This is a genomic window from Aeromonas sp. Y289-2 (genome assembly GCF_027705925.1).
Classification (GTDB): Bacteria; Pseudomonadota; Gammaproteobacteria; order Enterobacterales; family Aeromonadaceae; genus Aeromonas; species Aeromonas veronii.
Map to the genome: position 1 here is coordinate 57672 of NZ_JAPDCH010000008.1, position 57169 is coordinate 114840.

The 57169-nt window shown below is 59.1% G+C and carries 57 protein-coding genes and 1 other RNA gene (2 of these 58 only partly in view); 25 read left to right on the plus strand and 33 right to left on the minus strand.

The window, feature by feature from the left end; all coding sequences use genetic code 11:
- From aceF to ampD, 4 genes are all read right to left on the minus strand, one after another.
- Positions 1 to 665, minus strand: partial view of a pyruvate dehydrogenase complex dihydrolipoyllysine-residue acetyltransferase gene (gene aceF, locus OKC43_RS13190; RefSeq protein WP_236271774.1) — the 5' portion only. 1225 nt of this gene lie to the left of the window's left edge; the window shows 665 of its 1890 coding nt (coding positions 1-665); its start codon is at positions 663 to 665; its stop codon lies off the left edge, out of view.
- Between the two features lie 119 nt (positions 666 to 784).
- Entirely contained in the window at positions 785 to 3445 is a 2661-nt protein-coding gene (gene aceE / locus OKC43_RS13195) for a pyruvate dehydrogenase (acetyl-transferring), homodimeric type (RefSeq protein ID WP_005355086.1), read from the minus strand.
- A gap of 79 nt (positions 3446 to 3524) precedes the next feature.
- Positions 3525 to 4289: a pyruvate dehydrogenase complex transcriptional repressor PdhR gene (gene pdhR / locus OKC43_RS13200; RefSeq protein ID WP_005336127.1), complete on the minus strand. Its 765-nt coding sequence runs from the start codon at positions 4287 to 4289 to the stop codon at positions 3525 to 3527.
- A 278-nt stretch (positions 4290 to 4567) separates the two neighbouring features.
- Positions 4568 to 5143 (minus strand): 1,6-anhydro-N-acetylmuramyl-L-alanine amidase AmpD, encoded by a 576-nt coding sequence (gene ampD / locus OKC43_RS13205; protein ID WP_236271773.1) that lies wholly within the window; start codon positions 5141 to 5143, stop codon positions 4568 to 4570.
- 130 nt (positions 5144 to 5273) lie between these two features.
- Between ampD and OKC43_RS13210 the strand changes: the two genes are divergently transcribed.
- From OKC43_RS13210 to yacG, 9 genes are all read left to right on the plus strand, one after another.
- The gene (locus tag OKC43_RS13210; RefSeq protein ID WP_040068932.1) at positions 5274 to 5744 is read left to right on the plus strand and encodes a retropepsin-like aspartic protease family protein; all 471 of its coding nucleotides are present in this window, start codon (positions 5274 to 5276) and stop codon (positions 5742 to 5744) included.
- A gap of 3 nt (positions 5745 to 5747) precedes the next feature.
- Entirely contained in the window at positions 5748 to 6611 is an 864-nt protein-coding gene (nadC, locus tag OKC43_RS13215) for a carboxylating nicotinate-nucleotide diphosphorylase (RefSeq protein WP_236271772.1), read from the plus strand.
- Positions 6612 to 6926: 315 nt separating this feature from the next.
- On the plus strand, positions 6927 to 7373 hold the full coding sequence (locus OKC43_RS13220) for a pilin (protein ID WP_236271771.1): 447 nt from the start codon (positions 6927 to 6929) through the stop codon (positions 7371 to 7373).
- A gap of 9 nt (positions 7374 to 7382) precedes the next feature.
- Complete coding sequence (tapB, locus tag OKC43_RS13225; protein ID WP_005336134.1) at positions 7383 to 9089, plus strand: PilB family type IVa pilus assembly ATPase TapB; 1707 nt, start codon at positions 7383 to 7385, stop codon at positions 9087 to 9089.
- 239 nt (positions 9090 to 9328) lie between these two features.
- Positions 9329 to 10570 carry a type II secretion system F family protein gene (locus OKC43_RS13230; RefSeq protein WP_005336136.1) on the plus strand — a complete coding sequence of 414 codons (1242 nt, stop codon included), beginning with the start codon at positions 9329 to 9331 and terminating at the stop codon, positions 10568 to 10570.
- A gap of 61 nt (positions 10571 to 10631) precedes the next feature.
- The gene (locus tag OKC43_RS13235; RefSeq protein WP_236271770.1) at positions 10632 to 11504 is read left to right on the plus strand and encodes a prepilin peptidase; all 873 of its coding nucleotides are present in this window, start codon (positions 10632 to 10634) and stop codon (positions 11502 to 11504) included.
- 13 nt (positions 11505 to 11517) lie between these two features.
- Entirely contained in the window at positions 11518 to 12132 is a 615-nt protein-coding gene (gene coaE / locus OKC43_RS13240; RefSeq protein WP_236271769.1) for a dephospho-CoA kinase, read from the plus strand.
- A gap of 37 nt (positions 12133 to 12169) precedes the next feature.
- Positions 12170 to 12892: a cell division protein ZapD gene (gene zapD / locus OKC43_RS13245; protein ID WP_005336141.1), complete on the plus strand. Its 723-nt coding sequence runs from the start codon at positions 12170 to 12172 to the stop codon at positions 12890 to 12892.
- 9 nt (positions 12893 to 12901) lie between these two features.
- Positions 12902 to 13096: a DNA gyrase inhibitor YacG gene (yacG, locus tag OKC43_RS13250; RefSeq protein ID WP_005336142.1), complete on the plus strand. Its 195-nt coding sequence runs from the start codon at positions 12902 to 12904 to the stop codon at positions 13094 to 13096.
- A 77-nt stretch (positions 13097 to 13173) separates the two neighbouring features.
- Here yacG and mutT read toward each other — a convergent pair whose 3' ends face one another.
- From mutT to rsmI, 20 genes are all read right to left on the minus strand, one after another.
- Entirely contained in the window at positions 13174 to 13578 is a 405-nt protein-coding gene (gene mutT, locus OKC43_RS13255; protein ID WP_019444787.1) for an 8-oxo-dGTP diphosphatase MutT, read from the minus strand.
- 74 nt (positions 13579 to 13652) lie between these two features.
- Entirely contained in the window at positions 13653 to 16373 is a 2721-nt protein-coding gene (secA, locus tag OKC43_RS13260) for a preprotein translocase subunit SecA (RefSeq protein WP_005336144.1), read from the minus strand.
- A gap of 59 nt (positions 16374 to 16432) precedes the next feature.
- Entirely contained in the window at positions 16433 to 17338 is a 906-nt protein-coding gene (locus tag OKC43_RS13265) for a M23 family metallopeptidase (protein ID WP_005355107.1), read from the minus strand.
- A 140-nt stretch (positions 17339 to 17478) separates the two neighbouring features.
- Entirely contained in the window at positions 17479 to 18402 is a 924-nt protein-coding gene (gene lpxC / locus OKC43_RS13270) for a UDP-3-O-acyl-N-acetylglucosamine deacetylase (RefSeq protein WP_005336146.1), read from the minus strand.
- Between the two features lie 99 nt (positions 18403 to 18501).
- Positions 18502 to 19653: a cell division protein FtsZ gene (ftsZ, locus tag OKC43_RS13275; RefSeq protein WP_005336147.1), complete on the minus strand. Its 1152-nt coding sequence runs from the start codon at positions 19651 to 19653 to the stop codon at positions 18502 to 18504.
- Positions 19654 to 19692: 39 nt separating this feature from the next.
- On the minus strand, positions 19693 to 20952 hold the full coding sequence (gene ftsA / locus OKC43_RS13280) for a cell division protein FtsA (RefSeq protein WP_005336148.1): 1260 nt from the start codon (positions 20950 to 20952) through the stop codon (positions 19693 to 19695).
- Entirely contained in the window at positions 20933 to 21685 is a 753-nt protein-coding gene (locus OKC43_RS13285; protein WP_005336149.1) for a cell division protein FtsQ/DivIB, read from the minus strand. Before OKC43_RS13285 ends, ftsA begins: the two co-directional genes overlap by 20 nt.
- 97 nt (positions 21686 to 21782) lie before the next feature.
- Positions 21783 to 23237 (minus strand): UDP-N-acetylmuramate--L-alanine ligase, encoded by a 1455-nt coding sequence (murC, locus tag OKC43_RS13290; RefSeq protein WP_139463616.1) that lies wholly within the window; start codon positions 23235 to 23237, stop codon positions 21783 to 21785.
- 111 nt (positions 23238 to 23348) lie between these two features.
- On the minus strand, positions 23349 to 24431 hold the full coding sequence (murG, locus tag OKC43_RS13295) for an undecaprenyldiphospho-muramoylpentapeptide beta-N-acetylglucosaminyltransferase (protein ID WP_236271767.1): 1083 nt from the start codon (positions 24429 to 24431) through the stop codon (positions 23349 to 23351).
- The gene (gene ftsW, locus OKC43_RS13300) at positions 24431 to 25612 is read right to left on the minus strand and encodes a cell division protein FtsW (RefSeq protein WP_005336154.1); all 1182 of its coding nucleotides are present in this window, start codon (positions 25610 to 25612) and stop codon (positions 24431 to 24433) included. Before ftsW ends, murG begins: the two co-directional genes overlap by 1 nt.
- The gene (gene murD / locus OKC43_RS13305; protein ID WP_236271766.1) at positions 25609 to 26892 is read right to left on the minus strand and encodes a UDP-N-acetylmuramoyl-L-alanine--D-glutamate ligase; all 1284 of its coding nucleotides are present in this window, start codon (positions 26890 to 26892) and stop codon (positions 25609 to 25611) included. Before murD ends, ftsW begins: the two co-directional genes overlap by 4 nt.
- Before the next feature lie 4 nt (positions 26893 to 26896).
- On the minus strand, positions 26897 to 27979 hold the full coding sequence (gene mraY / locus OKC43_RS13310; protein WP_005356635.1) for a phospho-N-acetylmuramoyl-pentapeptide-transferase: 1083 nt from the start codon (positions 27977 to 27979) through the stop codon (positions 26897 to 26899).
- The gene (locus OKC43_RS13315; protein WP_236271765.1) at positions 27973 to 29328 is read right to left on the minus strand and encodes a UDP-N-acetylmuramoyl-tripeptide--D-alanyl-D-alanine ligase; all 1356 of its coding nucleotides are present in this window, start codon (positions 29326 to 29328) and stop codon (positions 27973 to 27975) included. The genes mraY and OKC43_RS13315 overlap by 7 nt, the downstream gene beginning before the upstream one ends.
- Positions 29325 to 30857, minus strand: coding sequence for a UDP-N-acetylmuramoyl-L-alanyl-D-glutamate--2,6-diaminopimelate ligase (gene murE / locus OKC43_RS13320; RefSeq protein ID WP_236271764.1), 1533 nt, complete (start codon positions 30855 to 30857; stop codon positions 29325 to 29327). Before murE ends, OKC43_RS13315 begins: the two co-directional genes overlap by 4 nt.
- On the minus strand, positions 30790 to 32544 hold the full coding sequence (locus OKC43_RS13325; RefSeq protein ID WP_019444792.1) for a peptidoglycan glycosyltransferase FtsI: 1755 nt from the start codon (positions 32542 to 32544) through the stop codon (positions 30790 to 30792). The genes murE and OKC43_RS13325 overlap by 68 nt, the downstream gene beginning before the upstream one ends.
- Positions 32541 to 32855, minus strand: a complete 315-nt coding sequence (gene ftsL / locus OKC43_RS13330) for a cell division protein FtsL (protein ID WP_005336166.1) — start codon at positions 32853 to 32855, stop codon at positions 32541 to 32543. Before ftsL ends, OKC43_RS13325 begins: the two co-directional genes overlap by 4 nt.
- Before the next feature lie 3 nt (positions 32856 to 32858).
- Positions 32859 to 33797, minus strand: coding sequence for a 16S rRNA (cytosine(1402)-N(4))-methyltransferase RsmH (gene rsmH / locus OKC43_RS13335; protein WP_236271763.1), 939 nt, complete (start codon positions 33795 to 33797; stop codon positions 32859 to 32861).
- Positions 33798 to 34256, minus strand: coding sequence for a division/cell wall cluster transcriptional repressor MraZ (mraZ, locus tag OKC43_RS13340; protein WP_013723406.1), 459 nt, complete (start codon positions 34254 to 34256; stop codon positions 33798 to 33800). It lies immediately after the preceding gene.
- Between the two features lie 442 nt (positions 34257 to 34698).
- Positions 34699 to 35085: RNase P RNA component class A (rnpB, locus tag OKC43_RS13345), an RNA gene on the minus strand.
- Between the two features lie 157 nt (positions 35086 to 35242).
- Positions 35243 to 36076 (minus strand): 16S rRNA (cytidine(1402)-2'-O)-methyltransferase, encoded by an 834-nt coding sequence (gene rsmI, locus OKC43_RS13350; RefSeq protein ID WP_005336254.1) that lies wholly within the window; start codon positions 36074 to 36076, stop codon positions 35243 to 35245.
- Positions 36077 to 36275: 199 nt separating this feature from the next.
- On the opposite strand from rsmI, the gene OKC43_RS13355 reads away from it, so the two are divergent.
- Genes OKC43_RS13355 through dolP form a run of 4 tightly spaced genes read left to right on the plus strand, consistent with a single transcriptional unit; the run spans position 36276 to position 39559 of the window.
- A complete protein-coding gene (locus OKC43_RS13355) occupies positions 36276 to 38063 on the plus strand; it encodes a penicillin-binding protein activator (protein WP_234915303.1) in 1788 nt (595 codons plus the stop codon).
- Positions 38005 to 38376, plus strand: a complete 372-nt coding sequence (locus OKC43_RS13360) for a YraN family protein (RefSeq protein WP_005355127.1) — start codon at positions 38005 to 38007, stop codon at positions 38374 to 38376. The genes OKC43_RS13355 and OKC43_RS13360 overlap by 59 nt, the downstream gene beginning before the upstream one ends.
- A gap of 9 nt (positions 38377 to 38385) precedes the next feature.
- Positions 38386 to 38976: a D-sedoheptulose-7-phosphate isomerase gene (locus OKC43_RS13365; protein ID WP_005336275.1), complete on the plus strand. Its 591-nt coding sequence runs from the start codon at positions 38386 to 38388 to the stop codon at positions 38974 to 38976.
- A 4-nt stretch (positions 38977 to 38980) separates the two neighbouring features.
- Complete coding sequence (gene dolP, locus OKC43_RS13370; RefSeq protein ID WP_005336277.1) at positions 38981 to 39559, plus strand: division/outer membrane stress-associated lipid-binding lipoprotein; 579 nt, start codon at positions 38981 to 38983, stop codon at positions 39557 to 39559.
- Between the two features lie 42 nt (positions 39560 to 39601).
- Here dolP and OKC43_RS13375 read toward each other — a convergent pair whose 3' ends face one another.
- The 9 genes from OKC43_RS13375 to zapE all read right to left on the minus strand — a co-directional run bounded on the left by OKC43_RS13375 (position 39602) and on the right by zapE (position 47100).
- On the minus strand, positions 39602 to 40027 hold the full coding sequence (locus OKC43_RS13375; RefSeq protein ID WP_005336278.1) for a ClpXP protease specificity-enhancing factor: 426 nt from the start codon (positions 40025 to 40027) through the stop codon (positions 39602 to 39604).
- Positions 40024 to 40653: a stringent starvation protein SspA gene (gene sspA, locus OKC43_RS13380; protein ID WP_005336279.1), complete on the minus strand. Its 630-nt coding sequence runs from the start codon at positions 40651 to 40653 to the stop codon at positions 40024 to 40026. Before sspA ends, OKC43_RS13375 begins: the two co-directional genes overlap by 4 nt.
- Before the next feature lie 87 nt (positions 40654 to 40740).
- Positions 40741 to 41475, minus strand: a complete 735-nt coding sequence (locus OKC43_RS13385) for a cytochrome c1 (RefSeq protein ID WP_236271762.1) — start codon at positions 41473 to 41475, stop codon at positions 40741 to 40743.
- Complete coding sequence (locus OKC43_RS13390; RefSeq protein ID WP_005336282.1) at positions 41472 to 42689, minus strand: cytochrome b; 1218 nt, start codon at positions 42687 to 42689, stop codon at positions 41472 to 41474. Before OKC43_RS13390 ends, OKC43_RS13385 begins: the two co-directional genes overlap by 4 nt.
- Positions 42690 to 42691: 2 nt before the next feature.
- On the minus strand, positions 42692 to 43282 hold the full coding sequence (petA, locus tag OKC43_RS13395; RefSeq protein ID WP_005336284.1) for a ubiquinol-cytochrome c reductase iron-sulfur subunit: 591 nt from the start codon (positions 43280 to 43282) through the stop codon (positions 42692 to 42694).
- A 278-nt stretch (positions 43283 to 43560) separates the two neighbouring features.
- A protein-coding gene (locus OKC43_RS13400) for an IS3 family transposase (RefSeq protein ID WP_236271761.1) occupies positions 43561 to 44780 on the minus strand; the annotation gives its coding sequence in 2 pieces (ribosomal slippage) (positions 43561 to 44432 and positions 44432 to 44780; 1221 coding nt in all).
- A 122-nt stretch (positions 44781 to 44902) separates the two neighbouring features.
- Positions 44903 to 45295 (minus strand): 30S ribosomal protein S9, encoded by a 393-nt coding sequence (gene rpsI / locus OKC43_RS13405; RefSeq protein WP_005336286.1) that lies wholly within the window; start codon positions 45293 to 45295, stop codon positions 44903 to 44905.
- A 15-nt stretch (positions 45296 to 45310) separates the two neighbouring features.
- Complete coding sequence (gene rplM / locus OKC43_RS13410) at positions 45311 to 45739, minus strand: 50S ribosomal protein L13 (RefSeq protein ID WP_005336289.1); 429 nt, start codon at positions 45737 to 45739, stop codon at positions 45311 to 45313.
- A 266-nt stretch (positions 45740 to 46005) separates the two neighbouring features.
- Complete coding sequence (gene zapE / locus OKC43_RS13415) at positions 46006 to 47100, minus strand: cell division protein ZapE (protein ID WP_236271760.1); 1095 nt, start codon at positions 47098 to 47100, stop codon at positions 46006 to 46008.
- A 140-nt stretch (positions 47101 to 47240) separates the two neighbouring features.
- Between zapE and OKC43_RS13420 the strand changes: the two genes are divergently transcribed.
- From OKC43_RS13420 to OKC43_RS13475, 12 genes are all read left to right on the plus strand, one after another.
- Positions 47241 to 47621: a YhcB family protein gene (locus tag OKC43_RS13420; protein WP_005356646.1), complete on the plus strand. Its 381-nt coding sequence runs from the start codon at positions 47241 to 47243 to the stop codon at positions 47619 to 47621.
- A gap of 81 nt (positions 47622 to 47702) precedes the next feature.
- Positions 47703 to 49064: a Do family serine endopeptidase gene (locus OKC43_RS13425; protein ID WP_005336295.1), complete on the plus strand. Its 1362-nt coding sequence runs from the start codon at positions 47703 to 47705 to the stop codon at positions 49062 to 49064.
- Between the two features lie 109 nt (positions 49065 to 49173).
- Positions 49174 to 50298, plus strand: a complete 1125-nt coding sequence (degS, locus tag OKC43_RS13430; protein WP_005336297.1) for an outer membrane-stress sensor serine endopeptidase DegS — start codon at positions 49174 to 49176, stop codon at positions 50296 to 50298.
- Between the two features lie 314 nt (positions 50299 to 50612).
- Positions 50613 to 50972: a transcriptional regulator gene (locus OKC43_RS13435; protein WP_005355140.1), complete on the plus strand. Its 360-nt coding sequence runs from the start codon at positions 50613 to 50615 to the stop codon at positions 50970 to 50972.
- Positions 50973 to 50989: 17 nt separating this feature from the next.
- On the plus strand, positions 50990 to 51355 hold the full coding sequence (locus OKC43_RS13440; protein ID WP_005355141.1) for an SFCGS family glycine-rich protein: 366 nt from the start codon (positions 50990 to 50992) through the stop codon (positions 51353 to 51355).
- The gene (locus tag OKC43_RS13445; protein WP_064335274.1) at positions 51355 to 51651 is read left to right on the plus strand and encodes a DUF4312 family protein; all 297 of its coding nucleotides are present in this window, start codon (positions 51355 to 51357) and stop codon (positions 51649 to 51651) included. The genes OKC43_RS13440 and OKC43_RS13445 overlap by 1 nt, the downstream gene beginning before the upstream one ends.
- A 39-nt stretch (positions 51652 to 51690) precedes the next feature.
- Complete coding sequence (locus OKC43_RS13450; protein WP_236271759.1) at positions 51691 to 52467, plus strand: DUF4311 domain-containing protein; 777 nt, start codon at positions 51691 to 51693, stop codon at positions 52465 to 52467.
- Between the two features lie 11 nt (positions 52468 to 52478).
- The gene (locus tag OKC43_RS13455; RefSeq protein ID WP_005355144.1) at positions 52479 to 53129 is read left to right on the plus strand and encodes a DUF4310 family protein; all 651 of its coding nucleotides are present in this window, start codon (positions 52479 to 52481) and stop codon (positions 53127 to 53129) included.
- Positions 53130 to 53171: 42 nt separating this feature from the next.
- On the plus strand, positions 53172 to 54311 hold the full coding sequence (locus OKC43_RS13460) for an amidohydrolase/deacetylase family metallohydrolase (RefSeq protein ID WP_236271758.1): 1140 nt from the start codon (positions 53172 to 53174) through the stop codon (positions 54309 to 54311).
- Positions 54295 to 55410 (plus strand): DgaE family pyridoxal phosphate-dependent ammonia lyase, encoded by a 1116-nt coding sequence (locus tag OKC43_RS13465; RefSeq protein WP_236271757.1) that lies wholly within the window; start codon positions 54295 to 54297, stop codon positions 55408 to 55410. Before OKC43_RS13460 ends, OKC43_RS13465 begins: the two co-directional genes overlap by 17 nt.
- Positions 55410 to 56150 (plus strand): 2-dehydro-3-deoxy-phosphogluconate aldolase, encoded by a 741-nt coding sequence (gene dagF, locus OKC43_RS13470; protein ID WP_236271756.1) that lies wholly within the window; start codon positions 55410 to 55412, stop codon positions 56148 to 56150. Before OKC43_RS13465 ends, dagF begins: the two co-directional genes overlap by 1 nt.
- A gap of 106 nt (positions 56151 to 56256) precedes the next feature.
- On the plus strand, positions 56257 to 57169 hold the start of the coding sequence (locus tag OKC43_RS13475) for a BglG family transcription antiterminator (protein WP_236271755.1). It continues 992 nt past the right edge of the window; 913 of the gene's 1905 nt are visible here — the first part of the coding sequence; its start codon is at positions 56257 to 56259; its stop codon lies off the right edge, out of view.

Below are 57169 nucleotides of genomic sequence, written 5' to 3' on the forward strand. Positions count from 1 at the left end.
ATGATCTCGGTGACTTCCACTTCGTCGCCACCGATATCCGGTACGTTGACCTCTTTGGCCGCAGCGGCAACCGGGGCAGCAGCCACCGGCGCGGCAGCTTGGGCCGGAGCAGCAACGGCAGCAGGCGCAGCGCCAGCCACTTCAAATACCATCACCAGAGAGCCGGTAGAGACCTTGGCACCAGCGGCAACCTTGATCTCGACTACGCGGCCTGCGAACGGTGCCGGTACTTCCATGGAGGCCTTGTCACCTTCCACGGCGATGATGGATTGGTCGGCTTCAACCATGTCGCCCACGGCAACCATGATTTCAGTCACGTCCACTTCGTCGTCACCGATGTCCGGCACGTGCACATCTTTGCGCACGGCAGCGGCAGGTGCGGCGGCCGGAGCAGCAGCAACCGGTGCAGCCACTTCAGCAGGGGCGGCAGCGCCTTCGGCTTCGAAGATCATGATCTGGGAACCGGTGGCAACCTTGTCGCCCACCTTGATCAGGATCTCTTTGACGATACCGGCGGACGGGGCCGGAACTTCCATGGAGGCCTTGTCGCCTTCTACCGCGATGATGGACTGGTCCAGCTCGACCTTGTCACCCACGGCCACCATGATCTCGGTGACTTCAACTTCATCGGCGCCGATATCCGGCACCATAATCTGTTTGGACATTGTGCTTTATCCTCTTGCGTCGATCCGCGTGGCTGGCTGATGCCGCCACGCACATCTCGCGTTAACCGTTTTAAATCCTGGCAGGGTCACGCCGCATGACGGCGCGACCCTTGATCCACTTACGCGTACAGCGGGTTGACCTTGTCGGCATCGATGCCGTACTTGGCGATGGCGTCGGCCACAACCTGCTTGTCTACCTCGCCGCGCTTGGCCAGTTCGGTCAGGGCAGCAACCACCACGTAGAACTCGTTCACTTCGAAGTGACGACGCAGGTTGGCACGGCTGTCGGAACGGCCGTAACCGTCGGTACCCAGCACGCGGTAATTCTCGGTCGGAACAAAGGCGCGAACCTGATCGGCGAAGGACTTCATATAGTCGGTCGCAGCGATGGTGGCTTCAGAACCCAGTACCTGAGCGATGTACGGTACGCGAGCTTCGGCAGTCGGGTGCAGCATGTTCCAGCGATCCGCGTCCTGACCGTCACGAGCCAGCTCGTTGAAGGAGGTGACGCTGAATACATCGGAACCGATGCCATACTCGCTGGCCAGGATCTGGGCAGCCTTGCGCACGTGACCCAGGATGGAGCCACAACCCAGCAGCTGAACTTTCGCCTTGGCACCGGCGACGGATTCCAGCTTGTAGATACCCTTGCGGATGCCTTCCTCGGCGCCTTCCGGCATGGCCGGCATGGCGTAGTTCTCGTTCAGGGTGGTGATGTAGTAGAACACGTTCTCCGGGTTCTCACCGTACATGCGGCGCAGGCCGTCCTGTACGATCACCGCCACTTCATAGGCGTAGGACGGGTCGTAGGAGATGCAGTTCGGGATGGTGTTCGCCAGGATGTGGCTGTGACCATCTTCGTGCTGCAAACCTTCGCCGTTCAGGGTAGTACGACCGGAGGTCGCACCCAGCAGGAAGCCACGGGCTTGCTGGTCACCGGCTGCCCACGCCATGTCGCCGATCCGCTGGAAGCCGAACATGGAGTAATAGATGTAGAACGGGATCATCGGGCAGTCGTTGGTGCTGTAAGAGGTCGCAGCAGCCAGCCAGGAGGACATGGCGCCCAGCTCGTTGATACCGTCTTGCAGAACCTGACCCTGCTTGTCTTCCTTGTAGTAGGAGACGATGTCGCGGTCTTGCGGGGTGTACTGCTGACCGTGCGGGCTGTAGATACCGATCTGGCGGAACAGACCTTCCATACCGAAGGTACGGGCTTCGTCAGCGAGGATCGGAACGATGCGCTTGCCGATGGACTTGTCTTTCAGCATCACGTTCAGGGAACGCACGAACGCCATGGTGGTGGAGATTTCGCGCGCCTGCTCACCCAGCAGCGGGCCGAAGGCATCCAGTGCCGGGATTTCCAGCTTGGTGGTGCTTTCGCGCAGACGGGTCGGCACATAGCCTTTCAGGGCGGTGCGACGGTCGTGCAGGTATTTGTGCTCGGCAGAACCGGCTTCGATCTTCAGGTAAGGCAGATCGGCCAGCTGCTCGTCAGCCACCGGCAGGTTGAAGCGGTCACGCAGGTGACGCACGGAGTCCAGCTCCATCTTCTTGACCTGGTGAGCGATGTTCTTGCCTTCAGCCGCTTCACCCATGCCGTAACCCTTGATGGTCTTGGCCAGAATAACGGTCGGCTTGCCCTTGGTCTGGGTCGCCTTGTTGAACGCGGCGAACAGTTTGCGAGGATCGTGACCACCGCGGTTCAGAGCGAAGATCTCCTCGTCGGTCATGTCTTTGACCAGCGCGGCAGTTTCCGGATAACGGTTGAAGAAGTGCTCGCGGATGTAGCCACCGTCGCGGGACTTCATGGTCTGGTAGTCACCGTCCACGGTCTCGTTCATCAGCTGGATCAGCTTGCCGGAAGTGTCTTTCTTCAGCAGCTCATCCCACTTGCGACCCCAGATCACCTTGGTGACATCCCAACCGGCGCCAGCGAACAGGCCTTCCAGCTCGTTGATGACCTTGCCGTTACCGACAACCGGACCATCCAGACGCTGCAGGTTGCAGTTGACCACGAACACCAGGTTGTCGAGCTTTTCACGCACAGCAACGGTCAGGGCGCCCTTGGCTTCCGGCTCGTCCATCTCGCCGTCACCCAGGAAGGCGTAAACGGTCTGCTCGGAGCAATCCTTGATGCCACGGTCGGTCAGGTACTTCAGGAAGCGAGCCTGATAGATGGCGGCGATGGGGCCCAGACCCATGGATACGGTCGGGAACTGCCAGAAGTCCGGCATCAGTTTCGGGTGCGGATAGGAAGGGATACCCTTGCCGTCCACTTCCTGACGGAAGTTGTCCAGCTGCTCTTCGGTCAGACGACCTTCAGCAAAGGCACGAGCATAGATGCCCGGGGAGATGTGACCCTGGAAGTAAACCAGATCGCCACCATCCTTCTCGTTGCGAGCACGGAAGAAGTGGTTGAAGCAGACATCATAGATGGTCGCAGAAGAAGCGAAGGAAGACATGTGACCACCCAGGTCCAGGTCTTTCTTGGACGCGCGCAGCACGATCATCATGGCGTTCCAGCGGATGATGGCGCGAATGCGGCGTTCCATCTCCAGGTCACCCGGGTAGTCCGGCTCGTCGCTGGACGGGATGGTGTTGATGTAATCGCGATTTGCCTTGGCAGCCACGTCCACACCGCTTACGCGGGCTTTCTCGGCCAACTGTTCAAGGATGAACTGAGCGCGTTGCGGACCCTCTTCACGCAGCAGGGATTCCAGAGAGGCAAGCCACTCCAGCGTTTCTATCGGGTCCACATCGTTCTTCAGGATATCAGACATGGCTGGTTCCTATGTTGTTGTGATTGCACGGCATTGCACGGCGAAGGGCGCAAGCATTCGACAATAAAGCCTTGTGGGATTAGTTTTCCTGCTGACGGATCCGACGCATGGATCGCTGGATCCGGCTGTCTTCCCTCTGCATATCCAACAAGGTGTCCTCGATAAAGGCCAGATGCTCATGACAAGCTGTTCTGGCCCGCTCCGGAGCCCCCGAAAGAATAGCCTCGATCAGATTCGCGCGATGGCGACGTATCTTGGCTACCACTCCCGGGCGGCGATTCAAAATCTCGTTATTCTGCAGAATGTTCTGTTCGAGCATCGGGCTCATGGCCCGCAGCAGGTGCAGCAGCACCACGTTGTGGGACGCCTCGGCCACCGCCAGATAGAACTGGGTCACGGCTGCCGATTCGGCCACCAGCGAGCCCAGCTGGCCCGCCTCTTCGATGGTGGTTTGCACCTGACGAATACGCTCGAAATCAGACCCGGTTCCCCTCAAGGCCGCATAGTAGGCACAGATGCCTTCCAGCGCGTGGCGAAACTCCAGCAGATCATACTGGGCTTCCGGGTGGGTACTGAGCAGTTCGAACAGAGGATCGGCGATCCCCTTGCTCAGGGCATTCTGCACATAAGTGCCGCCGCCCTGACGGCGATAAAGCAATCCGCGCGCTTCCAGTCGCTGGATGGCTTCGCGCAAGGAGGGGCGCGATACCTGAAACTGGATGGCGAGTTCCCGCTCGGGAGGCAATTTCTGCCCCGGTTGCAGGCTGCCTTCCAGAATCATCTGTTCCAGCTCGGCGACAATGGAGTCGGCCAACTTGGGTTGCGTAATCTTGCGATAGGGCATGAGGCTACTTTGTTAAATTGGTATTACCAATTTTATGGATGGGGCGAAAATTAGCAGAGGCCTTTTGAAAAGTCCACTCAAAAGATGATCTGAGTCAAGAATCAGCCCCACCACTTAAGAGGTAAAGCAGGGGAAACATGATTTAGCTCATAGAAAATGGTCTGACCAATATTCTTGACCTCGCTCACAAATAACATTTGCGCAACCAGAGACAAAAATGGCCTGCCAGATAGGCAAGCCATTGATTTTAAAATCCAAACTAAATTTGAATATTTACTTTAGCTGTTTAGTAACTGACGGTAGTAATCCCACTGGAAACTGGCTCCGGGATCCGTCTTGCGCCCTGGTGCGATATCGCAATGACCGACAATTTTTTCGTGGGTGATGGCCGGATAGCGCTCCGAGATAGCTCGAGTGAGCCCTGCCAATGCCCGGTATTGAGCCTCGGTGTAGGGGATTTCGTCAGTCCCTTCCAGCTCGATGCCGATGGAGAAGTCATTGCATGCCTCCCTCCCCTGCCAGCTCGAGACACCAGCGTGCCAGGCGCGCGCGCCGAACGGCACATACTGCACCAACTCGCCATCACGGCGGATCAGACAGTGGGCCGAGACCCTCAGCTGATGGATACCGGCAAAATAGGGGTGAGCCTCAGGGTCGAGTCGCCCCATAAAGAGATCGTCAATAAAGGGGCCGCCGAACTCCCCTGGCGGCAGGCTGATGCCATGCACCACCAGCAGGGAGATATCATCCGGCGCGGCCCGTTCGTTGTGATGGGGAGAAGGCACCCAGCGCGCCTGCTGGCACCAGCCAGCGGCATCGATAGAGAAACAAGGTTGCGAAGCGAGTTGAGTCATCGGCTACTCGAGTTGGCTGATAAATGGCGAGAAAACGAAGATACCTGATAGGCAACCCGACACCAACTCACTGAATCAAAGGGAAATGGTATGTTAGGCTGAGTCATCTTCCGCTCGATATGGATGGGGTATGCAGCACACGGCACGCTGGATGTGGTTACTGGCCTGGCTCTCTTTGATGGGCCTGCTGACCCTCTATTTTCACTCCCGCAACCAACCAAGCGTCACCGCCAGCGGCGAGCTGTTGCTGCGGGCCGACCAGAGCGGCCACTATCGTCTGGAGGGTGCCATCAACGGCCAGCCGGTGCAACTGCTGCTCGATACCGGCGCCACCCGGATCACCATCCCGCAGCAGGTTGCCGAGCGGCTCGGCCTGACCGCTCACGGCAGCAGCCAGGTCAATACCGCTGCGGGGCAGATCCGGGTCGGCAACGGCACCATCGAAACGCTGGCGATGGGGCCATTGACCTTGTACGATCTGGCCATCTTTATCAATCCGGCGGCAGACGGTGACGAAGTGCTGGTTGGCATGAACGCCCTCGGTCGGCTGGAGCTGGTTCAAAAGGAGCGGCAACTGCTGCTCAGACCCTTGCAGGAATAAGGCATGTTTCAACAGGATGTCAGCCGCGCCGTGCGCGCCGCACTACTCGAAGATCTGGGCGATGCCCTCACCACACTGGACCAACCGGACGACAGCGCCGATATCACAGCCCAGCTGATCCCGGCGGATCGGATGGCCACTGCCCGGGTCATCACCCGCGAAGCCGGCGTATTCTGCGGCCAGCCCTGGGTCGATGAAGTGTTCGTACAACTCGGCGGCGACGTGAAGGTGGAATGGAAGGTGCAGGATGGGGAAGTGCTCTCCCCCAATCAGGAGCTGTTCCGCCTCCACGGCCCTGCCCGCCTGCTGCTGACCGGCGAGCGCAATGCCCTGAACTTTGTCCAGACCCTCTCCGGCGTCGCCACCCTCACCGCACGCTACGTGGCAGAGCTGGAGGGCACCGACTGCCGTCTGCTCGACACCCGCAAAACCATCCCCGGGCTGCGCACCGCCCAGAAGTACGCGGTCACCTGTGGCGGCGGCAAGAATCACCGCATCGGCCTCTATGACGCCTATCTCATCAAAGAGAACCATATCCTCGCCTGTGGCGGCATTGCCGAGGCGATTAATGAGGCTCGTCATCTCAATCCGGGTAAACCGGTAGAGGTGGAAGTGGAATCACTGGCAGAGCTGGAACAGGCGCTGGCGGCAAAGGCCGATATCGTGATGCTCGACAACTTCGACGTGACCATGATGCGCGAAGCCGTCGCCATCAATCAGGGCCGCGCCAAGCTGGAAGTCTCCGGCAATGTCACCCTCGACACTCTGGCAGAGTTTGCCGCCACCGGCGTCGATTTTATCTCAGTCGGGGCACTGACCAAGCATGTACGGGCGCTCGATCTCTCCATGCGCTTTATCCAGCAGTGAGATTCACCCCTCAGGCCTGAGCAAATACTCGACCTAACCAGATAAACAACTTGCAAAAGGCGCCATGGGCGCCTTTTCTTTATGCAGGATCCCTCAGCAAAGGAGTGTAATGACGGACCCGCTTTCACCCGTAACAAAGAGTCATAAGAAGCCACTTATTTTATGACTCGCATCAAGTTTTTGGTAAATGACATGAAAGTAGTTAACAAAGGCAGCAATCTCTGTTGCCACCCCTGACAGCTCGGATAAGATACTGACGTTCGGACGATTTTCTACCGACACTTCCCAGGAACCAAGGATAAAAGGATATTTCAAATGAAGAAACAATCGGGTTTTACCCTTATTGAACTGATGATCGTGGTCGCGATCGTGGCCATTCTGGCGGCAGTCGCGCTGCCGGCTTATCAGACTTACACCCAGAAGGCTAAGTTTTCAGAAGTCATAGCAGCAACAGGGCCAGTGAAGACAGCTGTAGAACTTTGTGTGCAGTCCGGTACAGCTATAACTGCATGCGCAGCTAACTCAAATGGAATTCCAGCAAACTTTACCGGAGCTACAGACAGAGGTGTTGTGGCTGCAATGAACCTCGCTACAGGTACATCTGCTGCTGGCCCAGTAATAACAGCCACAGCAACAAACGCCGTTGGAGGTCTAACCTATATTCTCCGCAGCACTTTGAACAACAATGGCCAACTAATATGGAATCATGATAAGAGCAACGATACTCAAGGTGGAACATGTGTAGGTAAAGGTGCCTGCTAAGTTCTGTTTATGACTTCTAGCCCCAATAGCGGCCTGGCGTTAAGCCTGGCCGCCTCTTCACTGATCAGTGAAGAGGACTCCCAGCGCTATCTGAGCCAGGCCAAGGCCCAGCGCAAACCCTTTGTGACCTTTCTGATAGAGAACGAGATCCTCGATAGCAAGGCACTCGCCGATTTTTGCGAGCTGGAGTATGGGGTACCTCTGCTGGATCTTGCCGCCTTCGATTTGGCCGAGATCCCGCAGAAGTACCTCAATCAGAAGCTGATTGAGAAACACCACGTCCTGCCCATCTACACCCAGGGCCACACCCTCTATATCGCCATGTCGGACCCGACCAATGTCTCAGCGTTGGAGGACTTTGGCTTCAGCTTCGGCCTTCATACCGAGGCGCTGCTGGTGGAGGAGAACAAGCTCACCGCCGCCATCGGCAAGCTGCTGGAGAGCGAAAATGACGCCCTCGGCATGGAGGATATCGACGAGTCCGAGATTTCTGATCTCGAAGTCTCCGACGAAAACAGTCGGCTGGACGAGAGCGTCAATACTGCCGATGACGATGCTCCCATCGTCAAGTACATCAACAAAATCCTGATGGATGCCATAAAGCGCGGTGCCTCCGACCTGCACTTCGAGCCCTATGAGTTCAAGTATCGAGTGCGCTTTCGCATCGATGGCATTTTGCATGAAATTGCTACGCCGCCGGTCAACCTCTCCAACCGCTTCTCCGCCCGCCTCAAGGTTATGGCACGACTCGATATTGCCGAACGGCGGCTGCCGCAGGATGGCCGCATCAAGCTGAAGCTGTCGCGCAACAAGTCGATGGATATGCGGGTCAACACCCTACCCACCATGTGGGGGGAGAAGATCGTTATCCGTCTGCTCGACTCCTCGGCGGCACGCCTCAATATCGAACAACTCGGCTTTGATGACCGGCAGAAGGCGCAGTACCTGCGCGCCCTCTCCAAGCCACAGGGGATGATCCTGGTGACCGGCCCCACCGGCTCGGGCAAAACGGTCTCGCTCTATACCGGCCTCAATATTCTCAACACCACCGAGGTAAACATCTCCACCGCCGAAGACCCGGTGGAGATCAACCTGCCCGGCGTCAACCAGGTGCAGGTCAACCCCAAGGCGGGGCTCACCTTTGCCAGCGCCCTGCGCTCCTTCCTGCGGCAAGACCCGGATGTGGTGATGGTGGGTGAAATTCGCGATCTCGAAACCGCCGAGATCGCTATCAAGGCGGCGCAGACCGGTCACCTGGTGCTCTCCACCCTGCATACCAACTCCGCCGCCGAGACCCTGACCCGGATGATGAACATGGGGGTTCCGGCCTTCAACATCGCCTCCTCGGTCACCCTGATCATGGCCCAGCGGTTGGCCCGTAAACTGTGCGACCACTGCAAAGCGCCGGAAGTGGTGCCGGAAGCCGAACTGCTGGAGCTGGGCTTTACGCCGCAGCAGCTGGCTGCCGGACTGCGACTGTTCAAACCGGTCGGTTGCAAGGAGTGTTCCGGCGGCTACAAGGGGCGGGTCGGCATCTACGAAATCATGCTGATGTCAGAGAACATCGCCAAATTGATTATGCAGGGGGCCAACTCCCTGCAAATCGCCGCTATCGCGCAGAAGGAGGGGATGCGCACCCTGCGCACCTCGGGACTGGAGAAGGCCCGGCTCGGGGTCACCAGTCTGGCCGAGGTCAACCGGGTCACCACCAACTGATCCGTGTGCGGAACGACCCGCCGATTTGGTTGGCAGAGCGAATTCGTCGTTCACAAACACGGGACGGATGATTGTCCGGCCAACAGAGTAATCAGATATTCAAGTGACCGGGCTGGCGCCAAGAAGGCACCACCCACCCTATCAGTACCCCGCAGGCATCAAGCCAGTCGGGCACCTTGACCAGGTTGGTGACGCGCAGAGCCAGGCTCTGACAACCAACCCCATTGCAGGATGCAAAGATGGCAACCCTAACGAAAAAGAACAATGCCCCCAAGAAAGTCTTCGCCTTCCGCTGGCACGGGGTTAATCGCAAGGGGCAGAAGGTCTCCGGCGAGCTGCAGGCCGACAGCATCAACACCGTCAAGACCGAACTGCGCAAGCAGGGAGTCAACGTCACCAAGGTAGCCAAGAAATCCCAGGGGCTCTTCTCCAAGGGCGGTGCCAAGATCAAACCGATGGATATCGCCATCGTCTCACGCCAAATAACTACCATGCTCTCCGCCGGTGTACCGCTGGTGCAGAGCCTGCAGATCATCGCCCGCAGCCACGAGAAAGCCTCGATGCGCGAGCTGATGGGGCAGATTGCCGCCGATGTGGAGACCGGTACCCCCATGTCGGAGGCGCTGCGCCGCCATCCTCTCTATTTCGATGATCTCTACTGCGATCTGGTGGAAGCCGGTGAGCAATCCGGTGCACTGGAGACCATCTACGACCGTATCGCCACTTACCGGGAAAAGTCGGAAGCGCTCAAGTCGAAGATCAAGAAAGCGATGTTCTACCCCACCATGGTCATTCTGGTCGCCATCGTGGTCACCTCCATCCTGCTGCTTTTCGTCATTCCGCAGTTCGAGGATATCTTCAAGAGCTTCGGCGCCGAGCTGCCGGTGTTCACCCAGTTTGTTATCGGCATCTCGCGCTTTATGCAGAACTGGTGGTATGTCTTCTTTGGTGGCACGGCCCTTGGCATCTTCCTTTACGTGCGGGCCTGGCGGGCCTCCCAGAAGGTGAAAGACAATACCGACAAGTTCGTCCTCACCATTCCGGTGGTCGGAATGATCCTGCACAAGGCGGCGATGGCCCGCTTTGCCCGTACTCTGTCGACCACCTTCTCCGCCGGTATCCCGCTGGTGGATGCGCTGATTTCGGCAGCAGGGGCCTCGGGCAACTATGTCTATCGCACCGCGGTCATGGCGATCCGCAACGAGGTGGTGGCCGGTATGCAGATCAACGTGGCGATGCGCACCGTAGATCTCTTCCCCGACATGGTGATCCAGATGGTGATGATCGGTGAGGAGTCCGGTGCCATCGATGATATGCTCTCCAAGGTCGCCACCATCTTCGAACAGGAGGTGGATGATCTGGTCGATGGCCTCACCAGCCTGCTGGAACCCCTCATCATGGTGGTGCTCGGGGTGCTGGTCGGCGGCATGGTTATCGCCATGTACCTGCCCATCTTCAAGCTGGGCGACGTGGTAGGCTGATTTATCAGGGCATGACACCACAACCATGTCCTCCCCCTCATTCAATAACTGACGGTTGGTTATGACACTTCTTCTCGAGCTGGCTCACAGCTTGCCCTGGCTCTACTTCTCGCTGGTTTTTCTTTTCTCCCTGATGATCGGCAGCTTCCTTAACGTAGTGATCCACCGCTTGCCCATCATGCTGGAGCGGGAGTGGCAGGCCGAGTATCGCGGCTACTTTTCCCCCGATGAGGAGGCCACTGCGCCAGAGCGCTACAACCTGATGGTTCCGCGCTCCGCATGCCCTCACTGTGGCCACGCCATCACTGCGCTGGAGAACATCCCGCTGTTGAGCTGGATCTGGCTCAAAGGGCGTTGCCACGACTGTCAGGCCCCCATCTCGGCCCGCTATCCGTTGGTAGAGCTGCTGACAGCCCTGCTCTCGGTGGCCGTTGCCATGGTCATAACACCGGGCTGGGGGACGCTGGCCGCCCTGTTGCTGACCTGGGTGCTGGTCGCCCTCACTTTTATCGATCTCGACAAGATGTTACTGCCCGACCAGCTCACCCTGCCACTGCTGTGGGGTGGGCTGCTGTTCAACCTGGCAGGCGGCTTCGTGCCGCTGGCGGATGCCGTGATCGGCGCCATGGCGGGCTATCTGGTGCTCTGGAGCCTCTACTGGGCTTTCAAGCTGCTCACTGGCAAGGAGGGGATGGGCTATGGCGACTTCAAGCTGCTGGCAGCGCTAGGTGCCTGGCTCGGCTGGCAGGCGCTGCCCATTATTTTGCTACTCTCATCCCTGGTCGGCGCCGTGATCGGCATCAGCCTGATCGCCTTGCAAAAACATCATCAGGGCAAGCCCATCCCCTTCGGCCCCTACCTCGCCATCGCCGGCTGGATTGCGCTGCTATGGGGCGATACCATCACCCGCTGGTATCTCTCTACCCTGATTTGAGCAAGAGGCCCCCATGTATGTAGTTGCTATCACAGGTGGTATCGGCAGCGGCAAGACCACTATCGCCAATCAGTTTGCCGCGCTGGGTATCGAGGTGGTGGATGCCGATGTGATCGCCCGCGAAGTGGTCGAGCCGGGCACCCCGGCCCTTGCCGCCATCGCCGACCATTTTGGCCCTGATGTGATTGAACCTAGCGGTCAACTCGACCGTCGTGCCCTGCGCGAGCGGGTCTTCAGCGACCCGCAGGCCAAGGGGTGGCTCAATGCCCTGCTCCATCCGCTCATTCGCAGCGAAATGCTGCGCCAGTGTGCCGCGGCCAGTTCTCCTTATTGCCTGCTGGTGGTGCCGCTGCTGGTGGAGAACAAACTCACCGGCCTCGCCAACCGGGTGCTGGTGATCGATGTGGATGAAGCCACCCAGATTGAGCGCACCTGTCGCCGTGATGGGGTATCAGCCGAGCAGGCCAAGGCCATCATCGCCGCTCAGGCGAGCCGGTCGGAACGTCTCGCTGCGGCGGATGATGTCATCGAAAACCACAATGGCAGCGAAATGGCGATTAAAACGCGGATTTTGGCGCTGCACGAGACATATCTGGCAATTGCCTCTCAACAAGGCCGCCAAGTGTGAGTACACTAGGCCGGTTTATGGCTGGCCAGGATTAGGCATGATTTACGATTTCCCCCTCAATGAAAAAAGCCGGACCTATCTTCGTCTGGAGTCCCTGTTTTCCCAGATCCGCGACAATCTGGAGAGTGAACAATCCTGGGCACATATCGCCTTCTTCAAGGGGCTGTTCGATCTGCAGGAGTTGCTGGAGCGTGGTGACCTGCGCGCCGACCTCATCAAGGATCTGGAGCGTCTCGGCCAGCGTCTGAGCCACTGGGCCAGCCTGCCCGACGTCGATCTGGAGCAGATCAAACTGATGCAGCAAGAGAGCAGCCAGCTCTCTCGCAACCTGCTCAATTCGCCACGCCCGGGTGCCCGCCTGAAAGAGGATCGTCTGCTCGGCTCCATTCGCCAGCGTTTCTCCATCCCCGGTGGCCTGTGTGCCTTCGATGTGCCGCAGCTACACCACTGGCTCGGCACCCCGGCCATCACCCGTCACCAGCAGATGCAGGGCTGGCTGAGCGATATCAACCTGCTGATGAATGCCATCACTCTGCTGCTGCGCCTGTGGCGTGAATCAGGTAGCTTCAGTGAGCAGGTTGCCAGCAACGGTTTCTTCCAGGACACCGCCGAGAGCGCCGAGCTGATCCGCATCAAGCTGCCGGGCAATCTGTTCTGCTACCCGACCCTGAGCGGCCACAAGAACCGCTTCGCCCTGCGCTTTCTGCCCACCGCAGAACAGCCGATTGGCGACGTGCCGTTCCAGCTCGCCTGCTGCTAAGGAGCGCTTATGGTCACCAAGGTAAAGTGTCCGACCTGTCAGAGCGAAGTGGAGTGGGGCCCGCAGAGTCCGTTCCGCCCCTTCTGCAGCAAGCGCTGCCAACTGATCGATCTTGGCGAATGGGCCGATGAAGAGAAACGCATCCCGGGGGAGATCAACCCGGATCTGCTGCCGGAGCCGGAAGAGGGCGATCAGTGGCTATAAGCCTCAGATCACCCACCTCCGCAATATGAAAAAAGGGCCGATTGGCCCTTTTTTCATGCTTGTTGATTGCTACCGGCTCATGCCAGCAGGCCTTGAAGCCGCGCTACAATCGGGCCGTTGGCATCGGGGAAGTGGTAGTTATGCAGCTCTGCCACCGGCACCCACAGACACTCCTGCCCCTCTTTGCCGAACGGCTCACCGCTGAAACGGGTCACCTTCCAGATATCCAGCAATACCTGCTTCTCGGGGTAGTCGTGCTGCAGTTCCATGAAGGGGGCACAATCCAATACCCGGATGCCGATCTCTTCCCACAGCTCCCGATCCAGCGCGGTGAGCAGATCCTCACCGGACTCCACCTTGCCACCGGGAAACTCCCAGCGATCCCCCTGATGGCGATCGGAGGAGCGCCTGGCGATGAAGATATCGCCCCGTTCATTCTCGATGACGCCAACCGCCACCCAGATCCGTTTTTTCTGTTCCATCAATTACCTCTGTTCGCTTGTTGCCACCAATAACAAGGCGGGCACTTGGCCCGCCTGTTATGGCATAGCGTCGATCAGGTCAACTGACCGTGGCAGTGCTTGTACTTCTTGCCGGAGCCGCACGGGCAGGGATCGTTGCGACCGACCTTCTGCTCGTCACGTACGAAGGTGGTGTGACCCTCTTCGCCTGCGGCCTGTTCATCGGCCAGCTGGCTCTCGGCAGCGGCGTGGGTATAGGTGCGGGGAGCGGCTTCCGCCTGCTGGCGCTGCTGCTCTTCCATCGCTTCCACATCGCGCTCCTGCACCTGAACACGGCTCAGGATGCTGACCACGTCGCGCTTGAGGGTTTCCAGCATCTGGGTAAACAGATCGAAGGATTCGCGCTTGTACTCCTGCTTAGGGTTCTTCTGGGCGTAACCGCGCAGATGGATACCTTGACGCAGGTGATCCATGGCCGCCAGATGCTCTTTCCAGAGGCCATCCAGGGTTTGCAGCATCACCGCCTTCTCGAAGTTGCGCAGCACCTCTTTGCCGACCAGCTCTTCCTTGTGGGCATAGAGCTTGGTGGCTTCATCCAGAATGCGCTCGCGCAGCTTCTCTTCATACAGCTTGTCATCTTCCGCCAGCCACTGTTGCAGCGGCAGATCCAGCGCGAAGTCGGCCTTCAGGCGTGCTTCCAGACCCGGCACGTCCCACATCTCTTCCAGAGACTGGGGCGGAATGTACTCGTCGATCACCGCGCCGTAGACGTCGTCACGGATAACATGGATGGTCTCGGAGATGTCGTTGGTATCCAGCAGCTCGTTGCGCTGCTCGTAGACCACCTTGCGCTGGTCGTTGGCCACGTCATCAAACTCCAGCAAGCTCTTGCGGATGTCGAAGTTGCGACCTTCCACCTTGCGCTGGGCATTTTCGATCGCCTTGGTGACCCATGGGTGCTCGATGGCTTCGCCCTCTTCCATGCCCAGCTTCTTCATCATGCCGGTCACGCGATCGGAGGCGAAGATCCTCATCAGGGTATCTTCCATGGAGAGGTAGAAACGGGAGGAGCCCGGGTCACCCTGACGACCGGAACGGCCGCGCAGCTGGTTATCGATACGACGGGATTCGTGACGCTCGGTGCCGATAATGTGCAGACCACCGGCGGCCAGCACCGCATCGTGACGCACCTGCCAGGCGGCTTTCAGCTCGGCAATCTGCTCGCTGGTCGGGTTCTCCAGCTTGGCAATCTCTGCCTGCCAGTTACCGCCCAACACGATGTCGGTACCACGACCGGCCATGTTGGTCGCGATGGTGACCGCACCAGTCTGACCGGCCTGGGCAACGATCTCCGCTTCCATGGCGTGGAACTTGGCGTTCAGCACCTTGTGCGGGATCTTCTCTTTGGTCAGGATGCCGGAGAGCAGCTCGGAGTTCTCGATAGAGACGGTACCAACCAGTACAGGCTGGCCCTTGGCCACGCACTGACGGATATCTTCGATGATGGCGGCATACTTCTCATTGGCGGTCAGGTAGACCAGATCGCCCATGTCCTTGCGCACCATTGGCTTGTTGGTCGGGATAACTACGGTATCCAGGCCATAAATCTGCTGGAATTCAAAGGCTTCTGTATCCGCAGTACCTGTCATCCCCGCCAGCTTGTTGTAAAGACGGAAGTAGTTCTGGAAGGTGATGGATGCCAGCGTCTGGTTCTCGTTCTGGATCTTCACCCCTTCCTTCGCTTCAACGGCCTGATGCAGACCATCGGACCAGCGACGACCCGGCATGGTACGGCCAGTGTGCTCGTCGACGATGACGATCTCGTCTTTCTGGACGATATAGTCCACGTTGCGCTCGAACAGGGTGTGAGCACGCAAACCCGCATTGACGTGGTGCAGCAGGCTGATGTTGGAGGCGGAGAACAGGGAGTCGTTCTCGTCCAGCAGCCCCTCTTTCTTGAGCAGCTCTTCCACGAAGATCTGGCCGTTTTCGGTCAGCAGGGCCTGACGGTTCTTCTCGTCCACCGTGTAGTGACCGTCACCGGTGTACTCTTCGGTGTCTTCCTTGTCCTGTTTGACCAGCAGCGGGATCAACTTGTTGACGCGGATATAGAGCTCGGAGCTGTCTTCGGCTGGGCCGGAGATGATAAGCGGAGTACGGGCTTCATCGATAAGCACCGAGTCCACCTCATCCACCAGCGCGTAGTTGAGCGGACGCTGTACCCGCTGCTCCGGCGAGAACGCCATGTTGTCGCGCAGGTAGTCAAAACCGAATTCGTTGTTGGTACCGTAGGTGATGTCGGCAGCGTAGGCATCACGCTTCTGGGACGCATCCATACCGGGCACGTTGCAGTCGACGGTCATGCCGAGGAAGGCGAACAGCGGGCGGTTCGCCTCCGCATCACGCTTGGCCAAATAGTCGTTCACCGTCACCACGTGCACACCACGGCCGCTCAGGGCGTTCAGGTAAGCTGGCAGAGTCGCAGTAAGAGTCTTACCTTCACCAGTCTTCATTTCCGCGATGCGGTTGGAGTTCAGCACCATGCCGCCGATCAGCTGCACGTCGAAGTGGCGCATGCCAAACACCCGCTTGGAGGCTTCACGCACGGTCGCGAACGCTTCCGGCAGCAACTGCTCCAGGGTCTCACCCTGCTCGATACGCTGACGATATTCAGCCGTTTTGGCCTGCAACTCGGCATCGGAGAGAGCCTCGAACTGCGGCTCCATGGCATTGATCTGTTTTACAATTTTGCGCAAAGCCTTGAGCGTTCTGTCGTTCCGGCTGCCGATAATCTTGGTAAGCAGTGTGCTAATCATGGGTACCAACTATTTCTGGTTATAAAAGCGTTCCGTCACTGGAACCTGAAGAAAAAAACCTAACCCCGTCTGGCACTGAGAAAGCGTGCGGGGTTGACCTGACGACCATCTTTCAACACTTCGTAATGCAGATGGACCCCGGTCGCGCGACCGGTGCGTCCCATCAAGGCAATCTTCTGACCCTGATCAACCAGGGTTCCCACCTCGACCAGCAACTTGGAGTTGTGGGCATAGCGGGTGACCAGGCCATTGCCGTGATTAATCTCCACCATATTGCCAAATTCCGGATGACGGCCCGCCCAGCTGACAATGCCGGGCCCGGTGGCCAGAATCGGGGTTCCGGGTTTGCCACGGAAATCGACCCCTTTGTGCATCTTGGCACGCCCGTTGAACGGGTCGACCCGTCCACCAAACCCGGACGAGACCCAAACTCGCTCCTGTTTGACTGGCGTGCCGGAAATAAAACCGGCATCGGTGATATGGTGATTCATGATGAAAGATTCAAGTACCGACAGCTGCTCTTCACGGCTGCTGAGCTGCTGGCTGAGGTGTTTCATCGAGGCTTGCAGCTCGTTGAGGCTCACTTCCAGCTCTTCATCATAAGAAGGGCCGCCCATGGGGGGCAGCTCTTTGAAATTGAACTCGTCGGGATCGAGATCGGCCTGCTCGGTCAATCGCTCGCCGAGGGCATTGAGACGGCCAAGCTGGCCTTGCATGGTGCCCACCTGAGCAGCCAGCATTGCCAACTGTTCACGGGCTTCGTCGCCACTCTGGTCGACGGACTGTTGCTCGGCAACGGCAAGCGCCACTTCCAGCGCCTCCATTTTCTGGTGCCAGCTCTGCCAGAGCCAACCACCACCAAGGGCTAACAGGGAGAAGAGAATACCGCCGACCCAGGCCAGACGTTGTTTGGGCAGGTGCAACTTGCGTCGCTGCTTGCCGTGGAGGATCAGGGTAATGCTCATAGAAATCAGTCTGCTCGGTCAGGTGCGGCCAGGAGCCTGCACGGGAAATAAAACCGGGAGATAATCGGTATTAAAGGATGGAGTAAACAAATGACGGAACGTCGGTGCGGAGAGAGGACCGACGTTCCGTTGCACAGCTATCAGGCCAGAACCAGACCGTTATCGTAGTAAGCGATAGGCGCTTTGTCACCCTCACCCTCGAAGGTCACCAGTTCCCAAGCCTCCTGCTCGGCTAGCAAGGCACGCAGCAGCTTGTTGTTCAGGGCATGCCCGGTCTTGTAGGCACGGAACTCACCGATGATGCTGCGGTTACACATATAGAGGTCACCGATCGCGTCCAGCATCTTGTGCTTGACGAACTCGTCCTCATAACGCAAACCGTCTTCGTTCAGCACCCGATAGTCGTCCAGAACCACGGCGTTTTCCAGGCTTCCGCCCAGCGCCAGGTTCTGGGAACGCAGGTACTCGATATCACGCATGAACCCGAAGGTACGGGCACGGCTGATCTCTTTCACGAAGGAGGCACCGGAGAAGTCCAGTACGCAACGCTGATTGCGCCCTTCAAAGACCGGATGCTGGAAATCGATCTCGAGATCCATCTTGAAGCCGTTGCGATAAGGGTGGAATTCCGCCCACTTGTCGCCGTCTTCAACCCGGATGCTCTTCTTGATCCGCACAAACTGCTTGGCAGCATTCTGCTCACGGATCCCGACTTCCTGCAGCAAGTAGATAAAGGGATGCGCACTGCCGTCCATCACCGGGATCTCGGGCGCGTCAACCTCAACGTAGAGATTGTCGATCCCCATCCCGGCCAGCGCGGCGGAGAGGTGCTCAATGGTAGAGACACGGACACCGGCTTCGTTGACCAGAGCGGTACAGAGCACGGTATCGCGCACCTGATCGGCATTGGCTGGCAGCTCCACCACAGGATTCAGGTCGGTACGCAAGTAAACGATCCCTGTGTTCACAGGCGCCGGACGGAACGTCATGGTGACTTTCCGGCCCGAATGCAGGCCGACACCAGTCGCCTGTACACTCGTTTTCAAGGTTCTTTGTCTAATCATGGGTGTACCCTAAACAGCTTAAAATCCGGACCAGATGGTCGTTGGCAGGCCATCTTAGCACATTCCTTGAACAACAAACAAACGAGAGCCATAAGAGGCTTAGTCAGCTTGCTTGCGCAGGAACGCCGGAATATCCAGGTAATCCGGTTCACGACGAGCTTGCGGCTCGGCGTTGACCACCTTGGCCGGGGCTTCGTCCATCACGCGACCTTGCATCATGTCGCTAACCAGCGGCTGACGCACCGGGCGCTCTTGCACCTGGCTGCTCTTGACTAGCGTGATGTCGGGCTTGCGCTCGGCACCGATACCGGTAGCAACCACGGTCACACGGAGTTCGTCGTGCATTTCCGGATCGATTACGGTACCCACAACTACAGTGGCGTTCTCGGAAGCGAAGGCCTTGACCGCGTTACCCACGGTTTCGAACTCTTCGATGGTCATGTCCATACCGGCGGTGATGTTGACCAGGATGCCACGGGCACCAGCCAGATCCACATCTTCCAGCAGCGGGCTGGAGATGGCTTTCTCGGCCGCTTCTTCGGCACGGTCATCGCCGGAGGCGGAACCGGTACCCATCATGGCGGTACCCATTTCACGCATCACGGTACGTACGTCCGCGAAGTCGACGTTGATCAAGCCCGGGCGGGTGATCAGCTCGGCAATGCCCTGTACCGCGCCAAGCAGTACATCGTTGGCTGCCTTGAAGGCGTCCAGCAGGGAGATACCGCGACCCAGCACCTTCAGCAACTTGTCGTTGGGGATGGTGATCAGGGAGTCGACGTTTTTGGAGAGCTCTTCGATACCGTGCGCGGCGAAGCCCATCCGCTTCTTCCCTTCGAAGGAGAACGGCTTGGTCACCACAGCAACGGTCAGGATGCCCATCTCGCGCGCCACTTCGGCCACGATCGGCGCAGCACCGGTACCGGTACCACCACCCATACCGGCGGCGATGAACACCATGTCGGAACCGGTCAGCAGCTCACGCAGTGCTTCACGATCTTCCATGGCCGCATCACGACCCACTTCCGGATTGGCTCCGGCACCCAGACCCTTGGTGATGCCACCGCCGATCTGCAGGGTAGTGTTGGCGCTGGAGTTACGCAGTGCCTGAGCATCGGTGTTGACGGTAATGAACTCAACACCCTCAATATTTTGACGAACCATGTGCTCGACAGCGTTACCGCCGCCGCCACCTACACCGATCACTTTAATGACGGCTTCGTCAGTGTGGCTATCCATAAATTCAAACATGTTGTCTCTCCGCTTTATTTGCCTGACTCAGCAAAATTCTTAGAACTCGCCACGCAGCCAGTTGCTAACCCGTTTGACCAGGCCACCGACGCTTGCCTTGGCGGCATATTCTTTGTTGCTACCTGTGGCTTGATGGGTGCGGCCATATTGCAGCAACCCGACCGCAGTCGAGTACACCGGTGCCTGCACGTAATCACTCAAACCACGTATGTTCATGGGCTCTCCCACCCGGACCTGGCTCTGGAAGATCTGCTCTGCACACTCCACAATGCCTTCAATCTGGGCAGCGCCGCCGGTCAAGACCACACCGGCTGCCAGCTGATGCTTGACCCCCTGCGCTTTCAACTCGCTTTGTACCCGCACCAGCTCATCATTCACCATGGAGAGCAACTCGGTGTAACGGGGCTCAATCACTTCAGCCAGTGTCTGCCGTTGCAGGCTGCGCGCCGGACGACCGCCGACACTGGGAACTTCAATATTGTCTTCCTTGCTGACCAGACGACCGAGGGCGCAACCGTAGCGCACCTTGATCGCTTCCGCGTCGAGCGGCGGCGTGCCGAAGGCGTAGGCGATGTCGCTGGTCACAGTGCTGCCAGCATACGGGATCACCTTGGTGTGGCGCAGGGCACCGCCGGTAAACAGCGACATATCCATGGTGCCGCCACCGATGTCCACCACGCAGACACCCAGCTCTTTCTCGTCTTCGGTCAACACCGCATAGCTGGAGGCCAGCGCGGAGAAGATCAGTTGATCCACACGCAAACCGACCTTCTCCACACATTTCTCAATGTTGCGGGCCATGTCGTTATGGCAGGTGATCAGGTGAACCTTGGCAGCCATCCGTACACCGGAGAGGCCGACCGGATTCTTGATCCCTTCCTGATAATCGATGGCAAACTCCTGAGGCAGCACATGCAGCACGCGCAGCTCGTCGGAGAGGCGAACCGACTTGGCGGTGTGGATCACGTTGTCCACATCCTCCTGGGTCACCTCTTCATCGGAGATGGGCACCATGCCGGTCTCGTTACGGCAGTCGATATGCTTGCCGGACAAACCGAGGTAAACCGAGCTGATCTGGCAATCTGCCATCATCTCGGCCTCTTCCACCGCGCGGCGCAGTGACTTGACCACGGAGTCGAGGTCATTGACCCCGCCCTTCTCCATTCCGCGAGAAGCGTGACTGCCCATACCGATGACGTTCAGTTCACCGTCCGGCAATACTTCCCCGACCAGAACCGCCACCTTGGTTGTGCCGATATCCAGTCCGACAATCAAATTCCTATCTGCGGTGTTGGTCATGCACTTTCTCTTCGCTCTTCTTCCAGCCAACTGCCATTCCGGTGTCGTATCGAAGATCCACGTAGGCTACTTGCGCACGGGGTTCGATAACCGGGAAGGCATCGATAAACCGCTGCAGCCGGAGCGCAATGTCATTGCGTCCCAGGAACAGCTTGATATTGCCATCCAGGGTCAGTTCCCAGGCATGGCGGGGGGTCAGATTCACCCCCAGCAACTTGTATCCCTTGGCAGCCAGTTGCGACTCGTACTGCCGACTCTCTTTCAACACCCGGGCGGCCTGGTCATCCGGCCCTGACAGCTGCAACAGCGGCGTCTTGACCCGATCCGGGGCACTGAATACCTTGCCCTTGGTGTTGACGAAGCGGTTGCCATTCCAGCGCGCCGCCACATCTTGTTCCGTGAGGTAGATCTTGATCTTGTTCGGCCACTTCTTTCGTACCGAGACCGAGGCCACCCATGGCAAGGCATTGAGCCTTGCCTGCAATTCGTTGACGTCCAATTCGAAGAAGTTGCGCAGCTCGGCGCCATCCAGCACGGCCATCCGCAGCTCTTCGGTTTGCAAATACTGGTGTTGCCCCTGCAGCAACAGCTCGCTCATGGGCAACCGGTTGGCATCTGTCAGCCAACCTTTAACATCCAGCGCCGTCCGGTAGCAGCCCCATATCACCAGCAGGAAAAATGCTACCCCTGCGATGAAGCCACCCTTGGTGCGCCCCTGTGCCCTTGCCTCCACCCGATCGATCCCCGTGTAACGCGCTAAACCGGCCTTTGACAGACCGGTTCGCCATTATATAGGCCCCGGCTTGGCGGTCAAAATACTCATTGGGCCCTCAGGCGCCAGATTTCATGCTATCTATGCTCAATTTCATCTCTCCGAGACGACGGGCCAGCGCCCCGACGTTCCCGGCGCCTTGAGTCAGCACCAAATCCCCCTCGCCGATCAGGTCGGCCAGCACGGCTGGCACGTCATCTGGCGTGGCGACGAAGATGGGTTCCAGGTTGCCACGCGAGCGAATGGAGCGGCACAGTGCCCGTCCATCAGCGCCCGGGATCGGATCCTCACCGGCAGCATAAACCTCCAGCATCACCAGCACGTCTACCTTGGAGAGCACATCGGCGAAGTCCTCGTAGAGGTCGCGGGTGCGGGTATAACGGTGCGGCTGGAACACCATCACCAGACGCTTCTCGGGCCAACCGGCACGGGCGGCGTTGATGGTGACCTTCACTTCGCTCGGGTGGTGACCATAATCGTCCACCAGCATCGCCTTGCCGCGACCGGTTTCAAACTCGCCATACTGCTGGAAGCGACGACCAACCCCTTCAAATTTGGCCAGAGCAGAGATGATGGCCTCGTCGCTAACACCGTCCTCTGTCGCGACAGCTATCGCCGCTGCGGCGTTCAATGCGTTGTGAATACCCGGCAAATTGAGGGTCACCTGCAGCTCACCCGCCTCTTTGCGGCGAACACGGAAGCAGCTGTGGTTGGTGGTCTGGACAAAATCCAGCACCTGCACATCCGCATCGTCAGAGAGACCGTAGGTCAGGGTCGGGCGGGCAATCTCGGGCAACATGCCACGGATCACCGGATCATCGATGCAGACCACCGCCAGTCCGTAGAAGGGCAGATTGTGCAGAAACTCGATGAAGGTGGCCTTCAGCTTGGAGAAATCACCGCCGTAGGTGTCCATGTGATCCGCTTCGATGTTGGTCACGATAGAGACCATCGGCTGCAGATGCAGGAAAGAGGCGTCGCTCTCGTCCGCTTCGGCGATCAGGTAGCGGCTGCTGCCCAGCCGGGCATTGGTACCGGCACTGTTGAGCAGGCCACCGATAACGAAGGTCGGATCGCGGTCGGCTTCGGCATAGATGCTCGCCACCAAACTGGTGGTGGTGGTCTTGCCGTGGGTACCGGCAATGGCGATGCCGTGACGGAAACGCATCAGCTCGGCCAGCATCTCGGCGCGGCGCACCACCGGGATCCGCAGTTCGCGGGCAGCCAGCAGCTCCGGGTTGTCCTGCTTGATGGCGGTAGAGACCACCACCACGCTGGCACCCTCAACGTGTTCGGCACTGTGGCCGACGAAGATGTGGGCGCCCAGTCCGGCCAATCGCTCGGTCACGGCGTTGCGAGCCAGATCAGAACCCGTTACCTGATACCCTTCGTTGGCAAGCACTTCGGCGATCCCGCCCATACCGGCACCACCGATGCCGATAAAGTGGATGCGACGCACGCGGCGCATTTCGGGGATCACAGTACGCAGTTTTGCCAGTTCAACCTTGGTCATAATCGTCTCTTTAGTCTGCCGCAGGCCATGTGCCGTCAAAGCACGGCTGCACGGCGGCATCAATACATACAGGTACAAGGCTGCACGGTGTCACCGCTGCAACCTTGCTCATCAATCTTTACCACGCTGCCCGGTTGCGAGCTGTTTGCACTCATCGGCAACCCGCTCGGCCGCATCGGTGATGGCGACGCGGCGAGCCGCTTTCGCCATGTTAAACAGGGTCTCCCTGCGACCAGCCAACCAGGTCAGACGCGCCGCCAGCGATTCGGTATTCAGCTCGGACTGGGGCAGAAACTCGGCCGCTCCGCCGTCGACCAGGGTCAGGGCGTTACGGGTCTGGTGATCATCCACCGCATGGGGCAGCGGCACGAAAATGGCGGCCACACCAGCGGCAGCCACTTCGGAAACAGTCAGCGCACCGGCACGGCAGACCACCAGGTCGGCCCAGGCGTAGGCGCTGGCCATATCCTTGATAAATTCGCTCACCTCGGCATTGATGCCGTGCTGGGCATAGGCAGCAGAGACGGCCTCAGCATTGCCCTTGCCACACTGATGACGCACTTCAATCGGCACACCGGACGCCGCCACCGCAGCAGGTACCTGCTCGTTGAGCACCCGCGCCCCCAGACTGCCACCCACGATCAGCAGATGCAGTGGCTCATCCCCGCTGCGCAGTTGCGGATCCGGCAGGGCGACCACTTCGGGACGCACCGGATTACCGACCACGGCGGTGCGACGGCTCGGCGCGAAGGCGCCCGGAAATGCCATCAACACCCGCCTGGCGATACGGGCCAGCAACTTGTTGGTCATGCCAGCAGCAGCATTCTGCTCATGGAGCAGCAACGGGATGCCGGAGAACCAGGCCGCCACGCCACCCGGGCCGGAAGCAAAACCGCCCATGCCGAGCACCACATCAGGACGAACGGTCTTGAGTACCTGACGCGCCTGCAGGATCGATTTGACGATGCGATAGGGCGCCACCAGCAGTCGCTTGATGCCGTTGCCACGCACCCCCTGAATATCGATGAAGGAGATGGGATAACCGTGGGCGGGCACCAGCTCCGCCTCCATTCGGTCGGCAGTGCCGAGCCAGTGGACAGTCCAGCCCTGGGCCTTCAGGCGATCGGCCACGGCCAGACCGGGGAACACATGCCCACCGGTACCACCTGCCATCACCAACAGAGTCTTGCTCACTAAACCTCCCGCACGCGCGCCTGGGCTGTCGCCTGACGCAACTCAAAATCGATTCGAATCAACATGCTCACCGCCACCGACATGATGATGAGACTGGAACCACCGTAACTCACCAGCGGCAGGGTCAAGCCCTTGGTTGGCATCATGCCGCTGGCCGCGCCGACGTTGACGAAGGTCTGGAAGCTGAACCAGATGCCAATGCCGATCGCCAGATAACCGTCATAGAGCCGCTCTGCCACCAGCGCGCGATGCCCCAGCTTGAGCGCCTTGACCGCCAGCGCAAAAATCAGGAACAGGGCGCCCAGCACCCCGACGTAACCCAGCTCTTCACCGAGGATCGCAAACACGAAGTCAGTGTGCGCTTCCGGCAGGTACTCCATCTTCTGGATGGAGTTGCCAAGCCCTTCGCCAAACCAGCTGCCACGGCCAAACGCCATCAGCGACTGGGTCAACTGGTAGCCGCTGCCGAACGGATCGGCCCAGGGATCCATAAAGGAGGTCACCCGCCGCATCCGGTAGGGCTCGACGATGATCAGCATCACCACCGAGCCGAGACCTGCGCCGATCAGGGTCAAAAACTGTCCCAGTCGGGCACCGGCCAGAAACAGCATGCCGAACGAGGTAACGAACATCACCACGGTGGAACCCAGGTCCGGCTGCAACAGCAGCAAGACCGCCAGCACCCCGAACACCGCCAGCGGTTTCAAAAAGCCGATCCAGGCTTCACGCACTTCGCTCTGGCGCCGCACCAGATAGCCGGCCAGATAGACAAACAGCGCCAGCTTGCCAAACTCGGCAGGCTGCAGGTTGAAGGGGCCGAGCGGCAACCAGCGTACCGCACCGTTGACGTTCCGCCCCACCAGCAGCACCAGCACCAGCATCAAGATCGCCAGCAGCAACATGGGGCCGTTGTGCTGTTGCCAGCGCGCCATCGGCACCTGCAACACAAACCAGGAGATACCGAGCGCCATCACCAGAAACAGGGCGTGACGCTTCACAAACATGAAGGGGTCATCCCCCAGCGCAATCCCTTCGGGGATCGACGCCGAGGCCACGATAACCACCCCGACCGCCATCAGGGAGAGCGCCAGCAGTACCAGCTGCCGATCGTAGAGACCGGCAGGACGCGCCGGTAACAACCAGCGCTGGAACAGACCTGCTGCTGCGCGAAGGGCGTTCATAGTGCCAGCACCATCTCGGTGAAGCGATCGCCGCGCACCTCGAACGATTTGAACTGATCGAGGCTGGCACAGGCCGGCGCCAGCAGCACCCAGTCACCGGGCTTGGCATCGGCCGCCGCTTTGGCAACTGCAGCGGCCAAGTCGGCCACCCGTTCGGTCTGCTCGCCCAGTGCCAGCAGCACCTCGGCATCCTGACCGAAGCAGTACATGTGATCGATCTGGTTGCCCAACAGCGCCTGGATCGGGCCAAAATCCTGCCCCTTGCCCTGACCACCGGCCAGCAGCAGCAGGCGCCCCTTGACCGACTCGCGCACACCGGCAACGGCAGCCAGCGTGGCCCCCACGTTGGTGGCCTTGGAGTCGTTGATCCAGCGCACCCCGTTCACCTCCCGCACGAAGCGGGCACGATGGGGCAAGCCTTCGAAACGACGCAGCACGGTAAGCTGAGCCGCACGGGGAATACCGACCGCATCGCACAACGCCATGGCGGCCAGCGCGTTGGCCTGATTGTGGGCACCGACGATCTTCATCTCGTCCACTGCCAGCAGTGGTTCACCGTGCAGGGTCAACCAGTAGCGGCCATCCAGCAGGCAGCGGCCATAGCCATTGCAGTCGAGACCAAAGCTCTGCCACACCTGACCCACATCAGGCAGGGTCTGGGCATCGTCACGATTGACCAGAATGTGTTTGGAGTGCTGATGGATCTCCATCTTGGCGGCGCGATAGTCGGCCATGCCCTGATAACGATCCATGTGATCTTCTGAGAGGTTCAGCACCACGGAGGCGGCAGCACGCAAACTGTGAGTAGTTTCCAGCTGGAAGCTGGAGAGCTCCAGCACGCAGAGATCCATCGGCTGCTTGAGCAGCTCCAGCGCAGGCGTGCCGATATTGCCGCCCACGCCGACATTGAGACCGGCTTCGGCAATCATCTCGCCCACCAGGGTGGTGACGGTGCTCTTGCCGTTCGAGCCGGTGATGGCGATGACCGGGGTCTGGGTTTCGCGCACAAACAGCTCGATATCACCGACGATCTGCACGCCACACTCGGCAGCCGCTTTCAGTTCGGGGGTCGCCAGCGCGATACCCGGGCTCGCGACGATCATGTGCGCCTGCTTGAACAGCGCCTCGTCGAGCCCGTGAATGAGCTCTACCTCAGGCGGCAGTTGATCCTTGCCGGGCGGGTTGGCACGGGTATCCATCACCAATGGCGTCACGCCACGGCCGAGGAAGTAATCGACACAGGAGAGTCCAGTTTTGCCCAATCCGATGATGATGACCATGGCCTTACCTCACCTTCAGGGTGGCAAGACCCAGCAGCACCAGCACGAGAGTGATGATCCAGAAGCGCACGATGACGCGCGGCTCCGGCCAGCCCTTCTTCTCGTAGTGGTGATGGATCGGCGCCATGCGGAAGATCCGCACGCCGCGCAGCTTATATGAACCCACCTGCAGGATCACCGAGACGGTCTCCATCACGAAGACGCCGCCCATGATCACCAGCAGGAACTCCTGACGGACCAACACGGCGATGGTGCCGAGCGCGCCGCCCAGCGCCAGGGAACCAACGTCCCCCATAAAGACCTGCGCCGGATAGGTGTTGAACCAGAGGAAACCAAGACCCGCCCCGACGATGGCGGTACAGACGATCACCAGCTCGGAGGTATAGGGCACGTAGGGAATGTGCAGGTAGCTGGCAAAGTTGACGTTACCGGTAGCCCAGGCGATCAGGGCAAAGCCCCCCGCCACCATCACGGTCGGCATGATGGCCAGGCCATCGAGACCGTCGGTCAGGTTGACCGCATTGGAGGTACCGACGATGACAAAGTAGGTCAGCACGATAAACATCAAGCCAAGCTGCGGCATCACATCCTTGAGGAAAGGCACCACCAGCTGGGTCTGTCCCTCATGGGTTGCGGTCGCATAGAGGAACACCGCCACCGCCAGCGCTACCGCGGATTGCCAGAAATACTTCCAGCGTGCGATCAGGCCGTCGGTATTCTTGCGCACCACCTTGAGGTAGTCGTCGGCAAAACCGATGGCGCCATAGGCACCCAGCACAAACAGCACCAGCCAGACATAGGGGTTGTCGAGGCGGCACCAGAGCAGCACAGACGTGAAAATCGCAGCAATGATCATCAGGCCACCCATGGTCGGGGTGCCCCGCTTGCTGAGGTGGGACTCGGGACCGTCGTTGCGGATCACCTGACCAAACTTCAGGATCTGCAGGCGACGTATCAGGCGTGGCCCCATCCAGAGGGCAACCCCCAGTCCGGTGATGATCGACAGGATGGCGCGAAACGTCAGGTAGGAGAAGACGTTGAAGAAGGTGAAGTGCGGGGTGAGCAGTTCGGCCAGCCAGACTAGCATGTGGCTGACTCCTGATGGCCTTTGACCATCTCGACGATATCTTCCATGCGGGAGCCACGGGCGCCCTTGACCAGAATCGAAATTTCCTGATGTGTATTTATCATTTGCGCAAGCACTTCAAACAACGACGCCTTGTTATCGAAATGTCGGCCAGCCGCGGCATCTGCGGTGTGGCGACTCTCTTCCCCCACTGTCAGCACGGCATCCAGACCGCGCTCGCGGGCATGACGGCCAACCCGGGCGTGTTGCTCGGCAGACTCCTCACCCAGTTCCCGCATATCACCGAACACCAGCACCTTGAAGCCGCCCATGGCGGTCAGGGCATCGATGCCCGCCAGCACGGATTCCACACTGGCATTGTAGGTATCGTCCACCAGGGTCAGACCGCCCCAGCGCTGCACGCAGAAGCGCCCCTTGACCGGCGCCATCTGCTCCAGCCCCGCCTTGACGGAGCCGAGGGATGCGCCGAGGGCCAGACAGCCCGCGGCGGCAGCCAGTGCGTTGGCCACGTTGTGGCGACCCGGGATCGCCAGAGTCAGGCTCAGCTCACCCTGCGGGGTCACCATCACGAACTCGGCGCAGCCTTGTTCGTTGAGCACAAGGTTGCGCGCGTGGAACGGCTGGCTCTGATCGTCGATGGAGAAGGCGCACTGAATGCCGCGTTCCCGCCACTTCGGCCAGAATTCGTTGTCGGCATTGACGATGGCGGTGCCACCTTGGCTCAGCCCCTCAAAAATTTCGCTCTTGGCGTGGAACACCCCTTCCAGCGAGCCGAAGCCCTCCAGATGGGCTGCCGCCACGTTGTTGATGATGGCGGCATCGGGTTTGGCCAGTGAAGTAGTCCAGGCGATTTCGCCCGGATGGTTGGCCCCCAGCTCCATCACCGCAAACTTGTGTTGCGGCTCGAGGCGCAGCAGGGTGAGCGGCACGCCCACCTCGTTGTTGAAGTTGCCAGCGGTGGCCAGCACTTCCCCTTCGTTGCGCAGGATGGCGGTTGCCATCTCCTTCACCGTGGTCTTGCCGCAGCTGCCGGTAATGGCCAGCACTTTCGGGTTGATGCGCTCGCGCACGAGTTTGCCGAGTCGGCCCAGTCCTTTCAGACTGTCGGTCACCACCAGCTGGGGGATGGCCAGCGGCAGTTCACGCTCGACCAGCAGGGCAGAGGCCCCTGCCTGAACGGCCTGCTCGCAAAAATCGTGGGCATCGAAGCGCTCGCCGCGCAGGGCAACGAACAGGGCACCCGCGCCCAGAGTGCGGGTATCGGTACTGACGACGCTGATCTCGCCATCGTTACCAATCAGACGGGCATCGAGTACCTGCGCCAGCTCGGCAAGCCTGAGGGTCATCATTTGAATGACTCCAATAATGTGTGCAAGGCGGCCGCGACGGTTTCCCGGTCGCTGTAGTGCCGCTTGTCGGTTCCAATGATCTGATAATCCTCGTGACCCTTACCGGCCACCAGGATGATGTCCTGTTTGCTCGCCTGACCGATGGCCAGCGAAATCGCCTTGACCCTGTCGTGCTCAACCTGCACCGCAGCAGGATCGCGAAGACCCGCCACCATGTCGGCCATGATCCGGGCCGGCTCCTCGGTACGGGGATTGTCGTCGGTCAGGATCACGCGATCCGCATACTGCTCGGCCATGGCGGCCATCATGGGGCGCTTGCCGCGATCGCGGTCGCCACCACAGCCGACCAGGCACCAGAGCAGGCCTGTACAGTGCACCCGCAGGGCCTGCAATGCCTTCTCCAGCGCATCCGGGGTGTGGGCGTAATCGACCACCGCCAGCGGCGTATCACCACCGCCGAAACACTCCATGCGACCGGTCACCGGCTGCAACTGAGGCGCTGTCGCCAGCAGCTCGTTGAAGTCGTAACCGAGCACCAGCATCACACCCATCGCGGCCAGCACATTGCTGACGTTGAAGCGCCCGAGCAAGGGGGCGGATAATACACCATTCCCCCAGCTGGAGTTAATCTGCGCGCGAAAACCTTGCTGGTGAAAATCGAGCTGCTGCGCCGTTAATTGACGGCCAGAATGGTGTTCAATCGGGCCATCCACACTGAAGGCCACCGCTGCCGGGTATTTCTCGAGCCACTTGGCACCCAACTCGTCATCACGGTTGATCACCGCATTCGACTCATCGACCAGCTGCAACAGCTGCTCCTTGGCGGCGCCATAGGCCTCCATGGTGCCGTGGTAGTCGAGGTGATCCCGGCTCAAGTTGGTGAAGACAGCGGCGGCAAAGGGTAGCGCGGCAACACGGTGCTGTACCAGACCGTGGCTTGAAACTTCCATCGCCACCAGATCCGCCCCCTGCGCTTGCAGCGCAGCCAGATTGGCTTGCACCTGAACGGCACTGCCGGTGGTATTTTCCGCTTCGATCAAATTGCCAAACAGGCCGTTGCCGATGGTGCCCATCACACCCGCCTTGCCACCCAGCAGGGTGCGCCAGTTGGCGACCAGCAGTGCCGTGGTGCTCTTGCCATTGGTGCCGGTGATCCCGACCAGCGCCAGTTTTTTGGCTGGCTGGTCGTAGAAATATCCGGAGAGCTCAGAGAGGTGAGCGGGCAGATCCCGCATCCCGATACAGGGAACCGGAGTCGACGGTGGGATAAATTCACCATCCTCCTCAAACACAACAGCGGTCGCTCCCTGAGTCACCGCCTGTTCGATAAACCGTCTGCCATCCACTTGATGACCGCGAATGGCCACGAAGAGCGAGCCGGGGCCAACCCGCCGACTATCCAGCTGGATATCGGTCAGGGTGAGCGCCGGCGCCTGGATACCGAAGGGGCGCAGTAATGCATCAAGTGCGCGGGACAAGAGAAGCCTCCGTACGGGCAAGTTTGGTGGGCACCGCTGGCGGCACCGCATCGGGACGAATATTGAAGAGCTGCAGCACCCCGCCCATGGCCTCTGCAAACGGTGGGGTCGCCACGGCGCCGCCATAATAGGCGCTGCCTTTTGGCTCGTTGATCACCACCACCATGACGAAACGGGGATCACTGGCGGGCGCGAAACCGGCAAACCAGGCCATGTAATCCTTGCCATAGCCACCGGCGACGGCGACCTTGGCGGTACCACTCTTGCCACCGACCCGATAGCCCGGGATCTTGGCTTTTGGAATGGCGTTGTCGACCACATACTCCAGCGCCTGCAACATGGCAGCGGCGTTGTTGTGATCAATAACTTGCTCACCCTTGGGCGGCGTAGTCACCTTGACGATGGAGAGCGGCACCCGCTTGCCCTTGTTGGCCAGGGTGGCGTAGGCGGAGGCCAGCTGCAGCGGGGTGACCCGCAGACCATAACCGAACGAGAGGGTCGCTCGCTCGATATCGGACCAGCGGCGACGCTGGGGCAGCATGCCGCTGCTCTCGCCCATCAGCCCGCTGCCGGTATCCATGCCGAAACCGAACATGCTGAGGGTGTTGATCATCTCCTGCGCCGGCATCCGCAACGCGATGCGCGACATACCGATGTTGGAGGAGTAGCGCAGGATATCGTAGAGGTTGGTCGCCTTGTGGATACTGACGTCCTTGATCTGCTTGGCACCGATAAAGAGCGGCCCACCAGGAATGAAATCTTTCCAGCTGGTGACACCTGCCTGCAAGGCACTGAGCAAAATCAATGGCTTGACGGTCGAACCTGGCTCGTAGGTATCAGTCACCACCCGGTTGCGTACCCGGAAGCTCTGATACTGGCCTCGGTTGTTCGGGTTATAGGAGGGGGTGTTGACCATGGCGAGCACTTCACCGGTCTTGATATCCAGCATCACCATGGAACCGGAGGTCGCCTTGTTCTCGTCGGTTGCCCGCTTGAGGGCACGGTAGGCCAGAGCCTGCACCCGCTGATCGATACTGAGCTGCAGATCGTTGGCGTTCTTGCCCTCTTTGACGATGCCAAGCCGCTCGATGACCCGGCCCTGACGATCCTTTCGTACCCGCATTTCGCCGGGTGTCGCCGTCAGCCACTCGTTGTAGCTACGCTCAATCCCTTCAATACCGCTGCCATCGATGTTGGTCACTCCCACCAGATGGGCACTGATCTCGCCAGTCGGGTAGAAGCGGCGCGCTTCGGGACGCAGGTAAATCCCGCCCAGCTTGAGCCCCTTGATGTACTCCGCCACCGCAGGAGTAACCTGGCGCTGCAGATAGACGAAGCGCTTGCTGGGGTTGGCGATGCGGTGTTTGAGGGTATTGATGTCGAGCTTGAGTACGGCGGAGAGCGCCAGCCAGGCTCGCTCATTATTGATGGCACCGGATTCATGCACTGTCTTGGGATCGGCCCAGACCGCCTCGACCGGTACCGAAACCGCCAGCTGCTCGCCGTTGCGATCGGTGATCATGCCGCGCACCGCTTGGGTAGAGGTGGTACGCAGGGAACGCATGTCCCCTTCCTGACGCAGGCGATCCGGATTGATCACCTGGATCCAGGCCAGACGCAGGATCAGACCCACAAACGCGATGCCGATAAACACCGCAAGCGTGCGAAAGCGCCACGGATAGATCGATGGCGCTTTGACATTCGCTTTGGCAGCTTTGGCTGTAGCCTTGCGTTTCATGGTTGGGTAATTACCTTCTCGGTGGTCACCAGCGGACGACCCATCTGCAACTTGTCCATCGCCAGACTCGCCACCCGGGAGTGTTCAGCCAGGGTGCCCTGCTCCAGCAGCAGGTGACGCCATTCGATATTGAGGCGATCCTCTTCCGCCATCAGATCGTTCTGCTTGGCCGTCAGACCACGGGTCATGTTGGTCACCAGGATCACGGCAAACGCGGTCACCAGCACGGCGACCGACAGAAAAATCTGCAGCTTGTGCCGCCAGAGATCGGCAACGATCTCCTTGGCCAGATGAACACGCACTTCGCTCATCGCTTACTCCGCCAGCCGTTCGGCAACCCGCAGCACCGAACTGCGTGACCGGCTGTTTTCAGATACTTCATGATCAGAAGGCTTGAGCGCCTTGCCGACCGACTTCAATTTGCGACCGCCAGCCAGCTGGGCCTCGGTCAACGGAATGCCGTAAGGCACTTCCGGCCCCTTCTCGTGCTTGCGGATAAAATGCTTCACCAATCGGTCTTCCAGCGAATGGAAGCTAATCACTGACAGACGGCCATGTGGTGCTAGCACTTCCAGTGCACCGTTGAGCGCGGTTTCGATCTCGTCCAGCTCGCTGTTGATATAGATGCGAATGGCCTGGAAACTGCGTGTTGCCGCATGCTTACCCTTCTCCTTGCTCGGATTGACCCGGGCAATCATCTCCGCCAGTTGGCGGGTACGCACATAAGGCTCGGTCACGCGGTCGTGCACGATGGCACGGGCGATCTTCTTGGCAAAACGCTCTTCACCGAAGGTCTTCAGCACCCAGGCGATGCCATCCACATCGGCCTTGGCCAGCCACTCGGCGGCGCTCTGGCCGGAGGTGGGGTCCATCCGCATATCGAGCGGACCATCTTTCATAAAGCTGAAGCCGCGCTCGGCATCATCCAACTGGGGTGAAGAGACCCCCAGATCCAGCAGGAAGCCATCCACCTTGCCCAGCAAACCGCGCTCATCCAGATAGGAGGCGATGCCGGAGAAGGGGCCGTGCACGATTTCGAAACGGGGATCCTGGATCTTGGCTGCTTCGGCGATCGCCTGGGGATCGCGGTCGATGGCGATCAGGCGGCCATTGGGGCCAAGGTGCTGCAGGATCAGACGAGAATGACCACCACGGCCAAAAGTACCGTCGACGTAGACACCGTCCGGCTTGATGGCCAGACCTTCAACGGCTTCGTGCAGCAGCACTGTGATGTGTTCAGCAGCTTGGGTCATTTATAAAGAGAAATCCTGTAGTCGTGGTGAGCTTGCCCAATCGTCCCCGGGCAGACCCAAGATGTCGTCATTGACCTGTTGTTGCCAGCGTGCTTCATCCCACAACTCAAACTTGTTGAGCTGGCCCACCAGCATGATTTTCTTGTCCAGCCCCGCATGGTTGCGCAGTGGCTGACTGAGCAACAGACGGCCATTGCCATCCAGCTCGCATTCGGTTGCATGTCCCAGCAGCAGTCGCTGCAAACGGCGCTCTTGCGGATTCATGCTGGAGAGGGTCTTGAGCTTGCGCTCGACCTCTTCCCATTCATTCAGGGGATAAAGCAGCAGACAGGGATGTGCAATATCGATGGTGCAGACCAGCTGGCCGTCGCTTTCATCGCGCAGCCAATCACGGAATTTGGTCGGAATTGCCAGCCGCCCTTTACTGTCCAGGCTGATGGCATGAGCGCCACGCAACAAATTGCAGTCCCTGAAGGTGAGTGAGCAGGCTGATTGCCCCTCTAAAAACCACTTTGATCCACTTTTCCCCACCTTGAAGTTTAAGGACGTGCAGGGGGCTTTTCAAGCAAGGAGATGGGACAGAGGGAACATATTGACGCAGCAATTGCATGCTGCGGATTGAGTAGGTTGATTTTCCACAAGTTATTTGGCGTTAAACTCTGGTGATTAATTGAAATAAGTGAATGAACTGAGAACACACACAATATGCGGGTGCGAACAACCATCCCGGGTTCTATCACCATCTATCGCTGCCATCGTGCCAAATACGAAACTATTCGATTGATTTAAAACATATAATTTCATTCAAAATGACAAGGCCGAGAATATCCTGCCAACGAAGCCATATTTTCTCATGCATAAAAAAGAGCCCCGCGATAAATCGCGGGGCTCTTCGGAATGAGGTCGGAGTCGGCCTGTAAGCCGGGTTCTGTACCGGGTTGCCCCGGGTAGCAATCATTCCTCTAGGCCAGCAATCGCTCGCTGGCTCAAGCAACCTACCCGCCCCCAACGCGGGCCGCGCCAATAGGGGCCTATTTGGTCTTGCTTCGGGTGGAGTTTACCGTGCCACGAACTGTTGCCAGTCGCGCGGTGCGCTCTTACCGCACCCTTTCACCCTTACCTGATCCCTTGCGGGCCATCGGCGGTCTGCTCTCTGTTGCACTGGTCGTAGGCTCACGCCCCCCAGGCGTTACCTGGCACCCTGCCCTGTGAAGCCCGGACTTTCCTCCCCTCCGCCCGTCTGTCCCGAGGGACACAACGACGAAGCAGCGATTGCCCAGCCAACTCCGAGGCGCGGATTATAGCCTTGCGATACGCACGGGGTAAACCGGCAATTCCCGTTTACAGCCATTTATCGCGCTTTGGTCCCCGTTTACAGGGTGAATGCTCACAGATATAGAGGAGCGTGCTGGTCATAAAATAATCTGGCGGCCCATTCCACCGACTCAATAGTGCTCGAGACCGTATTTATAGAGGGCATTCTTCTTCACGCCGTGGATCTCGGCGGTCAGGGCGGCCGCTTTTTTCAGTGGCAGTTCGGTCACTAGCAACCCAAGGGTACGGATCGCTTCTGCTGGCAGATCCTCTTCCTCTTTGGAGGCGCCAGCCACGACCAGCACGATCTCGCCGCGGCAGCGGTTGTCATCTTCACCAAGCCAGGCCAGCATTTCGGAGGCTGGCAGACCGTGGATCGACTCAAAGGTCTTGGTCAGCTCGCGGCACACCACCACCTGACGCTCGCCGAGAATGCGAGCAATCGCTTCCACTGTATCCTGCACACGACGCGGCGATTCGTAAAACACCAGCGAGCGGGTGTCTTCAATAACGGCTTGCAGGCGATCGTCACGTCCCTTGCTCTTGGCGGGCAAGAAGCCTTCAAACGCAAAGCGATCGGTGGGCAGACCGGCCGCGCTTAGAGCAGTGATAGCGGCACAGGGGCCGGGCAGCGGGACCACCTTGACCCCGGCCTCACGACAGCGGGTGACCAAGTGATAACCGGGATCACTGATAAGCGGAGTGCCGGCATCGGAGACCAGCGCAACACTCTTGCCCTCTTTGATCCGGCCGATCAGTACATCGGCTTTCTGCTGCTCGTTGTGATCGTGCAGGGCGAAGGTCGGCACCGAGATTTGGTAGTGGCTGAGCAGGATACCGGTATGACGGGTATCTTCGGCTGCCACCAGATCGACACTGCGTAAAATGTCCAATGCACGCTGGGTGATGTCCGCCAGATTGCCGATCGGAGTGGGGACTATATACAGGGTTGGGATGTCACTCATGGGATCTCCGAGTGCCCCGACAATTGTGTCGCCATATTGGCCCGTTTACACTATGGGGAACTTCAACACTGGTCGGGGAATGAACTTGAACCGGGTTACAAAGCAGCTAAGTGTATCACGACTCTTCGGCATCATACTCGCGGCAGTACTGCTCGCCGCCTGTGCGTCGGAGCCCAATCAACCGTCAGGGCAGTCAGGCATGCCCTCAGCGTTCTCCAATCTGACCAAGAATGCCCAGTGGTATCTTGAGCAGGTGGACCCCGCCAAGCCGGCCGAGGCCTTTACCTGGCAGATGCTGGCGGCACGCAGCTATCTGGCGCTGGGCCAGGCCAAACCGGCCTCGGCACTGTTCCAGCAATTGCAGAAGCAGGCCAAGGATCCCGTTCAGAAGGCGCAGTTGCAACTGCTGCAAGCCCATCTGTTGCTGGCGCAAGGCCATGCCAATCAGGCGCTGATCCTGCTGGAAGGCAAACCCGAGGTGGTGCTGGATGCCGATACCCAGAAGGATTGGTATCGCCAGCGCGTGGTGCTGCAGCTCGACATCAACAACAAATTTGGCGCGGCCAAGTCGTTGATTGCACTGGAGCCCTACCTCAATCAAAGCGAGCAGGCGACCAACCATCAGCAGATCTGGTCGTTGCTGAAAAGCATGACCCCCTCCACCCTGCAAGCGCTGGAAGAGGCTCCGGCCCCTGATGTGACCACCGGCTGGCTACGACTGGCGGCACTGGTCAACGAGTTTGGCGCCCAGCCGAACTTGCTGGCCCGCCAACTGGCAGGCTGGAAGCGCGACTTCCCCAACCATCCAGCCCAGAAGGATATGCCGGCAGGATTGGGCGATCTGGCGGCCACTGCCAGCACCTCGGTGCAACAGATCGCCGTGCTGCTGCCCCTCTCCGGCAATCTGGAGCCGCAGGGTGCCGCCATCCGTAACGGTATGCTGATGTCTTATAAGGAAAATCAGGGGCAATTCACTCTGAACTTCTACGACACCCAGAGCAAGTCGACCGGCGAGCTTTACAAGCAGGCGATTCAGGAAGGGGCGGACATGATCATCGGCCCGCTGCTGAAAGACCGGGTCGAGGAGCTGCTCAAGGCCAATCCGACCGTGCCGGTACTGGCGCTCAACGAGCTGGACAAGCCGGTCGTCAACGACACCACCTACTACTTCTCCCTATCTGCCGCCGCAGATGCCGCCCAGGCAGCCCAGTACCTTTACACCCAAGGCTACCGCAAACCGCTGCTGATCGCCGCCCAGGGACGGATCGGTTACAGCAGTATCAAGGCGTTCGAGCAGAGCTGGGCCACCCTGAGCCAGGACAAGCCGGTCGTCGCCACCTTCGGTGCCCGCAACGAAGTGCAGGGGATGGTCAAGAATGCTCTGAGTGGCCGCTCTACCGCCCGTGCTGGTGAAGTGGTGCAACTCTCTGATGCCGCACCGCGCAGCATCGATGCCGTTTACGTGGTGGCCAACAGCCTGGAAACCCGGATGATCAAGCCCTACGTGGATGTCTCGGTCAATCCGATGGGCAGCCTGCCCATCTACACCAGCTCCCGTGGCTACGACAGCGCCGCAACCGAGGTCGCCTCCGAGCTCAACGGCATGCATATCGCCGATATGCCGCTGCTGCTGGGCGGCTACGAGAAACAGCGCGAGCAGATCGCCCTGCTCTGGCCGCAGACTCAGGGTGACCTGCTGCGTCTGTTTGCCATGGGCTACGATGCCGTCAGTCTGGCTGAGAACCTGCAGCAGATGCGCAAGGTGGGCGGCATGCAGCAGGCCGGCATGAGCGGTCAGCTGAGCGTGGATGCCCAGGGCAATATCGTACGTATGCTGAGCTGGGGTACTTACCAGAACGGCAAACTGGTCGACGAGAACGCCGTTCAGCAACTGGAGGAGCCCTCCAATGAAGGAACTATGGAAACGGATGCGCCAGCAGTTGCCGAGCCTGTTCCCCTCACCAACGAGCAAGGGACAGCACTTTGAACAAGTCGCTGAACGCTGGTTGCAGGCTCGGGGCCTGCAACCGGTAGCTCGCAACTACCGCTGTCGTGGCGGTGAAATTGATCTCATCATGCACCAGGGCCAGACCCTGGTGTTTGTTGAAGTGCGCTACCGGGCCACCGGCAGCCATGGCGGTGCCGCCAGCTCGGTCACCCGCAGCAAACAGCACAAGATCATGCTGGCAGCGCGCCACTATTTGAAGCAACATGCCATCAACGAGGCCAATCAGGCCTGCCGATTCGATGTGATTGCGTTCGAGGGCGACCAGCCAGCCTGGATCCAGAACGCATTTTAAGAGGACCCTATGACTGACCGCATCAAAGAGAACTACACCGAAAGCATCCAGACCAAGATAGCCGCCGCCGAGGCGCTGCCGGATGCAATCCATACTGCAGCCCAGATGATCACCATCTGCCTGCTCAATGGCCACAAGGTGCTGGCATGCGGTAACGGTCCTTCTGCCGCACTGGCGCAACTGTTCATCTCCGAACTGGTCAACTGCTACGAGACCCAGCGCCCCTCCCTGCCCGGCATGGCCCTGACCCCGGACATGGCGACCATCAGCGCCATCGCCACCGACCACGGTTTTGAAGAGGTCTACGCCAAGCAGATCCGCGCGCTGGGCCAGCCTGGCGACATTCTGGTGGTCATCACCACCTCCGGCCACAGCCGCAGCCTGATCAAGGCCGCCGAAGCCGCCCTCTCCCGCGACATGACCATAGTGGTGCTGAGCGGGGGTGACGGTGGCGAAATGGCAGGCCTGCTCGGCCCGAACGATGTGGAGATCCGTGTTCCCTCCGCCCGTCGCCCTCGCATTCTGGAAGTGAATCTGTTGACCCTGCACTGCCTGTGTGATCTCATCGACCAGACACTTTTCCCGCAACAGGAAGATTGAAACCATGAAAAAGCACACTATCCTGCTCGGTCTGCTGGTTAGCACCCTGCTGCTGCAAGGCTGCGCAGCCCTGGTTGTTGGCGGCGCCGCAGGGACTGCCAAGGCCTCTGGCGATCGCCGAACCCTGGGCGCACAGTGGGATGACCAGACCATCGAGCTGAAAGCGGCCAATCTGCTGGCCGACAACAAACCACTCAGCGCAGCCAGCAAGATCAGCGTCTACAGCAACAATGGCCGCGTCCTGCTGGTCGGCCAGACACCTTCTGACGTTTACAAGATTGAGGCGGGCAAAATTGTCAGTCGCATCGAAGGGGTTCGCCACGTCTACAACGAATTGCGCATCGGCCAACCTGCCAGTTTCACCACTCGCAGCAATGACTCCTGGATCACCTCCAAGGTGAAAGCCGATATGTTCGGCACCAAGAACTTCGACAGCACCAAGGTCAAGGTGGTCACCGAGAACGGCGAGGTATTCCTGATTGGTCTGGTGACTCGCCAGGAGGGAGAGCAGGCAGTCAACATCGCCCGCCATGTCACCGGCGTAAAGCGCGTGATCAAGGCCTTCGAATTCGCCCAGAACTAAGCCAACGCGGCATAAAAAAACGCAGCCAATCGGCTGCGTTTTTTATTTGATCACCTTCAGGGTCGGACGACCGCTTGGACGCGGCGGTTCCGGCTCAGGCTCCACCGGCGCTTCAGCCTGCTCCAGCCAGATATCGTAACCCGGCTCGGGCGGGAACATGGTGCCCACGCCGTTCTCCCGGGCATGAATAGCCAGTACGGCCGCCATCGGGATGTAAACCTGCTGGGAGACCCCGCCAAAGCGGGCACTGAAGCTAATAGCCTCGTTATCCATGTGAAATTGCATCACGGCTCGGGGTGCGATATTCAGTACAATTTGCCCGTCCTGAGCAAACTGCATCGGCACCATCACATGGGGAATGTTGACGTTGACCACCAGATGAGGGGTCAGATCGTTGTCCAGCAACCAGTCAAAGAACGCCCGTAACAAGTACGGGCGGCTCGGTGTCATTGTCGGTTCCATGCTCATACGCCAGCACGGATCTCGCGTTCGGCTTCGGTCAGGGAAGCCTGGAAGGACTCACGCTCGAACAGACGAACCATATAGGCCTTCAGCTCTTTGGCGCCACGACCGGTCAGGTCGATGCCAAGGCTCGGCAGACGCCACAGCAGCGGTGCCATGTAGCAATCCACCAGACCGAACTCTTCGCTCATGAAATAGGGCATTTCACCGAAGATCGGCGCGATGGCCAGCAGGTTGTCACGCAGTTCATTGCGTGCCGCTTCAGCATCGGTACCGGCCATGATCTTGTCGGCCAAGGAGTACCAGTCCAGCTCGATGCGGTGCATCATCAGACGACTGTTACCACGGGCAACCGGGTAAACAGGCATCAGGGGCGGATGCGGGAAGCGCTCGTCCAGATACTCCATGATGATGCGCGAGGTGTAGAGCGCCAGCTCACGATCAACCAGGGTCGGTACAGAGTTGTACGGGTTCAGCTCGGCCAGCTCATCCGGCAGATTGGCTGGATCAACCTGGCAGATATCCACGCTAACACCCTTCTCCGCCAGGACAATACGCACCTGATGGCTGAACATATCGTTGGCACCGGAAAACAGCGTCATTACCGAACGCTTATTGGCAGCTACAGCCATTGAACCCTCCCGTCATTAAAAAGCAGAAACGGCAATGAAGCATTTTGGTCTTCATTGCCGTGCATTATATTACCCGGATCTGGTCGCTTAGTGAACGTCGCGCCAGAATTCCTTCTTCAACAGCACAGTGAAGATGAAGAAGATCACGATGAAACCAAGCACCCAGAAGCCCATGCGTTCACGCTCCTGTTGTACCGGCTCAGCCGAGTAGACCAAGAAGTTTACCAGATCCAGTACCGTCTGATCATACTCTTCGTCATCCATTTCACCATTACCGTCAGATTTGATACTGACAACCTGCTGGGTTTCCACTCCGTCGACCGTGTGAGTAGCGAACTCTGCACGGGGGGTTCCCTGCAACGGCTCCAGCACATGGGGCATGCCCACGGACGGGAACACGGCGTTATTCACCCCGAACGGACGGGCCTCATCCACGTAGAAGGAGCGCAGATAGGTGTAGATCCAGTCTGCACCGCGCACCCTGGCAACCAGAGTCAGATCGGGGGGCGGCGCACCAAACCACTTGGCGGCATCCTTCTCTGACATGGCGCTCTTCATCAGGTCACCGACCTTTGCGCCGGTGAAAATCAGGTTCTCTTTCATCAAATCTTCGGGGATCCCGAGATCTTCTGCGACCCGGTTATAGCGCTGATACTGGGTAGAGTGGCATCCGGCGCAATAGTTCATGAAGGTGGCCGCGCCGCGTTGCAGCGATGCCTTGTCACTCAGATCGTAATTGGCTTTGTCCAGATGAACAGCTCCGCCACTTGCAAATACCAGAGATGGCAGCAGGGTCAGCACTGCAAATATTATTCTTTTCATTTAAATGTCACCCTCTCCGGCAGCGGCTTGGTGCTTTCATTCTTGCTATAGAAGAACAGCAGGACGAAGAACCCGAAATATCCCAGTGAACAGATCTGGGCAACCAGCGTCAACGTCGGCGTCGATGGCAGCACCCCCAACACCCCCAGAATGATGAAGCAGACCACAAACTGGGCAATGTTCAGCTTGTGCAGCATGCTGCGATAACGCACCGAGCGCACCTTGCAGCGATCCAGCCACGGCAGCAGGAACAGTACCACGATGGAGAGACCCATCATGATGACGCCAAGCAGCTTGTCCGGCACCGCCCGCAAAATGGCGTAAAACGGCGTGAAGTACCACACAGGCGCAATGTGCTCCGGAGTTTTCAGACCGTTGGCCACTTCAAAGTTCGGTTTCTCGAGGAAGTAACCCCACATATCCGGCTTGAAGAAGATGATGGCGCAGAAGAAGAACAGGAAGCCTGCCACACCGATCATATCCTTGACGGTGAAGTAAGGGTGGAACGCCACCGCATCCAGCGGCCAGCCGTTTTCGTCCTTGTGCTTCTTGATGTCGATACCGTCCGGGTTGTTGGAGCCTACTTCGTGCAGCGCCAGAATGTGCATGGCAACCAGCATCACCAGCACCAGCGGCAACGCGATGACGTGCAGCGCAAAGAAGCGGTTAAGGGTCGCACCGGAGATCACGTAGTCACCGCGGATCCACAGGGTCAGATCGTCACCAATGACCGGAATGGCGCCAAACAGCGAGATGATGACCTGAGCACCCCAGAATGACATCTGGCCCCAGGGCAACAAGTAACCCATAAAGGCTTCCGCCATCAGCACCAGGAAGATCAACATGCCGAAGATCCACAGCAGTTCACGAGGCTTCTGATAAGAGCCATAGATCATGCCGCGGAACATGTGCATGTAGACCACGATGAAGAATGCAGACGCACCGGTTGAGTGCATGTAACGCAGCAGCCAGCCGTACTCCACATCGCGCATGATGTACTCCACGGAGGCAAACGCACCTTCCGCGGAGGGGTTGTAGTTCATGGTCAGCCAGATACCGGTGATGATCTGGTTAACCAACACCAGCATGGCCAGCGAGCCGAAGAAGTACCAGAAGTTCAGATTCTTCGGTGCCGGATACTTGGCCATGTGGTCGTTGTACATGGCCGTGAGCGGGAATCGATAATCGATCCAGCCCATCAGTTTACTCAACATGGTCAGGCCTCCTTGCCATCGGCACCAACCTGGATGGTGGTGTCATTAATGAATTGATAGGGCGGAATGACCAGGTTCAGCGGTGCAGGCACCCCCTGGAACACACGGCCGGCCATGTCGAACTTGGAGCCATGGCACGGGCAGAAGAAGCCGGACGTAACGCCCTGCACCTGCTCGCCAAAGCTGTCAGGCAGATAGGAAGGTGAACACCCCAAGTGGGTGCAAATACCGACCGCGACAAAAATTTCGGGCTTGATCGATCTGTACCCGTTATGGGCATAGTCAGGCTGCTGCGGCTCTTCAGATGAGGGATCCCGCAGCTTGTCATCATGCGCGGCCAAGGCATCCAGCGTCTGTTTGGTGCGTTTCACCACCCAGACAGGCTTGCCTCGCCACTCGACACGGATGAGCTGACCCGGTTCCAACTTGCTGATATCGACTTCAACCGGCGCACCGGCTGCTTTGGCCTTGGCGCTCGGATTCCATGACTTTATAAACGGCACTGCGGTAAACGCAGCTCCTACCCCACCAACGGCAACCGTTGACCAGGTAAGAAATCTGCGGCGACCGGTATCAACTGGCGCATTGCTCATCCAAAAACTCTCCCATGTGGACTCCGCACATTCTTATAGTGTCCCTGTTCCCCATTTTTCCCGTGACAACAGCGGCGGAAGCTGGATTTACAATTGCCACAGAAAACAGGGGAAATTTTAAAGAAAAGATAACAACTTGACAAGAAAGAGCGGTGAGCAATGAAAACAATAAAGAAACAATTTTTTGTCTTTTGTGACGCGTGGTTAGCATTGATGTCGGTAATATTACTGTCTAGTCCTGAAATAGGTTTACACATTTTCAACTAGCATTTCTCTACTCAGAACCCCCGATGTACCGCATCGGGGGTTCTGTATTTCAACGCATGATGCGGCCGCTCCGCGTTGTAAATATCCACGGCTTCACGCACCATTTCCCGCGCTTGCGTTAAATCCTGCGGGCTTTGCAACAATAACTCTCCTTTCAAAATCCCGTTCACCCGCTCCGCCAACGCATTCTGGTAACAGTCATACCCATCCGTCATCGAGCATTTCACCCCGTACCGTTCATGTAGTGACTGATACAGCACCGAGCAATACTGCACGCCGCGGTCCGAGTGATGGATGAGTTCACCGCCGCCACGTCGTTGCTTCAGCGCTTTCTTGAACGCCATTGCCACCGATTCGGCATGCATTCCTTCGTGCACGTGATGGCCCACTATCTTGCGTGAGTACGCATCCGTCACCAGGCTCAGGTACAGCGGCCCGCTCCTGGCTGGCAGATAGGTGATGTCAGCGACCCAGACCTGCTCCGGGGCCACCGGCGTGACCTGCTCTGGCTCCGCCTTGAGCAAGTTGGGATGACGGTAGAAACGGTGAAAACTGTGGGTGGTCTTGTGATACACCCGTCTGGGTGGCACCAGCAGGCGGTGCTCGGCCAATATCTGAAACAGCCTGTCCCGCCCGACCTTGAGCCCGCCATCATCCTGACCCTGCAGCAGATAATGCAGCTTGCGAGTGCCCACCCGAGGTTGTCGCAGTCGAACTTGACGCACGAAGCGCACTACCTGCAGTCCTTGTGCATGGCGCTCGTCGGCGACCCGATTGCGCTTGTAGTAAGCCTGCCGGCTTATCCCCAGAAACAGGCAAGCCCTGACAATGCTCAGCCTTTCGACTTGCCGCTGCGAGAGGACTTGCCGGGTCGCTTTTTTACGATGGATACGCCGTAGTCATTCTTCAGTACATCGACGACGGCCTCAAAGAACTGGGCTTTCTGACTCATCAGCGCCAGCTGCTGCTCAAGTTCCTTGATGCGCTGTTCGGGCGTCTGGTTGTCGGGGTCAGGCATGGTGATGCTCCTGCCGGCGCGCACAGAAGCCCCCTGGCTCCAATCTTGCCGACCATGTTTACGCAACCATACCAGAACGGTGGAGCGGCCCTGAATGCCATAACGCACCTGAGCCTGTTTGTAGGTGAGCTCGCCTTTTTCAATCTGCTCGACCAGTGCCAGTTTAAAAGTCAGCGAGTAATCGCGCTGTGTCCGTTTCACACCTTGTCCCATCGGATTCTCCATTTATTGGGGGGAAAGGTGTAAACCCTATTCAGGACGGGACATACCAATAAAAAAAGCCTGGCAACCGCCAGGCTTTTTTGACACTCGAAAGAGTGAGTACCAAAAGCGAATTAACGCTTGGAGTACTGCGGACGCTTACGAGCTTTGTGCAGACCAACTTTCTTACGCTCAACCTTACGGGCATCACGAGTAACAAAGCCAGCTTTACGCAGTTCGGAACGCAGGGTTTCGTCGTACTGCATCAGAGCACGAGTGATACCGTGGCGGATCGCACCAGCTTGACCGGAGATGCCACCACCGTTAACGGTGATGTACAGATCCAGTTTCTCGGTCATCTCAACCAGTTCCAGCGGCTGACGAACTACCATGCGGGCAGTCGGACGGCCGAAGTACTGCTCCAGGGAGCGCTGGTTGATTACGATCTTGCCGCTACCCGCTTTGATAAATACGCGAGCAGTGGAGCTTTTGCGACGGCCGGTACCGTAGTATTGATTTTCTGCCATGTTGCCAGTTCCCGATTAGATATCCAGTACTTGAGGTTGCTGAGCAGCATGAGCATGCTCGGCGCCTGCGTAAACTTTCAGTTTACGGAACATGGCACGGCCCAGAGGACCTTTCGGCAGCATGCCTTTGACGGCTGCTTCGATTACCATTTCCGGTTTACGCTGAATCAGCTTGTCGAAGCTGATTGACTTGATACCACCCGGGAAACCGGAGTGAGCGTGGTACATTTTGTCGGTAAATTTCTTACCGGTTACGTGTACCTTCTCAGCGTTTACAACGATGATGTAATCACCGGTGTCAACGTGCGGAGTGTACTCAGCTTTGTGCTTACCACGCAGACGAGCAGCGATCTCGGTTGCGATACGACCCAGAGTTTTACCTTCTGCGTCCACAATGTACCAGTCACGTTTTACGGTTTCTGGCTTGGCAACGAAAGTTTTCATTAAGTTAAACCCAATTACCTGTTACAGACCCAATTGCTTATGGGGGCTCTCCCACAAACAACAAACGATGGCCTACCTGTACCCCTTCGAATACAAGTAAAGCTTAAAGTGTTGCTGTCTTATCGACAGCTGTAACGTGGGCCGGGCGATTATAAGTGAAGTTGCCTTAAATATCACCTGCTAATTTCACTGCCATGAAACCAGCAAATGTCGCCCGGCCCTACCTGCCGCAGATGCCCATCCGACTGGCAGGCGCGGTATTGTGACTAAGGAAGGTGCACTCTGGCAAGGTATTCGTGCGATTGCATTTCCTGAAGCCGTGAAAGACAGCGTTGGAATTCGAAATTCAGTAGCCCTTCGCCGTAGAGTTCTGCCATGGGAACCGCCGCCGACATGATGAGCTTGACGTGCCGTTCATAAAACTCATCGACCATGGCAATGAAGCGGCGAGCCGCGTCATCCGTGCCTGTGCCCATTGGCTGCACATTCGCCAGCAGAACAGTATGGAACAGCCTGGCCAGCTCGATATAGTCGTTCTGGGAGCGGGGAGTACAACAAAGTTGCTCAAATTCCATGTAGAGCACCCCTTCCCCCATTCCCTGCGACTTCAGCTGACGATGATTGACCTCGAACGTCCCCTCGCAAGCCGTGTGCCCACCGGTTAATTGCTGAAAATAGTGGTCAAGATTGGCTTTTGCCTGCAAGTCCAGCGGGCAGTGATAAATCTCGGCTTGTTCCAGCGTACGCAGGCGATAGTCGATACCGCCATCCACGTTAAGTACCTCGCAATGGCGCTCGATAAGCTCGATAGCTGGCAGAAAACGGGCTCGCTGCAGCCCGTTGCGATAAAGATCCTGTGGCGGAATATTTGAAGTGGCAACCAGCACGACACCGTGACCAAACAGCTCCTGGAACAGCGTACCCAGCAACATGGCGTCGGTGATGTCGGAGACAAAAAATTCGTCGAAACAGATGATGTCTGTCTCGCTGGCAAGCTTGCTGGCCACCAGCTTGAGGGGATCGGACTGCCCGCTCAGCCCCTGCAGTTCATCGTGAATGCGGTGCATGAAGCGGTGGAAATGGCTGCGCATCTTGCGCGTCCCAGGCAGGCTGTCGAAAAAAGTATCCATCAGCCAGGTCTTGCCTCGGCCCACTCCGCCCCACATATAGATACCGAGGACGGGCTCCGGCGGCTTGGGCTTTTGCAGCCAACCCAGCAGCCCTCGAGATCTGGTCGGAGTCGGGCGCCGTAGCAAATCCTGATACAGTCGCTCCAGCCTGCTAATGGCCATCCCCTGCGCGGGGTCGGCCACAAAGCCGGGGCGCAGCAGATCCTGCTGGTATTTTTGCTGCGGTGTCATCCTTGAGCGCCTCTCCAAGTCCCTGAATCGAGGACAAAATGGTATCACGGCCTCAGGACGCACGGTATAGTGCCATCAAGGCATGGCGGTTATGACGACCGCATAAACCCACTCTGTTTTAGCTGTAACAAGGAGCATCTATGAGTCTGTTAACTGGGATCCTGCTGGCTGTCGCGGCCTTGATTATCGGTATCGTTCTCGGCCGTTTTTCGGTGCGTAGCCGCGATGCTGGCCGTCTGGAACAGGAACTGAAGAAGGCCCACAAGGAGCTCGAGAGTTATCAGGGCCAGATCAACACCCACTTCGCCGACAGCGCCGCCCTGATGGAGCAACTGGCCGAGCAGTATCAGACCCTCTATCGCCACATGGCCGAGCAGAGCAAATTCCTGGCCAAGGCGCAGGAACCGCTGTTCCGCGAATCATTGGTAGAAGAAGCCCCTGCCAATGTGGCAGAAGAGCCGGGCGTTCCGCCTCGCGACTATGCTGGCGCCTCTTCCGGACTGCTCAAGCAACCAAACTAGTTCCTCGCGGAACTAATTGGCCAGTCCCGTGGTCTGACCTTGACGATTGCAATGCAACTTTTTCTGGGAGCTGTTTTTCATATGCGTAAACCTCTTTCCATGCTCAGTGTGCTAGCCCTCAGTGTCGGTATCGCCATGTCTGCGGCCCCTGCTCAGGCTGCACTGCCTTCCCTGTTAGGTTCAAATCAGGAGATGCCAAGCCTGGCGCCTGTTCTCGAACAGGTCACCCCGGCGGTGGTCAATATCTCGGTTTCTGGCAAAAAAATTACCCGTCAGCGTCTGCCGGAACAGTTCAAGTTCTTCTTCGGCCCCAACATGCCCGATGAACAGGTGAGCGAGCAGCCGTTCCAGGCGCTCGGCTCCGGTGTCATCGTCGATGCCAAGAAGGGTTACGTCATCACCAACGCCCACGTGGTGCACGAGGCGGACGAGATCAAGGTCAACCTGAAGGATGGTCGTGAGTACGCGGCCAAGAAGATCGGTGAAGACAAGCAGTCCGACATCGCTCTGCTGCAAATCAAGGCCGAGGATCTGGTGCAGATCAAGTTTGCCGACTCCGACGAGCTGCGGGTGGGTGACTATGCGCTGGCCATCGGCAACCCGTTTGGTCTGGGTCAGACCGTCACGTCAGGTATCGTCAGCGCGCTGGGCCGCAGCGGCCTCAACATCGAGAATCTGGAGAACTTCATCCAGACCGATGCGGCCATCAACTCCGGTAACTCCGGCGGCGCCCTGCTCAACCTGCGTGGCGAGCTGATCGGTATCAACACCGCGATTCTGGGCCCGAACGGCGGCAACATTGGCATCGGCTTTGCCATCCCTTCCAACATGGTGCGGGATCTGACCGAGCAGATCGTCAAGTACGGTGAAGTGCGTCGCGGCCAGCTCGGTATTACCGGCACCGAACTTACCTCAGACATCGCCAAAACCTTCGGCTACAACAAGAAGGATGGTGCCTTCGTCAATCAGGTCATGCCTGATTCGGCGGCCGACAAGGCGGGCATCAAGGCCGGCGATATCATCGTCAGTATCGATGGCAAACCGGTTCGCTCCTTCGGCGAGCTGCGTGCCAAGATCGCTACCATGGGCGCTGGCAAGCAGGTCGAACTGGGACTGATCCGCGATGGCAAGTCACAAACTGCCAAAGTGACCCTGAAGCAGGCAGATGACAGCGAAGTACGCGCCAGCGCGCTGCATCCGGCACTGGAAGGAGCCAAGCTGAGCACCACTACCGACCCGGTCTCCGGTGTCGCGGTGGCCGACATTGATCCTCGCTCTCCGGCAGCCGCTTCCGGCCTGCAGAAGGGTGACATCATCATCGGAGTCAACCGCCTGCGCATCAACACCCTGGGCGAGCTGACCAAGGCGCTCAAGAACAAGCCTGACGTGCTGGCGCTAAACATCCAGCGTGGCGACTCCTCGCTCTATCTGGTGATCCGCTAACACCCGGGTTGTTCGCCACTCTCTCCATCACCCGCGGTCTTCACCGCGGGTGATTTTTATCCATCGATAGTGTTATTCTCTGCGCGCAGCCTGTACGGATGAGAATGACATGAAAATCCCCCCTTTAGTCAGTTACTTGGGCAAGTCTGTCGGTTTTGGATTAACCGTCGCGGCGCTGCTGTTGCTGCTGTTTCCCCATTTTCGCGGTGGTGCCCAACTGCCCGGCATCATCACCAATGCCCGTGAACTGAGTTTCTCCTATGCCGCCCATAGGGCAGGCCCCGCCGTCGTCAACATCTACACCCGCAGCTTTGCCCCCAATCAGGGCAATCAGGGGGAACTGCGCCCGCAAGGGCTGGGTTCCGGCGTCATCATGAATCAGCGCGGCTATGTGCTGACCAACTACCACGTCATCGCCGATGCCGACCAGATCATCGTCGCGTTGCAGGATGGCCGGGTCTTCAGCGCCGAGCTGGTCGGCACCGATCAGCTCACCGACCTCGCCGTGCTCTATATCGAGTCAGACAACCTGCCTGTGATCCCGCAGGATCCCGAGCGACTACCAGAAGTGGGGGATGTGGTGCTCGCCATCGGCAACCCCTACAACGTCGGCCAGACCATCACCCAGGGCATCATCAGCGCGACCGGCCGTACCGGCCTCTCCAGCATGGGGCCCGACAGCAATGGCCGTCAGGATCTGCTGCAGACCGATGCCGCCATCAACGAGGGCAACTCGGGCGGCGCGCTGGTCAACGGCCGTGGCGATCTGGTGGGTATCAACACCGCCACCTATCACCTCAACGGCAATCAGGAGAGCTACGGCATCAGCTTCGCCATCCCCTACCGGCTGGCAAAACGGATCATGGATGAGCTGATCGCCAACGGCCGGGTGATCCGCGGCTATCTCGGGATCTCCAGTGTCGAGATCAACCCCATAGTCGCGCGGATGATGAACCTCGGCGACCTGCGTGGTCTGGTGGTTGAGAGTCTGGATCCCAACGGCCCGGCGGCCAAAGGCGGCCTGCAGCGAGGGGATGTGCTGCTCAAGATCAACGGAGAGGCCATCAGTGGCGTACGCAGCGCCATGGACAAGATTGTCGAGAGCCGCCCCGGCACCAAGCTGACCATCTCGGTATTCCGCTCCGGCAAGCCGCTGGAAGTGGTGGTCACCATAGAGGAAGACCTGCGCTATCAGCAGAGAACGGCCAGCTCGAGCGCAGCATCGGCCAGCTAGCGTCACTCCTTTTTATGAGAAGGGCGGGAAACCGCCCTTTTCCATATCTGCCCTCTCGGCAACGTCTCTTACCGTGAGATGACTCACAGTTTCCCGCAACGCTTGCCCTGCCCCCGCCCCCCGATTAGTGCGCTACCGATCACACAAAACCGGCCCCAATAAGCACTCTTTTTGTCTTTTCAGTATCCAAACAATCACTTTGGGGCCATTTCCTCAGGAATTTCCGCTTCGAATCGGAAAAACGCTGCCTCCTCCACATCGACGCGCAGGCTTAGGGTAACGCCATACCTTCTGCCAGCCTTGGAGAGCAGACATTGCAAACAGAGACTCACGACCAGACCCTGACCCCGAACAGCCCGGAGTTGCTGCGCCAGACCGATCATATCCTCGCGCGCATTTATCCCCTGCTGGCCGAACAGGGCATCATCCCCAACGAGGTGCAACGGCAGATGCTGGCCTCCCATGTCAAAGCCATGGTGTGGCGCTCCCACAGCGGTGAGCCCCTGCCAGAAGTTGACCTCAGCCTGTTTGAAGAGATCTCCCCCCTCTCACTGCGTCTCGCCGAACAGGTCGTCAGCTGGCTGGATCAGCTTGCTTATGAGGAGGCACACCTCTTGTCCGTCCATTTTGAAGTCGCCAAAGAAAACGAACTCAGCTCGGTGCAGAACCCGTAACTCAAGGAGAAATCGATATGACAGCCATCAAACTCGTGATCGGAGACCGTCTCGGCAAGGGTCAGAAAGTGGGCGCAGGCGCGGAAGCTGCCGGGGCCAACGTGACCATCATCCCAGGCATGGCCGCTGACATGAAGCTCGGCGACGTGATGAACAAGGAGCAGGCGGATCTCGGCATCTCCTTCTGCGGCAGCGGCGGCGCCGGGGCGATCACCGCCCAGACCAAATACGGCTACAAGTGCCGCTACGGCATGCGCTCTGTTGAAGAGGGCGTCACCGCCATCAACGAAGGGTGCGTGGTGCTGGGCTTCGGTTTCATGGACAAGGAAGAGCTGGGCCAGAAGCTGGTCGAAGCCTTCGCCAAGAAGCACGGACGCGCCTGATGAAAGAGAACTTCACCACCCAGGTCATCGTCAACGGCAAGGGGACGACACGCCAGCAGGCGTTTGCCTCCGCCCTCAGCCAGGTGCAACCCACACTGCTCAAGGACAACCAGCAGGTACTGCTGCGTATTGAGCCGGTCGATGTACAGGTGCTCAAAGCCGAGGAGTTGGTCCGGGTGGAGAAGTTCCTGTTCTTCTTCCTGCCGCGCCAGCGCCGCGAATACCGCGTCCAGCTGGAGATCAAGGTTCAGGTCACCAGTCTGGATGTCGCCAAGGTGACATTCACCCAGGTGTGATGCCTGCGCAGGCACAACCCCACAAGAAGGATACGTTGGATGTTTCTAATCATTTTTATCAAGTCACTCATCATTGGCGGCCTGGTTGGCGTCGGGGTGGGGGCCGGCGCGGCGCGGATGTTCCACGCCCCGACCGTACAGGGCATGGGTGCCTTCCGCACCCTGGGCGAACTTAACTCCTGCGAGGGGGATCCCGCTTCTCACTTCTCGTTTGGTCTGGGCTTCTTCTTCAACGCCTGGGCCTCGACCGTGGCGGCCGGCGCCTTCACCCAGGATGTGGATCACCGCATCATCCCGCACTGGGCCACGGCGGCACTGCTGTTCAAAAATCGGGATCTCACCACCACTCTGCACGACCCGAAAAAGATGGCCATCGCTGGCGGCATCATAGGTGCCATCGTGGTCGCCTTCCTCAACAGTACGGCGGCTGCCGTTCCTGCAGCTCTGCAGGTCACAGCGGTCAAGGTGCTGGTACCAGCCGCCAACCTGCTGGTCAACACCGTCATGCCCGTGATCTTTTGGCTCGCTGCCATCGAGGCGGGCAAGAAATCCGGTTTCTGGGCCACCATCTTCGGCGGTCTGGCCCAGCTCATCATGGGCAACGCGGTACCGGGTCTGGTGCTCGGCATCCTGATCGGCAAGGGCGTGGAAGAGAGCGGCTGGAACCATGTCACCAAGGTGATGATGGCAGCCATCGTGCTGCTGTTCGTGCTGAGCGGCTTCTTCCGCGGCTTCGATATGAAACTGATTGAATCCTTCCATATGGGTGTCCCCCTGTGGCTGGAAAACGTCCATAACCTGCTGAGCGGCAAATAAGGGGTCACACCATGGATGAGAAACTGAAAAACAACTTCTGGTATGCCGACTGGTCATTCCCCATCTTCGTCGGTCTGCTCTCGGCCGGGGTCTTTGCCGGTACCCACATGTTCTATCTGTACGGGGTCGGTGCCTTCAACGAGGTAGCCTTCGTCGCCATGCTGAAAGCCGGCATGGACACGGGAGCCTACGGCGCGGTAGCCGCGTTCGGTGCCAGCTTCCTGTTCGCCCGCATCATCGAGGGCTCCCTGGTGGGGATTCTGGATATCGGCGGTGCCATCCAGACCGGGGTTGGCCTCGGCGTGCCAGCACTTCTGCTGGGGGCCGGCATCGTCTATCCGGTGGAGAACTTCGGCGCCTCGCTGGCAACCGGCATGGGGATTGGTCTGGCCATCGGCTACGTCATCATTCTGGCGCGCAAGTTCACCATCAACCAGAGCAACTCCACTTACGGTGCTGACGTGATGATGGGCGCAGGCAACAGCTCTGGCCGCTTCCTCGGCCCCCTCATCATCCTCTCCGCCATGGGTGCCTCCATCCCCATCGGTATCGGTTCCCTGCTGGGTGCGCTGCTGTTCTACGTGTGGGGCAAGCCCATCACCGGCGGTGCCATTCTGGGAGCCATGCTGCTGGGTACCTTCTTCCCGGTCGCCCTTGTGTAAGTACCAGCCGCCCTGCGGGGCGGCTCGCCAGAGGTTATCAGCATGTACGACATGATCATCAGAGCGGGGCGGCTGGGAGATGGCCAGCTCATCGATATCGCCATCAGGGAGGGCAAAATCGCCGCCATCGGCTCCCTGCCGGAGACGGCAACGGCGCGGCAGATCCTGGATCTCGGCGGCCGGGTGCATGTGAGCGCTGGCTGGATCGATGGCCACACCCACTGCTACCCCGACTCCCCCATCTATCACGATGAGCCGGACAAGGTGGGCGTAGAGTCCGGCGTCACCACCGTCATCGACGCGGGCAGCACCGGAGCCGACGATGTGGATGACTTCCAGCAGATCGCTGCGGGCTGCAAGACCCGGGTGCATGCCCTGCTCAACATCTCCCGCATCGGTCTGCTGCGCCAGAACGAGCTGGCCGACAGCCGGGACCTCGATATGGATCTCGCCTCGGCGGCCATTCGTCGCCACCCCGATTTTATTGTCGGCATCAAGGCGCGGATGAGCGGCACCGTGGTCGGTGAAAACGGCCTGCAACCGCTGCGCATGGCCAAGGCGCTGCAACAGGCCCACGACCAGCTGCCGCTGATGGTGCACGTGGGCAACACGCCGCCGGACCTGGACGAGATCGTCGCTCTGCTGGGGGATGGTGATCTGCTGACCCACTGCTTCAACGGCAAGCCCAACCGCATTCTGACCCCGGCTGGCGAGCTGCGGGTCGCGGTGCGCGAGGCGATGAAACGGGGCCTTTTGCTCGACATCGGCCACGGCGGCGCCAGCTTCAGCTTCGAGGTGGCGGAGCTGGCTATCCGGCAGGGGATCCTGCCCCGCACCATCAGCTCCGACATCTACTGCAAGAACCGCATCAAGGGGCCGGTCTACAGTCTGGCCCACGTGATGTCGAAGTTTCTCGCCATCGGCATGACGCTGGAGCAGGTGATCGCCTGCGTCACCCATCAGGCCGCCGATGCCCTGCGCCTTTCCGGCAAGGGGCGGCTCGAGGTGGGCGCCGATGCCGATCTGACCCTGTTCGAGGTCACCAGCGGCCCGACCCTGTTTATGGATACCGAAGCCCAGTCCCGCAGCGGTGACCAACAACTGCAGCCTCTCGCCGCCCTGGTCGGTGGCGAATTGGTTCTGACTCACAATGGGAAATCACACCATGCCTTCTGTTTATGAGAAATATCAGCTCAAACCGGTGATCAACGCCTCAGGGCGCATGACCATTCTCGGCGTCTCCACCCCCGAACAGGAGGTGGTCGATGCGGTCAACTTCGGCCTCGGCCACTACTTCGAGGTCAAGGATCTGGTCAACAAGACCGGAGCCTACCTGGCTGGCCTGCTGGGAGTGGAAGATGCAGTGGTCATTTCGTGTGCCAGCGCCGGCATAGCCCAGTCAGTGGCCGCTGTGATAGTGCGCGGCGACCCCTACCGCCTCGAGCACCTGCATGCCCACCCCCATGAGGTGCCAAGCGAAATCGTGCTGCCCAAGGGACACAACGTCAACTTCGGCGCCCCGGTCGGCACCATGGTCAATCTGGGTGGCGGCAAAGTAGTGGAAGCCGGTTACGCCAACGAGTGCTCCCCTTCCCAGCTGGCCGCTGCCATCAGTGCCAACACAGCAGCCATCCTCTACATCAAATCCCACCACTGCGTGCAAAAAAGCATTCTGTCGGTGGCAGAGGCCGCCGAGGTCGCCAAGACCCACGGGCTCCCGCTCATCGTCGATGCGGCTGCCGAAGAGGATCTGCGCCTCTACTACAACCAGGGTGCTGACCTGGTCATCTACAGCGGCGCCAAGGCCATTGAAGGGCCCACCAGCGGGCTGGTGCTCGGCAAGCGTCAGTACGTGGAGTGGGTCAAACAGCAGGCCAATGGCATCGGTCGCGCCATGAAGGTGGGCAAGGAGGGTATCCTCGGCCTGACCCACGCCATCGAGCGCTATCTGGCCAAAGAGAAAGAGAGCGGCGCCGCCATGGTCGCCAAGATGAGCCCCTTCATCGAGCGCCTCAACCAGCTGCCCGGCGTCACCGCCAAAGTGGTGTGGGACAGCGCCGGGCGCGACATCGCCCGCACCGATATCGCCTTCGACCACCAGCAGATCGGCATGACCACAGTGCAGGTTGTCACCCGTCTGCAACAGGGCACGCCTGCCATCTACTGCCGCGGCTACAAGGCCAACGAGGGGCATATCGAGATCGATGTGCGCAGCGTCTCCGTGCCCCAGCTCGACCAAATCCACTCCGCCATTGCCAACCTCGTTCAGGAGAATCGCTGATGTCCCTTACCCCCAACTACTACCTAGATCGGGTCTGTCTCAACGTGCTGGCCGGCACCAAAGAGAATGCCGTCGAGGTATACGACGCAGCCGAAGGCCACGTGCTGGTCGGTGTGCTCTCCAAAAACTACCCGGATATTCCCTCCGCAGTTGCCGATATGAAGGAGTACGCCAAGCTGATCGACAATGCCCTCTCCATCGGACTGGGCGCCGGGGATCCACGCCAATCCGCGATGGTGGCCGAGCTGGCCTGCCAGCTGCAACCCCAGCACGTCAATCAGGTGTTCACCGGTGTCGGCGCCAGCCGGGCACTGCTCGGCCAGCCAGAAACGCTGGTCAACGGCCTGATCTCCCCCACCGGAATGCCTGGCATGGTGAAGATCTCCACCGGCCCGCTCAGCGCCGGACAGCCGGATGGCATCGTCCCCATCGATACCGCCATTGCCCTGCTCAAGGACATGGGCGGCAGCTCGGTCAAGTTCTTCCCCATGGGTGGGCTGGCCTGCCGCGACGAGTATCAGGCAGTGGCCGAGGCTTGTGCCCGCAACAACTTCTGGCTGGAGCCCACCGGCGGCATCGATCTGGAGAACTTCGAGGAGATAGTGCGGATTGCGCTGGACGCCGGAGTCGAGAAGGTGATCCCGCACGTCTACAGCTCCATCATCGATAGCGCGAGCGGGCACACTCGCCCCGAGGATGTGCGGACTCTGCTGGCCATAGTGAAACGACTGTTGGCCTGATGGCAGTCACGGCACCGGTTCAATCACTGACCGGAGCCTGGCTTGTTGATGACCCACTTGTTAACATCGACCCTTTATCTCGCAACAGGAGTCTTGCATACCCCCTATGATCAAGCTGCCACACCCCAGGCTCCATCAACTGCTGATCCAGCTCCACGCCGAACCACTGCCGCAGGAGGAGCTGGCTCGCCGCCTCAATGTCTCCACCCGCACGGTGCGCACCGATGTGGCGACCCTCAACGAACTGATTGCCACCCACGGCGCTCACCTGATCCACCAGCGTGGCAGCGGCTACCAGCTGAAAATCTACAATCAGGGACTGTTCGAGGCTCTGCTGGCGGCCCAGGGTCAGGATAGCGGCCTGCCACGCACCAGCCGGGAGCGGGTGCTGCACCTGCAGATCCTGCTATTGACGGCAGAGCAGGGGATCAAGCTCGATGAGCTGGCTGATACCTGGTATCTGAGCCGGGCGGCACTGCAGGGGGATATGGCGGAAGTCCGTGAACAGCTCAGCCACTTCAGGCTCAGCGTCGAGAGCAAACCCCGCCTGGGGATGCGCATTCAGGGGGAGGAGACGGCGATCCGTGCCTGTTTGACCCAACTGCTCTATCAGGAGTTGCTGCACAACAACCAGTTGCAAACCCTGTTGCCCAACCTCTGCCCCAGCAAGACGATGGAGGTAGTGGGCAATCACATCCATGCCCAGCTTGCCCGACATCAGCTGCGTCTCGCTGACGAGAGCTTGCAGCAGCTCACCATCTACTGCGCCGTTGCCCTGCTGCGTCAGGCATCCGGTCACGAGTTGCGCCACTTCGCCAGCGAGGATCTGACTCTGCCGCTGCTGGCAGTATCTCGCGATATTTATGCGGTATTGCCAACCTTGATGCCCCCCGTAGAGGACGAGATCGCCGGTCTCGCTATCCAGATCCAGGCGCGCCTGATGGCCGATACTCCCCAGCTCAGCCCGGCAATGGCCGCCGAGAGCGAGCAGTTGGTGGAGCATCTGCTGACCTACATTC

Excerpts from the sequence above, each read along its gene's own strand:
- OKC43_RS13420 (WP_005356646.1), top strand. The coding sequence starts at position 47,241 with ATGAGTCTGTTAACTGGGATCCTGCTGGCTGTCGCGGCCTTGATTATC.
- OKC43_RS13210 (WP_040068932.1), top strand. The coding sequence starts at position 5,274 with ATGCAGCACACGGCACGCTGGATGTGGTTACTGGCCTGGCTCTCTTTG.
- mraY (WP_005356635.1), bottom strand. The coding sequence starts at position 27,979 with ATGCTAGTCTGGCTGGCCGAACTGCTCACCCCGCACTTCACCTTCTTC.
- ftsZ (WP_005336147.1), bottom strand. The coding sequence starts at position 19,653 with ATGTTTGAATTTATGGATAGCCACACTGACGAAGCCGTCATTAAAGTG.
- OKC43_RS13425 (WP_005336295.1), top strand. The coding sequence starts at position 47,703 with ATGCGTAAACCTCTTTCCATGCTCAGTGTGCTAGCCCTCAGTGTCGGT.
- nadC (WP_236271772.1), top strand. The coding sequence starts at position 5,748 with ATGTTTCAACAGGATGTCAGCCGCGCCGTGCGCGCCGCACTACTCGAA.
- murD (WP_236271766.1), bottom strand. The coding sequence starts at position 26,892 with ATGGTCATCATCATCGGATTGGGCAAAACTGGACTCTCCTGTGTCGAT.
- ampD (WP_236271773.1), bottom strand. The coding sequence starts at position 5,143 with ATGACTCAACTCGCTTCGCAACCTTGTTTCTCTATCGATGCCGCTGGC.
- dagF (WP_236271756.1), top strand. The coding sequence starts at position 55,410 with ATGTCCCTTACCCCCAACTACTACCTAGATCGGGTCTGTCTCAACGTG.
- OKC43_RS13460 (WP_236271758.1), top strand. The coding sequence starts at position 53,172 with ATGTACGACATGATCATCAGAGCGGGGCGGCTGGGAGATGGCCAGCTC.
- secA (WP_005336144.1), bottom strand. The coding sequence starts at position 16,373 with ATGATTAGCACACTGCTTACCAAGATTATCGGCAGCCGGAACGACAGA.
- OKC43_RS13385 (WP_236271762.1), bottom strand. The coding sequence starts at position 41,475 with ATGAAAAGAATAATATTTGCAGTGCTGACCCTGCTGCCATCTCTGGTA.
- ftsA (WP_005336148.1), bottom strand. The coding sequence starts at position 20,952 with ATGACCAACACCGCAGATAGGAATTTGATTGTCGGACTGGATATCGGC.
- degS (WP_005336297.1), top strand. The coding sequence starts at position 49,174 with ATGAAAATCCCCCCTTTAGTCAGTTACTTGGGCAAGTCTGTCGGTTTT.
- murE (WP_236271764.1), bottom strand. The coding sequence starts at position 30,857 with ATGCGGTGCCGCCAGCGGTGCCCACCAAACTTGCCCGTACGGAGGCTT.
- OKC43_RS13455 (WP_005355144.1), top strand. The coding sequence starts at position 52,479 with ATGGATGAGAAACTGAAAAACAACTTCTGGTATGCCGACTGGTCATTC.
- OKC43_RS13220 (WP_236271771.1), top strand. The coding sequence starts at position 6,927 with ATGAAGAAACAATCGGGTTTTACCCTTATTGAACTGATGATCGTGGTC.
- OKC43_RS13235 (WP_236271770.1), top strand. The coding sequence starts at position 10,632 with ATGACACTTCTTCTCGAGCTGGCTCACAGCTTGCCCTGGCTCTACTTC.
- lpxC (WP_005336146.1), bottom strand. The coding sequence starts at position 18,402 with ATGATTAGACAAAGAACCTTGAAAACGAGTGTACAGGCGACTGGTGTC.
- OKC43_RS13465 (WP_236271757.1), top strand. The coding sequence starts at position 54,295 with ATGCCTTCTGTTTATGAGAAATATCAGCTCAAACCGGTGATCAACGCC.
- OKC43_RS13365 (WP_005336275.1), top strand. The coding sequence starts at position 38,386 with ATGACTGACCGCATCAAAGAGAACTACACCGAAAGCATCCAGACCAAG.
- OKC43_RS13230 (WP_005336136.1), top strand. The coding sequence starts at position 9,329 with ATGGCAACCCTAACGAAAAAGAACAATGCCCCCAAGAAAGTCTTCGCC.
- OKC43_RS13265 (WP_005355107.1), bottom strand. The coding sequence starts at position 17,338 with ATGAGCATTACCCTGATCCTCCACGGCAAGCAGCGACGCAAGTTGCAC.
- rsmI (WP_005336254.1), bottom strand. The coding sequence starts at position 36,076 with ATGAGTGACATCCCAACCCTGTATATAGTCCCCACTCCGATCGGCAAT.
- petA (WP_005336284.1), bottom strand. The coding sequence starts at position 43,282 with ATGAGCAATGCGCCAGTTGATACCGGTCGCCGCAGATTTCTTACCTGG.
- OKC43_RS13360 (WP_005355127.1), top strand. The coding sequence starts at position 38,005 with ATGCGCCAGCAGTTGCCGAGCCTGTTCCCCTCACCAACGAGCAAGGGA.
- ftsL (WP_005336166.1), bottom strand. The coding sequence starts at position 32,855 with ATGAGCGAAGTGCGTGTTCATCTGGCCAAGGAGATCGTTGCCGATCTC.
- murC (WP_139463616.1), bottom strand. The coding sequence starts at position 23,237 with ATGACCAAGGTTGAACTGGCAAAACTGCGTACTGTGATCCCCGAAATG.
- aceE (WP_005355086.1), bottom strand. The coding sequence starts at position 3,445 with ATGTCTGATATCCTGAAGAACGATGTGGACCCGATAGAAACGCTGGAG.
- zapE (WP_236271760.1), bottom strand. The coding sequence starts at position 47,100 with ATGACACCGCAGCAAAAATACCAGCAGGATCTGCTGCGCCCCGGCTTT.
- coaE (WP_236271769.1), top strand. The coding sequence starts at position 11,518 with ATGTATGTAGTTGCTATCACAGGTGGTATCGGCAGCGGCAAGACCACT.
- rsmH (WP_236271763.1), bottom strand. The coding sequence starts at position 33,797 with ATGACCCAAGCTGCTGAACACATCACAGTGCTGCTGCACGAAGCCGTT.
- OKC43_RS13390 (WP_005336282.1), bottom strand. The coding sequence starts at position 42,689 with ATGTTGAGTAAACTGATGGGCTGGATCGATTATCGATTCCCGCTCACG.
- yacG (WP_005336142.1), top strand. The coding sequence starts at position 12,902 with ATGGTCACCAAGGTAAAGTGTCCGACCTGTCAGAGCGAAGTGGAGTGG.
- zapD (WP_005336141.1), top strand. The coding sequence starts at position 12,170 with ATGATTTACGATTTCCCCCTCAATGAAAAAAGCCGGACCTATCTTCGT.
- OKC43_RS13450 (WP_236271759.1), top strand. The coding sequence starts at position 51,691 with ATGTTTCTAATCATTTTTATCAAGTCACTCATCATTGGCGGCCTGGTT.
- OKC43_RS13375 (WP_005336278.1), bottom strand. The coding sequence starts at position 40,027 with ATGAGCATGGAACCGACAATGACACCGAGCCGCCCGTACTTGTTACGG.
- pdhR (WP_005336127.1), bottom strand. The coding sequence starts at position 4,289 with ATGCCCTATCGCAAGATTACGCAACCCAAGTTGGCCGACTCCATTGTC.
- ftsW (WP_005336154.1), bottom strand. The coding sequence starts at position 25,612 with ATGAACGCCCTTCGCGCAGCAGCAGGTCTGTTCCAGCGCTGGTTGTTA.
- mutT (WP_019444787.1), bottom strand. The coding sequence starts at position 13,578 with ATGGAACAGAAAAAACGGATCTGGGTGGCGGTTGGCGTCATCGAGAAT.
- rpsI (WP_005336286.1), bottom strand. The coding sequence starts at position 45,295 with ATGGCAGAAAATCAATACTACGGTACCGGCCGTCGCAAAAGCTCCACT.
- OKC43_RS13440 (WP_005355141.1), top strand. The coding sequence starts at position 50,990 with ATGACAGCCATCAAACTCGTGATCGGAGACCGTCTCGGCAAGGGTCAG.
- dolP (WP_005336277.1), top strand. The coding sequence starts at position 38,981 with ATGAAAAAGCACACTATCCTGCTCGGTCTGCTGGTTAGCACCCTGCTG.
- sspA (WP_005336279.1), bottom strand. The coding sequence starts at position 40,653 with ATGGCTGTAGCTGCCAATAAGCGTTCGGTAATGACGCTGTTTTCCGGT.
- OKC43_RS13315 (WP_236271765.1), bottom strand. The coding sequence starts at position 29,328 with ATGATGACCCTCAGGCTTGCCGAGCTGGCGCAGGTACTCGATGCCCGT.
- tapB (WP_005336134.1), top strand. The coding sequence starts at position 7,383 with ATGACTTCTAGCCCCAATAGCGGCCTGGCGTTAAGCCTGGCCGCCTCT.
- OKC43_RS13355 (WP_234915303.1), top strand. The coding sequence starts at position 36,276 with ATGCCCTCAGCGTTCTCCAATCTGACCAAGAATGCCCAGTGGTATCTT.
- OKC43_RS13445 (WP_064335274.1), top strand. The coding sequence starts at position 51,355 with ATGAAAGAGAACTTCACCACCCAGGTCATCGTCAACGGCAAGGGGACG.
- rplM (WP_005336289.1), bottom strand. The coding sequence starts at position 45,739 with ATGAAAACTTTCGTTGCCAAGCCAGAAACCGTAAAACGTGACTGGTAC.
- OKC43_RS13325 (WP_019444792.1), bottom strand. The coding sequence starts at position 32,544 with ATGAAACGCAAGGCTACAGCCAAAGCTGCCAAAGCGAATGTCAAAGCG.